Consider the following 55,246-nt stretch of genomic DNA (forward strand, 5'->3'; position numbering starts at 1 on the left):
CGTAAGGTAGGAAGCGAGCGTGACGCTGACAATTGGGGATATCTCGGAACTTTCATTTCATCCGACTCCCCTTTCTCCGCGAGTCGCGGCAAACTCCCGCCAGCCGCAGAGGGGGACCATGCTTCAGAGACTTGCAACATCGCTACGCTTTCGCTTCGTCGCGCGCCAGTCGGCGATCGAGCGGCAGGCCGGCGTGATCCCCTATGCGGTCATCGACGGCAAGGTCGCCGTCCTTCTCATCACCTCGCGCCGCACGGGCCGCTGGATCTTTCCGAAGGGCGGGCTCATGGAAGGGCTCGATCCGCATGACGCCGCCGCGCAGGAAGCACTCGAAGAAGCGGGCGTCGAGGGCATTGTCGGCGCAGAACCGCTCGGCGCATGGCGCACGATCAAGCGGCGGGGCGTCCGCGTGAAGCCCATCGAGGTCGATATATATCCCCTGCGCGTCACGCAGCAGCATGAGACCTGGGAAGAACAGACACAGCGCCGCCGCCACTGGGCGGGGCTCCGCGAAGCGCGCAAGCTTCTTTACGATCCCTATCTCGCCGACATCGCGATGAAGCTCAAGGACGAGAAATAAGCCCGCCTCAGAAGTCCGACACGGCCTTCATCAGCGCATAAAGCGCGGCGGCAAGCCCGCCCGCGGCAGGCACCGTAATGACCCAGGCGGCCGCTATGCCGAGCACGTGGCGGCGGCGCACGAGGCGGCGCTTCTCGCGCTTGATCTGCTTCTTGATCGCATCTTCCGGCGTCTTCGACAGCGAGGAAGGTTCGTTGGGCACGGGCTTGGGCGGCTTCGGCCCGTCCGCCTTCAGGCCGAGATTGGCGAGCTGCTCGCGCAGGAAGCCGACGCCGAAGACACCGCCGATAGCGATATGCGTGGATGACACGGGAAGCCCCAGCGCCGAGGCAATGAGCACCGTGATGGCTGCCGCCAGCGCCACGCAATAGGCGCGCGGCGCGTCCATCTTGGTGATCTTGGTGCCCACCGTGCGGATGAGGCGGGGGCCGAAAAGCGCGAGGCCGAGCGAGATGCCGATGGCGCCGATCGCGAGCACCCAGAGCGGCAATGAAACGTCCCCCGCCGTTGCGGTTCCTGTTTCGGCAGCCGCCACGATGGCCGCGAGCGGACCCACCGCATTCGCGACATCGTTCGCACCATGCGCGAAGGAGAGAAGCGCCGCCGCGAAGACCAGCGGCAGCGTGAAGAGCCCGGCCACGTGCTTGCGTCTGTTTTCCATGTTGCGGGCGCGCCGCGCCACCCAGGGCCGCGTCGCCAGCGTACCGAGGAGGAATGCCGCCAATCCGAGCAGCCAGACCACGCCCGCCGAGGGCTTCCAGAGTTTGGAGAAACCCTTCAGGGCGAGATACATGGCGAAGACGCCCGCCATCAGGCCGATCAGTACAGGCACCCAGCGCCTTGCCGCCGCCACGCGGTCCGGCTTGAAGAGCACCTGCCATTTCACGAAGCCGAGCAGCGCCGCCGCGATGACGCCGCCCATCACCGGCGAGATCACCCAGCTCGCCGCGATCGCGCCCATGGTCGGCCAGGACACGATGCCGAAGCCTGCTGCCGCGATGCCCGCGCCCAGCACGCCGCCCACGATCGAGTGCGTGGTCGAGACGGGTGCATTCAGGAAGGTCGCCAGATGGAGCCACATGCCTGCCGCCAGGAACGACGCCATCATCAGCATCACGAAGTCGCGCACCTCGAAGCTCTGATGCGGCACGATGATGTTCTTGGAGATCGTGTTCACGACATCGCCGCCCGCGAGGATCGCGCCCGCCGCTTCGCAGACCGCTGCGATCAGGAGTGCGGCGCCGAGCGGCAGCGCACGGCTGCCGACCGCGGGGCCCATATTGTTCGCAACATCGTTGGCGCCGATGTTGAGCGCCATGTAACCGGCTATGACGCCGCCCGCGATCACGAAGAAGCTCAGCGGCCCCGAAGGGGCGAGCCCGCTCATGACGAGGAAGATGGCAATGAGGAACAGGATCGAGAGGCCGGGGGCCGCGATTGAACGCGACAGGTCCTGTGTGGCCTCTTCGAGCTTGCCGACCTTTTTCAGGTCCTTGTCGAGCGCACTTTTCGGCACGGGGGCTCCCCAACGATTCGGCCAAAATCCGGGCATAACTCGCCGCGGGGAGCCTTTAGCATTTCGCCGGGGACAAGCCTACCCTATGTGACGTTTTTTTGACGTTTCGATGACGGTCATGCCGCTTTTGAGGCCAGATATCCCCCCAGCGCCGCAAGGGCAGTCAGCGCCGCTCCCCAGGCCATATCCACCGCCGCCATGCGCCAGGGCCAGCCCTTCAGCGTCGCCAGGTTGGTCATGTCATAGGTTCCATAGGCCAGCAACCCAAGGAGAGCGCCGCGGAAAACCGCGCCCTTCCAGCTCTCCGCAGGCATGACCGCGAAGAAGACAATGCCTCCAATATAGAAGAGATAGAAGGCGCCGGCCGCGACGAAGTCCGGCGTATCGCGCATCATGCTTCCGAGCGAATTCGCGTAAAAATCGCGTGCCACGCGGGTCAGCCAGATGTAGTCGAGACCAAGGAACACAACGGCGCTTGCGACATAGGCAAAGAGATAGGTCATGGGGTCAGCCCTCTGTTTCTCCATCTCTTACGTCGCGAAAACGCTGCTGGATCACCGCCTTTTCACTCCGGCGGCATGAGCGGCCAATCGACAATCCGGCCTTCGAGGTCTTCCATGTCCGCCTCGTCCTCATAGAGAAACCGTCCGTGAACGGACATACCTGCGAGCCGTACCGCCTCATACTCGCCGGAAACCAGCGGGTGCCACCAGGGCAGGTCCTTGCCGTGCTTGATGAGCTTGTAGGCGCAGGAGGTCGGCATCCAGTCGATGTCTTCCAGATTTTTGACCGTCAGCGTCACACAGTCGGGCACACGGGTCGAACGGTTGGGGTAGTCCGAGCATTGGCAGGTGTCCGCATCGAGCAGCCGGCAGGCAATATCGGTATATTCGATTTCGCCCGTGTCCTCGTCCTCGAGCTTCACCAGACAGCACTTCGCACAGCCGTCACAAAGGCTTTCCCACTCCTCGCGGGTCATCTCGTCGAGGCGCTTCGTGCGCCAGAAAGGTTCGGGGCTGCCGTTCATTCCGGGACAAAACATCGCCGCGAAGATTTTGTCAAAGCCTCTCACTGCCGCGCCTTCGCCCCGATCCTGCCCTATTCAATGCACAAAGTTCGGCAAGTCTCGTTTTGGTCCAAGGGGGCTGGCACGACACTCGCATGAATCGGCTACCCGGCAGACACCCGGATTGGGTCCAGCGAGGCGGTTAACCTTGAGCGAAGACGACGAAATCGATCCGCACTATCCGATGCGCGCGCAGATGCGACGCGCACAGGGTCAGCGCGGGCAACCATCGGACGCGGAAGACCGTGAACCCGTTCGCGAACGCGCGCCGCGCAAACGCAGATCCGGTTTTGCGCGCGCGCTCACCGCCGCGTCCTTCGGCGTGACCGCCTTGATTGCGGGCTTTATCGCCATCGTCTTCATCACCTTGCCCGATCTTCAACGCGCGCTCGACACGGCGCAGACAGACGCGCTCTCGATCACCCTTGTCGATGCCAATGGCAATGAACTCGGCATGCGCGGGCACCGCACAGCGCCGACCGTGCCGCTCGGCGAAATGCCTCCCTATCTGATAATGGCCCTGCTTGCGACGGAAGATCGCCGCTTCTACGAGCACAACGGCTTCGACCCGCGCGGAATCGCACGGGCAATGTGGGCGAACGTCAAATCCTTCGGCTTCGTGGAGGGCGGCTCGACCATTACGCAACAGGTCGCAAAGAATCTTTATCTCGACCACAGCCGCACCATCTGGCGCAAGGCGCAGGAAGCGCTGATCACCATGTGGCTGGAGAACAATCTCACCAAGGACGAGATTCTCACGCTCTATCTGAACCGCATCTATATGGGTGCCGGAAATTACGGCATGGATGCCGCCGCACGCTACTATTTCGGCAAGTCCGTGCGCGATGTGTCGCTTGCCGAAGCTGCCATCCTTGCCGGCCTCCCGAAAGCACCGAGCCGTTTCTCGCCGTCAAACGATCTTGAGCGCGCAAGGGCGCGCGCCAATCAGGTTCTCGACCGTCTGGTCGATGCCGGCAGTCTTCGCGAAAAAGATGTTGCCGGTGCCCGCGAAAACCCCGCCGAGGTTCTCACGCATTCAAAGGAAGCGGGCCGCGAATATTTCATCGACTGGGCTGCGGAAGAAGTACGCCGGCTGCTTCCCGGGGTAACGGGCCGCGTCACTGTTCATACGACGCTCGATCCGCGCCGTCAGACTGCCGCAGAGAAAGCCGTGGAAAAGGCGCTGGCCGATACGGGCGCGGAGAAACATGTCTCGCAAGGCGCGCTTGTCGCGCTTGGCCCGGACGGCTCGGTGCGGGCCATGGTGGGCGGGCGCTCCTATGTGGAAAGCCAGTTCAACCGGGCGACGCAGGCCGAGCGGCAGCCCGGCTCCGCCTTCAAGCCGATCGTCTATCTTGCCGCACTCAAGGCTGGCTACACGCCGGATAGTCCGGTAACGGACGAACCCGTTTCGATGGGCGGCTGGACACCTCAGAACGCATCGTCGCGCGATTGGGGCACCGTGAACCTCTCCACCGCGCTTGCAAATTCGATCAACACAATCTCCGTTCAGGTCGGCGAGCGTGTCGGCATGGACCGTATCATCGGAACGGCACGGGATCTCGGCATAGAAGGCCCGTTACCGCGCAATCTCTCCATCGTACTCGGCAGCGCCGAAGTATCGCTGCTCGAACTCACATCCGCCTACTCCGCCTTCGGCAATGCCGGCGCCCGCGCCGCACCCTATGGCGTTCTCTCTGTCGAAGCGGAGAATGGCGACACGCTCTACCGCCATGAAACAGCATCGGAGCAGGTCATGACGCGCAATCAGGCGCAAGACATGACCTACATGCTTCATCAGGTTGTCACGGAAGGCACGGGCCGCTCGGCCGCTCTCTCCGGCCGCCTTGCCGCGGGCAAGACCGGCACCAGCCAGGATTATCGCGATGCCTGGTTCATCGGCTTTACCGGCAACGAGGTTGCGGGTGTCTGGTTTGGCAATGACGACAACTCGCCGACCAGAAGCGCGGCAGGCGGCAACTTCGCCGCTCTTGCCTGGCGCAACTATATGACCGCCGCCGAACAGGGCATGCCCGCGGCGCCTCTCCCCGGTGCCGTGCGCTATCGCGACGCACCGCTGGTGGCCGCCACCGCGCCTCGCAGCGGCTTCTTCGCGGAACTTGCGGACCTTTTCAAAGCGGCGCCGAAGCTCGAAAGCCGTCCTTCGTCCGAGCGGGCGCCGGACTTCCGCATGGGTGGACGCTAGGCTTTTAGCCGAGGCGATTGCGCGCATCCGCGTGATGCGCCATACAGGCGGCCAGTTCAACGGGGTTACTCGACTTGGCCGCACCTCTCCTTGCCCTGCGCGATATTCGCGTCGTCTTCGCCGATCAGGTTCTGATAGGCGGGGCGAGCTTTGCGCTCGCACCAGGCGACCGTCTTTGCCTTGTCGGGCGGAATGGCAGTGGCAAGTCCACCCTGCTGCGCATCGCGGCGGGCCTCATCGAGCCCGATGGCGGCGAGATATTCCGGCAGCCCGGCACCCGCATCGCTTATCTTGAGCAGGTTCCGAATTTCGGCGGTGCTCGCCGTGTTATCGATTACGCGACGGCGGGCGGTGCTGAAGAACACAAGGCAGCGGCCTCGCTCGACGAACTCGGACTGTCGCCCGACGCCGATCCGGCGACGCTTTCCGGCGGTGAAGGCCGCAAGGCCGCCCTTGCCCGTGTGCTCGCGGAAGAACCCGACATTCTCCTGCTCGACGAGCCGACAAACCATCTCGACCTTCCCTCCATCGAATGGCTCGAAGAACGGCTCTCGCAATTTCGCGGTGCTTTCGTTCTCATCAGCCATGACCGCGCCTTCCTGCGCCGTCTCGCGGCGGGCTGTCTCTGGCTCGACCGCGGTGCCATCCGCCGCCTCGACAAGGGCTTTACCGCCTTCGAGGAATGGTCGGAGAAGATTCTCGCGGAAGAAGAAGTCACACAACGCAAACTCGACAAGCTGATCGAGCAGGAAACGCAATGGTCACGCGAAGGCATTTCGGCGCGGCGCACGCGTAATCAGGGGCGGCTTCGCCGTCTCCATTCCATGCGCTCGGAGCGCGCGCAGCGTGTTCAGCAGACGGGTCGCGCCGACCTCGCCGTGGAGACGGGCCAGGCGTCGGGTTCGCTGGTGGTGGAAGCAAAGAACATCACCAAGATATGGCCACAGCCCGACGGCTCTGAGCGCATCGCCATACGCGATTTCTCGACGCGGATCATGCGCGGCGACAAGATCGGTGTGATCGGTCCCAACGGCGCGGGCAAGACCACCCTTCTCAAAATTCTCACAGGCGTCCTCGCGCCCGATAGCGGCACGATCCGCCTCGGCACGAACCTCACACCCGTCTATGTCGACCAGTCGCGCAGCTCCCTCAATCCCGAAGCAACGCTCTGGGATACGCTTTGCGAAGGCGGCGGCGATCAGGTGATCGTACGCGGGAAACCCCGCCACGTCGTTTCGTACCTGCGCGATTTTCTTTTCCGCGAGTCGCAGGCGCGCCAACCCGTGAAGGCGCTGTCCGGCGGCGAGCAGTGCCGCCTGCTTCTCGCCCGTGCGCTGGCGAAGCCGTCGAACCTCCTGATCCTCGACGAGCCGACAAACGATCTCGACATGGAGACGCTCGACCTGCTGCAGGAGATCGTGTCCGACTATGACGGCACCGTCCTCCTCGTCAGCCATGACCGCGACTTCCTCGACCGCATCGTGGCGTCCGTCATCGCGCTCGAGGGCGACGGCAAGGCGCAGGAATATCCGGGCGGCTATTCGGATTATTTCCGCCAGCGAAAAGAAAAGCCGGACGCCTCGTCATCCACGAAGTCCTCTTCTTCCAATTCGCAGAAGCCGGACCGGGCAAAAGCGCAGACGAAGCTCAGCTACAAGGACCAGCGCGCACTGGAAGAGCTTCAGTCGCGTATGCCGCAGCTCGAAAAGGAGATTGCCGCGCTCGAAGCGGCGCTCGCCGACCCCGATCTCTATGCCCGCGATCCCGCCAAATTCCACAAGACGACAGAGCGCCACGACGCGTTGAAGGCGGAGCTGGAAAAATCGGAAGAAAGCTGGCTGGAACTCGAGATGAAGCGCGAGGAACTCGCCGGAAACTAGGCGTTTCACCTCCCTCCCGGCGCCCGGTTAACTACCCGCGCATTATACCTTTGACTGTTTCAATTTCAGACGGTTGGATGGTGTTTGTATTGATTCGCGCATGGGGGTGTCGCGAAGCAGCATTGTCGAAAATCCGGAGCCCCGGCTGGGCTCCAGTGGGGGAAACTCTTGAAGCTGGCCCTGAAGCTGGTTGCGGTCGTTATCGTCGCGCTGATTGTCGGTGCGGGGTCCGCGCTGCTTTTCATTCGAAGCGCGGGCCTCGGTGGCGATGTCGCTGTCGGCCCCTGGCAGACGAGCCTCGTCATCGGCAGTGCCGAAGCGGACCCCTATACACGCGCGCGGATCGCTGTCGCAGGGCTTCTCGCTCTCAATCGCACGGAAACCGTCTACTTCACGGCCTCGAAGGACGATGCGGGCGACAAACTTCGTTCGGAATGCACTTACAAGGTGGCGGGTTCCGACCCTCCCGCGCGCTGGTGGAGCGTGACACTTTACGGCGCAGACCACTATCTCGTTCCCAATCCGCTCGACCGTTATTCCTATGGCGGCGACACCGTCGCCCGCGAAGCGGACGGGAATTTCGTCATCGCTGTCGGCCCCGAAGAAACGGATGGAAACTGGATTCCGACCGGCGGCCAAACGGGTGACACATTTTCACTTACCTTGCGGCTCTACAACCCGGAGCCGGAAGCGGCGCGCGATCCTTCCGGGGTCGTGCTTCCGCGTATCGCCAAGGAGGCATGTCGCACATGAAAACCTGGCCCATGTGGGCGGCGGGTACCATTGCCCTCGCCGCCGTTTTCCACATCCTGACGGTATTCGGCCTGCCCTACGGCATCATGAACCGGGCGATGGCGGGCATCGCTTCGCAGGCGGGCGGGGTCAACAAACCCGTCTATCCCGATCGCCCCACCGCCGAGGCGCGGGGCATCGTGCGGCCGAGCCCCGACCTCCTCTACACCGCCTGCGTCTACGACGTCAGCGCGCGGCCCGTGAAGCTCACCTCGCCGGTACCCGACACCTATTGGTCCCTCTCGACCTTCGCTTCCAACACGGACAATTTCTTTGTCGTCAACGACCGTCAGGTAAAGACGGATCGTATCGAGATCATTCTCGCCTCAAGCGAAGAGGCGGGCGGCAACAAGGGCATTCCCGTGATTGTCGCGCCGAGCAGCAAGGGCATTGTTCTCTTCCGCTCGCTCGTACCTTCCGAAGACCTCCGTGCCGAGATCGACGCGAAGCGGCGGCAGGCGAATTGCGAGCCGCTTTGAGGCCCACTCGCTAGAAGCCCGGCAGTAGCCCGCGGCTCTGCTCGCTGCTACCATCGCCCCGGTTTTGCGCTGACCGCGCCTTCCCCGGGGAGAATTCCATGAACCGCAATATCATTCTCGGCCTGATGGGCGCTGCTGTCGCGGTCGCCATTGCGATCGTCCTCGTGATCCAGCCGGACCGTGAAACGGAAGGAGATCTCGTTCGCGTAACCTTCGCAACAGACTGGAAGGCGCAGGCAGAGCATGGCGGCTTCTATCAGGCCCTCGCCAAGGGCTATTACGAAGAAGCGGGGCTCAATGTCGAAATTCTTCAAGGGGGTCCCGGCGTCAACGTGCCGCAACTCCTCGCCGCGCACTCCGTCAATTTCGGCCTCGGCTCCAACAGCTTCATCCCGCTCAACATGGCCGCCGCCGATGCAGGAGCGAAGGCCGTCATGGCCTCGTTTCAGAAAGACCCGCAGGTCTTCATCACCCATCCGCGCGACGACGTGAAGTCAATCGCCGACATGAAGGGCAAACCCATCATGGTCTCCGACGCGACGGTGAGCGCTTTCTGGCAGTGGCTGAAATCGAAATACGGTTTCGCGGATACGCAGATCCGCAAATACACGTTCAACCTTGCGCCCTTCCTCACCGACGAACATGCAATCCAGCAAGGCTATCTCTCTTCCGAGCCCTACATGATCCGCCAGCAGGGCGTGGAGCCGCAGGTCTTCCTTCTCTCCGACTATGGCTATCCGGGATACGCCGCGTTCATTCTCGCCAGCGACCGCATGATCGCCGAGCGGCCTGAAATCGTGCAGGCCTTTGTCGATGCGAGCATCAGGGGCTGGGTCGACTATGTCTATGGCGACCCCTCGCCCGCGAACGAGCTCATCAAGCGCGACAATCCGGAAATGACGGATGACATCCTCGCGAATGCGATCCGGCTGATGAAAGAGAACGGCATCGTCGATTCCGGCGAGACGCTCACCCTCGGCGTCGGTGCGATGACGAATGAGCGCTGGCAGAAATTCCATGACGAGATGGTGACTGCGGGCGTTTATGAAAACAGCCTCAGCGTCCACAGCGCCTATACGCTGGAATTCGTGAACCAGGGCGTCGGCCTCGACCTGAAGAAGGAACTGACGGGGGAATGAGGGAGGCGGCGCGCCTCATCGAACTTGCCGGCATCGGCAAGACCTATGGCAGCGGCACCGTCGCGCTTGAGGGCGTCGATGCGTCGGTGCGGGAGGGCGGTTTCGTTTCGCTTGTCGGCCCGTCGGGCTGCGGAAAGAGCACGCTGCTTCGTATCATTGCCGGGCTCATCGCGCCCGACCATGGACAGCTTTCCTGGCCGGCATCGGGCACACGCCCTTCCGATATCGGTTTCGTCTTTCAGGATGCGACGCTCATGCCCTGGGCGCGGGTCGCGGAAAATGTCTATCTGCCGCTAAAGCTCAAAGGCATCCCCAAAGACGAAGCGATGCCGCGCGTGCATAACGCGCTCGCACGTGTCGGGCTCTCCGATTTCGCGCATGCTTTCCCGCGAGAGCTTTCGGGCGGTATGAAGATGCGCGTCTCGATCGCGCGGGCGCTCGTGACGGAGCCGCCGGTTCTCCTGATGGACGAGCCCTTCGCCGCGCTCGACGAATTCACACGGGAAAATCTCGATGACGATCTCGTCACACTCTGGCGGGAGCAGCGCTTCACCACCGTTTTCGTCACGCACAGCATCTATGAATCCGTCTATCTGTCGGAGCGCGTTCTTGTAATGGGTGCACGGCCCGGCCGCATCCTTGCCGACATCGCCATTGACGCCCCCTATCCGCGCGGCCGGGCCTTTCGTGAGTCCGCGATCTATGTCGAAACCTGCGCACGGGTCAGCGCCGCCCTTCGCGAAGGCGCCGCGGCATGAGTGACGAAACCTATTCGCGTTTGACACGCATCCTCGTGCCACTGCTCGTCGGCATTGTCTTCCTTCTCGTCTGGGAAGGGCTGGTCCGTGCGAGCGGCATCAAGCCCTTCGTGCTGCCTGCGCCCTCCGCCATCGCGGAAAGTCTCGTTCTGAATTTCGGCTCGCTGATGGGCTCGCTCTGGGTGACGCTTCGCGTGACGCTCGCCGCCTTCCTGCTCGCCGTCGTCGGCGGCGTCGGCCTTGCCATCGTCTTCTCGCAGAACCGCCTGATCGAAACGGCACTCTTTCCCTATGCGGTGGCGTTGCAGGTCACGCCCGTCGTCTCCATCGCGCCCCTCATCATCATCTGGGTCGGCTATGACCGGGTCGAGGTCGCCGTGCTGATCCTTGCCTGGATCGTCGCCTTCTTCCCGATCCTCTCCAATACGACGCTGGGACTTCGCTCGACGGACCACAATCTGCGTGACCTCTTCCGGCTTTATGGCGCAAGCCGCTGGCAGATGCTGAGCGAGCTCCAGCTCCCCTCCGCGCTGCCTTACATTCTGGCCGGCATGAAGATTTCGGGCGGCCTCGCCCTTATCGGCGCGGTGGTGGCCGAATTCGTCGCGGGCTCGGGCGCGGCCACCGGGCTCGCCTGGCGCATCGTGGAGGCGGGTAACCGGCTCGACATCCCGCGCATGTTCGCCGCCCTCTTCCTGCTATCCACACTCGGGATATGCATTTTCTTCTGCCTGACCCTCATCGAGCAGCGGCTGCTCCGGCATTGGCACGAAAGCGCCATTCGCCGCGAAATATGAGAACAAGTCGCAGAAAACTGCTGAATTTGGCGATTTATACGTAATTTATTTGTTGTATATATTATTTTACACAACTATTGACGATCTTTCCAAAAAAACCCATCTTGTCTGGCAAATAGACCGGCTGGTTTTTGGCGGGCGGCCCGCTCGCTTTGCCCGTAAAAGGGCTGTATGACCGGGCCTATCACGCAATTCGAGGACAGTTCTGCATGGCTCAGCACACCCGGAAGGGCGCACAGTTCCAGGCTCTCACGGCCAATCGGCTCAGCGATGGCATTGTTGTCTACCTGACGGCGGATCAGCGCTGGTCGGAAACGCTGCAGGAAGCTGGCGTCGCGGAAGGCAAGGAAGCGGCGGACGCTCTCCTCGCCAGTGCAACGCCTTTCGTGGAGCAGAACGTCGTCGTGGAACCCTACCTTTTCGAGGTGGCACCCGAGGATGGCGGCATCCGCGCGGTGAGCGTACGCGAGACGATCCGCCAGGCCGGCCCGACCGTCCGGCGCGATCTCGGCAAGCAGTCGGAACTGCCCGGCGTTCACCAGTAATCGCGAGAGCGCCGGAAACAGGTAAAGGCACAGTCATGTATCGTTACGACGAATTCGATCAGCAGCTCGTGAACGAGCGCGTCGCTCAGTTCCGCGGACAGGTCTCGCGGCGGCTTGCAGGCGAGATCACGGAAGACGAGTTCAAGCCGCTCCGCCTGATGAACGGCGTCTATCTCCAGTTGCACGCCTATATGCTCCGCATCGCCGTTCCCTATGGCACGCTCTCTTCAAGGCAGCTGCGCATGCTTGCCCATGTGGGCCGCAAATATGACCGCGGCTATGGCCATTTCACGACGCGCCAGAATCTCCAGTTCAACTGGCCTGCGCTGAAGGACGTGCCGGATATTCTGAAGGATCTCGCCTCGGTCGAGATGCATTGCATCCAGACCTCGGGCAACTGCATCCGCAACGTGACCTCGGACCAGTATGCGGGCGCCGCGAAAAGCGAGCTTGAAGATCCGCGTATCGTCTCGGAGATCATCCGGCAGTGGTCGACGTTCCACCCGGAATTTTCCTATCTGCCCCGCAAGTTCAAGATTGCCGTCTCCGGTACGCCGGACGATCGCGCCGCGATCCGCGTACACGACATCGGCATCCAGATCGTCCAGAACGGCAAGGGCGAAATCGGCTATGAAATCTATGTCGGGGGCGGTCTCGGCCGCACACCGATGGTCGCCAAGAAGATTTCCGACTTCGTGCCGAAGGAAGACCTGCTCGCCTATCTCGAGGCGATCCTGCGCGTCTACAACATGTATGGACGCCGCGACAATATCTACAAGGCGCGCATCAAGATCCTTGTCCACGAAATCGGCGTCGAGGAAATGCAGCGCCAGGTCGAGGCGGAGTTCGCCGAACTCCAGAAGGGCGGTACGCTGCACCTTCCGCAGGAAGAGGTCGCGCGCATCGAAGCCTATTTCCAGCCGCCCGCCTACGAAGAGCTGCCGGACGAGAGCACCGAACTCAACAAGGCGGTCCTTGCGGACACGAACTTCGCCCACTGGGTGAAGTCGAACGTCGCGCAGCACAAGGTGCCGGGCTATAGCATCGTCAACATCTCGCTGAAGCCTATTGGCGGCGTACCGGGCGATTGCACGTCTGACCAGATGGATGCCATCGCGGACATCGCCGAGAAATTCAGCTTCGACGAGTTGCGCGTCACACATGAGCAGAACCTCACGCTTGCACATGTCCGCAAGCAGGATCTCTATGCGGTCTATGAGGCACTCAAGGCGCATGACCTCGCGACGGCGAATATCGGCCTCATCACGGACCAGATCGCCTGTCCCGGTCTGGACTATTGCGCGCTGGCCAATGCCCGCTCGATCCCGCTCGCGCAGCAGATTTCGGAACGCTTCGCCGACATCGAACGCCAGCACGAGATTGGCGAGCTGAAGATCAACACATCGGGTTGCATCAATGCCTGCGGCCACCATCATGTCGGCCATATCGGCATTCTGGGCGTCGACAAGAAGGGCGTCGAATATTACCAGGTGACGCTTGGCGGTGCGGCGGACGAGAAGACCGCCATTGGCGACATCGTGGGCCGCGCCTTTACCGAAGGCGAAGTCGTGGACGCGATCGAGACCATCGTCACCACCTATATCGGCATCCGCAAGGATGGCGAGCGCTTCATCGACACCTATCGCCGCGTCGGTATCGATCCGTTCAAGGAGAGCCTCTATGAAACTCATTAAGAACGGCGAGTTCGTCGAGGACAGTTTCGTCACCGTCGGCGATGAGGATGCGCTGCCGGACGGGCCGGCCATTGTCAGCCTTGAGCGCTGGCAGGCGGAATGCGAGATGCTGCGCGCGCGCAATTCCCCCATCGGGGTGAAGCTGCAGAGCGGCCAGGAACCGGACGCCATCGTCGGCGATCTCGATCATATCGATGTCGTCGCGCTCGACTTTCCGATCTACCGCAATGGCCGCGCCTATTCATATGCGCGCCTGCTGCGTGAACGTCACGGCTTCAAGGGCGAGATCCGGGCGGTCGGCAATGTGTTGCGCGACCAGTTCCAGTACATGATCCGCTGCGGTTTCGACGCGCTCGAAGTCGCCGACAACATCACCCCGGAAATCTTCGCTGAGAATGCCGGAGCTTTCAGCCTCTTCTATCAGCCGGCGGCCGACGGGAAGGAAACCGTTCTCTCGTTGCGCCAGCGTCTCGCGGCGCGCGCGCAGGAGAAGGCTTCCGCCTGACACCCTGCCCTTCAAGACAACAGCAAAAAGCCCGGCCTCTCAAAAGAGAGCCGGGCTTTTCAATACGCAACGCAACTACTCAACAGATCGCCGCAACATGCGGCTGGGGGAGTCTCACGCAATTACGCAGCGCGGAGTTTCTCGAAAGCTTCCGTGAACTTCGTCGTGTAGGGGCCGACGGCATCGCGCACGCTCGACACGGTGAGCTCATTCAGCTCGCGGGCCGCGTCGATGTTGCGCTTCAGGGTCGAGCGCACATATTCGTTCTGGAGTTCCACCGCCGACTTGATGCTGCCGGACTTGAGTACGGCACGGGCGGTCTCGACGCCTTCCTCGAAATTGGTGCGCGCGAGCGTCGTCATGATGCCAGACGCCGTTTCGATCGCATTCTTCGGATCGGCCTTCGGGGCCGACTTCGGAGCCGATTTGGGGGCGGCTTTCGCTGTGGTCGTCTTCGCCGTCGCCTTCTTGGCGCGCGGCTTCGTGGTCTTCTTGGGGGCTGCTTCAGCCATTTTCTGTCTCCTGTATCGCGTGGGCGCTCACTTGGGTGGGAGCGGTTCCCCGCACATACCGGCGCGCCGGATTTGTGCGCTGCACAATGAGATAATTAGCCCCCACTCCACCGTCAAGTATTTTTTGTGCATTGCACAAAAATCCACTCTGTTCGGCCGGCTTATGGTCAAAATCTTGTTATAGAAAAAGGACTTAGATTAAGTTGCGGCGCACTGCCGCAGATGAGGTCCGCGACCGCCGCAGCGCTCCCTGCGCCGAGCGTCCAGCCCAGCGTTCCATGCCCGCTATTCATGAAAAGGTTGCTGAATCGCGGCACCGCGCCCAGCACGGGGCTGCCATCCGGCGTCATTGGCCTGAGCCCGCACCAGTATTCCGCGGCCTCGCGCGAAGGTCCGGTCTGGGGAAAGAGGCTTTCCAGCGAATCCATTACCGACTTCGCCCGGCCCGGCTCCAGCGTCAGGTCGTAGCCGCCTACTTCCGCCTGCCCCGCGGCGCGGAGCCGGCCGCCCAAATGGCTGACGACGATCTTGCGCGCCTCATCGGTGATGCTCACTTCCGGCGCGTTGCCTTCCGGCGCGGGCAGCGTCACCGAATAGCCCTTCACCGGATAGATATAGCTTCGCAGCCCGAGCGGGCGAAGCAGCGCCTGAGAGCCCGCCCCTGCCGCAAGCACCACGGCATCCGCCTCCATGATCCCTTCGGCGGTTTCCACGCCTCTTATGCGCGCACCGTCCGGCACGAGGCGCCGCACATCCGCATTGGCGAGAAAGCGCACACCGCGCCGCTTCGCGCCCTCGGCAAGAGCGAGCGAATAGAGATACGCGTCGCCGCTTCCGTCCGATGCCGCATAAAGCCCGCCCGCTATGTCGCCGCGCTGCATGGCGGGCGCGAGCGCCGGTTCAAGCTCGATACATTCGCCGGGTGTCAGCCGCTCCTGCCCGACGCCCATCCGCGCGAGCGGCGCAGCCTCGTGCACGGCTTCGTCCAGTTCATGCGCGTCGCGGAAGATACGGAGAATACCCTTCTCCTTGCGCTGATAGTCGAGCGTTGCGCCTGCCTGTGCGAACTCCGCCTCATAGGCGCCAAGCCGGGCGCGGGTCAGCAGAGCCAGTTCGAGATTGGGGCCGATGCGCTCGCGCCGCGCCGATGCCCGGCAGCGCATCAGGAAGCGCATCAGCCAGAGCCACTGCTCCGGGTCCATTTTCGGGCGCAGGCGAAAAGGCGCATCGTCGCGGCCCAGCCATTTCAGTACCAGCCAGGGGATCTCCGGCCCCGCCCAGGGCGCGACCTCGCAGGCCGAAAGCTGACCGCCATTCGCATAGCTTGTGCCCTCGCCCGCGCCGCCGCGCTGGTCGATCAGCGTCACCTTCGCGCCGCGCAGCGCCAGTTCATATGCGGTGGAGACCCCGGCAATGCCGGCGCCGACGACGATCACGGATTCGGGAGCGGTTTCGGGGGGCGTCACGGGTTCACCTTGCGAGGATCGCCGCGATCCGCGGCGCTTGCCTAAGCCCTATCAAAGCGCCGCCGGTTTGGCGACGGCAAAGAGACGGCAAAGGAAAGCGTTCTTGACGCAGCGTTCCGACGCGGCTATATGTCACCGTGTGGTGACAAAAGCCAATACATCTCCCGCGCCCCGCCGCCGCGACCGGGAAAAGACCGGGAAGGCCATTCTCGATGCGGTTGGCCGTCTCATTCTCCGTGACGGTCTTTCCGGCGTCGGCATCAATGCGCTCGCCCGTGAGGCGGGCGTCGACAAGGTCTTGATCTATCGATATTTCGACAATCTCGACGGCGTCTATTGCGGCTATGCCGAGCATGGCGACTTCTGGTGGAGCGTCGAGGACATGCTTGAGGGCATCGGCGAGATCGGCACGCTCGCGGAGGCGTTGAAGACAGGCATGCGCCGCCACGCCGCCGAAATGCAGAAGCGCCCGGTGACACTCGCAGTTATCGCCGCCGAGCCCGCCAACAGGACGCCTCTCGTCGTCGCGCTCGAAGAAGTGCGCGAGCGCCGCTCTCTCGAACTCATGGCCGAGATCGCCCGCCGGTTTCCCGTTCCGAAGGGCGCGGATCCGGCGGTGCTGACCGGCCTTCTCGCCGCCGCCATCGATTATCTGATCGCACGCGCGCAGAAGATCCGCGTCTATGGCGGCGTCGGCATCAGAACAGAAGACGACTGGACCCGTATTTTCGAAACAATGGACGCCATGATCGACGGCGCGCTTGCGCCTCGATCCAGGGGAAGGAAGAAATCATGAGCATCTCTCCAACGCGCCGCCACATCCTGCAGGGCGCTGGCGTCCTGACGCTCGTCGCGGCAGGCGGCGCCATCTGGCGCGCGCATGATCGCGGCGTCTTCGCCGAACCTTCCGGTGCGCCCTACGATCCCTGGGAAATGTGGAACGCGACGGAGTATGAAGACACACCGCTCGCGCTCGTCGCTGCCGGCGTCCTCGCTTCCAATCCGCACAACACGCAGCCTTGGGTTTTCCGCGTGAGCGGCGCGGAGATCGAGGTGCTCGCCGACACGACGCGCCATCTCGGCAGCTTCGATCCTTATCTCCGCGAAATGCATATCGGGCTCGGCTGCGCTATCGAGAACATGGTTCTTGCCGGACCGGCGAACGGCTACGCGGTGACGGTCGAGCCGGCGCCCGGCTCCCTTCTCGACATTGAGCGCGGCGGTCTCGTTCGCGCCGCGACAGTTCACCTCGCAAAGGCAGATACCGAAAGCGATCCCCTCTACGACGCCATCCCGAAGCGCCACACCAACCGTCACCCCTACGATATTTCGCGCGGCTTTCCGGAGGAGCTGCTGCGCGGGTTCACCGCCATGCCGGATGACGAGAACGTGGCGATCTCTCTTTTTACGGAGGGTGAGGCCTATGCCGCGCTTGGCAAGGCGATCATCGACGCAACAGATGAAATCGTCGCCGACCACGCGATGATCGAAGACAGCCATCGCTGGTTTCGCGACGGGCCTGACGAGATGGCGCGCGAACGAAGCGGCCTTGGCCTCGACACGGTGGGGCTCTCCCCCGCCCTTCTTGCCATCGCCAAGATGCTCCCCGCCCTTCCCGCGGAGCAGAGCCATGCGACCTGGGCAAGCCAGACTCGCGACACGCATGTGCCGACGGCGGCGTTGCTCGGCATGATCTCGGTTCGGAACCGCCATGACCGCCCGCAGGCCCTTGCCACTGGACGTCTCTGGCAGCGGCTTCACCTCTCGGCGAGTGCGGCGGGCGTCGCCATGCACCCGCTCAATCAGCCTGTCGAGATGATCGACCGCGACCGTCAACTGGAGAGGGACGCGAAGTCGGAAGCGCGCCTTGCAGAAATATTGAAGAACCCCGACTGGCAGCCGACCTTCTGCTTCCGCAGCGGCTATTCGACGCGCGAGGCCGCCGTCAGCGCAAGGCGGAGCGTGGAGACGGTCACGGAGAAAGTCTAGCGCCCGTGCCTTCCCTTAGCGAGGGAGCATCAGGCGCCTTCGTCCTTCCGGGACGCCGCGATTTCTTCCGGCGGGGGCGGCATCGTCTCCACATAGATGGAGCGCGAGGGGAAGGCGAAGCCTGTGCCCGCACCTTCCACGATCTGCTTGATGCGATAGGCGAGCGCCTCTTTCACTTCCAGCCACTCGCCCCAATTGGTCGTCTTCGTGAAGCAGTAGATCATGATGTCGATGGAGGATGCGCCGAAGCTGTCGATCCTTACGAAGAGCGGCGCCAGCGGACGCTGCACGAAGTCGTCGGTCGTTTCGATGTAGTTGCGGATATCGTCCACGATCCGTTGAAGCTGTTCATGCGTGGTGCGGTATTCGACGCCGATGACCCATGAAATCCGACGATAGGTCATCGCCGTATAGTTGATCACCGAATTGTCGGAGAGGTGCTGGTTCGGCACATAGACGGGGGCCTTGTCGAACTGGCGAACCAGCGTGGAGCGGAAGCCGATCTTTTCGACATTGCCTTCCACAACGCCGTCGACCTTGATCCAGTCGCCGAAGCCGAAGCGGCGCTCGATCAGGATCGACATGCCGCCGATCAGATTCTTGAAGAGATCCTGCGCACCCAGCGCCACCGCCACGCCGAATAGGCCGAGGCCTGCGATAATCGGCGCAACCTGAATGCCCCATGTTTGCAGGATCGTCGCGATGGCGATGAGGACGACAGCCGTCTTCGCGCCCGCGACCAGCCAGTCGAGAATTTCCGGCGTCAGAATGCGTTCAAGCTTCCTGATCCCCTGGCTAACGGGGCCGACGCAGTTATAGAGCGCCCAGAAAATCGCAACGACAATAAGCGAACGATTGAGATTTTCCGTGATGAGACCGGCCGTATCGCCGAAATCCAGATATTCGGTTGCGAAGAAGAAGCCGAGCGCGAAGAAGAGAAAGCGCAAGGGGCTCTTGATCGCATCGCGGACATAATCGTCGACCTTCGTCTCTGTCCGTTCGACCCAGCGGTCAGCGATGGCAAGCACGAAGCGTGTGAAGAGCCCGCGCAGAACGTAGAAGAACCCGAAGATCGCGACGGCAATGAGAATGTCGCCGATGCTGTGGCCAAAGACGCCCGTTTGCCAGACGCTCTTCACCAGTTCCCAGTAATCTCCGAAATTGCCGACGACGTCCTGCATCTATTCTGCCTCATTCGCTCAGGCGGCTACCGGCGCGCGCTCGCGCGTTGCCGAGAATGTCACCTTCGGCCATTTCTCCAGCGTATAGCCGAGTTCCCAGGCGCTCTTGCCCATGAAAACGGGGGCGCCGTCGCGGTCCGTCGCCATGTTGCCGCGATGCGCCTCCATGAAGCGTTTCAATTCGCCGGCATCGTCCGCGCTGACCCAGCGCGCCGTCTCGTAAGGCGCCTGCTCGAAATGAACGGCAATGCCGTATTCGGCGGCGATGCGCGACGCCAGCACTTCAAGCTGAAGCTGGCCGACGACACCCACGATCCAGTTCGCCCCGATCTCCGGTTTGAAAACCTGCGTCACACCCTCTTCCGCGAGGCTTTCGAGAGCACGGCGCATATGCTTCGCCTTCATCGGATCGTCGAGGCGCACCCGGCGCAGGATTTCCGGCGCGAAGTTCGGGATGCCGGTGAAGATCAGGTCTTCGGCCTCCGTCAGCGTATCGCCCACACGAATCGTGCCGTGGTTCGGGATACCGATAATGTCGCCTGCAAAGGCGTCTTCCAGCAGTTCGCGATCCTGCGCGAAAAAGAGGATCGGGTTGTGAACGCCGATCGTCTTGCCGCTGCTCGAAAGTTTCAGCCGCATCCCGCGCTTGAACTTGCCCGAGCAGATCCGCATGAAGGCGATGCGGTCGCGATGGTTCGCGTCCATGTTCGCCTGCACCTTGAAGACGAAGCCCGACACTTTCGGTTCGGTCGGCTCGACCACGCGGCTCGCTGCCGGCTGCGGGCGCGGTGGCGGCGCGAACTCGGCCACCGCGTCGAGCAGTTCACGCACACCAAGCTTCCTCAGCGCGCTGCCGAAATAGATCGGCGTCATGTGGCCTGCGCGATAGGCGTCGATATCGAAGGCGGGGCTACCCTCGCGCGCCAGTTCCATTTCCTCGCGAAATGTCGCGAGTTCGTCCGCCCCCGCATATTCGGAAATCTTGTCGCCCGGCAGGCTCGGCGGTTCCTCGTCGCCCTGGCCGGAGCCCGGCTTCGAATAGGGAATGAAGCGATCGTTCACGGGATCGAAGATGCCGCGCAGCAGGCCGCCCATGCCCGCCGGCCAGATCATCGGCACGGTGTCGAGCGCCAGTTTCGATGCGATCTCGTCCATGAGCTCGAACGGGTCCTGGCCTTCGCGGTCGATCTTGTTGATGAAGGTGATGATCGGCACGTCGCGCAACCGGCAGACCTCGAAGAGCTTGAGCGTTTGCGCTTCGATGCCCTTGGCCGCATCGATCACCATGATCGCGCTGTCGGCCGCCGTCAGCGTGCGATAGGTGTCCTCGCTGAAGTCCTCATGGCCCGGCGTATCGAGCAGGTTGCAGATGATGCCCTTGTATTCGAAGGTCATGACGGCGGACGTAACCGAGATGCCGCGATCCTGCTCGATCTTCATCCAGTCCGACCGGGCGCGCCGGTTGTCGCCACGCGCTTTCACCTGCCCGGCAAGGCGGATCGCGCCGCCTTTCAGCAGCAGGTTTTCGGTCAGCGTGGTCTTGCCGGCGTCGGGATGGGAGATGATGGCGAAGGTCCGGCGATGGCGGACCTCCGACTCTACCTCGCCCGACCGGGCGGCGGTTTCGGTCGTGCTCACGTGAAACTCCTGAGAATTTGCGACGGACACTAGCCGATAGCTGGAATTTGCGCCACCCGCGACAAACTGGCCAATGCTTGAAGACCTCTCCCCGTGCGACCATACCGCCATTCGCCATTTGAGAACGAGAGAGACCCATGACCACCGCACGCGACATCATAGAGCCTCATATCGAGGCGGCGCTGGCCGAGGCGGCCGAGAAGAAAATCTCCGCCGACGCGATGGCCCGCATCATGTTTGAAAAAGTGCTGCATATCTGGCGCGAGGCGCGCGCCCCCGAGGACATCAAGGCAGAGCTTATGGAAGCCGCCGATCATCTCGACCCGGACGAAGACTTCATGTTCATGCGGCCGTGAACGGCCTGGGGATGTTCATGCGGCCGTGAACGGCTTGGGGATGTTCATGCGGCCTAAAAGGCTCACCCTCACGGGGCGGATAGCGCCTCGATGATCCGGCAATCGCCAATCCGGCCTCCCTGGCAACATGCGCTGAGACGACGCAGTTCCATTTCCAGCTTTTTCAGATCGGCAATCTTGCGCTCGATTTCCACGAGGTGATCGAGCGCAAGCCTGTCCACCGCCGCGCAGTCCCGGTCCGTCTTTCCTGAGAGATCGAGCAGTTCGCGTATCTGTTCCAGCGTGAAGCCGAGATCACGGCAACGCCTGATGAAGTGCAACCTTTCCCGGTGCGCCGCGCTATAGGCCCGGTAGTTTCCGCTGGTGCGAGGCGGCTCGGGCAACAGCCCGATCTTCTCGTAATAGCGCACGGTCACAACCTTGGTGCCCGTCGCCTTCGCCAGTTCCCCGATGCTCATTTCCTCGGTCACGGAAACACCCTCCTTGACTCTATAGTTACTATAGACTCCACCCTAGCAGCATGAAATCGAACTTGCGAGGACGGCAATGAGCGGACAGTGCTGCGAACATGAGACTTCCGAAGCGCAATTGCGCGACGCCGCCTATCGGCGTGTTCTCTGGGCCGCGCTTCTTATCAATGGCGCCATGTTCGCCGTCGAGATCGTTGCGGGGCTCGCTGCGGGTTCCGTCTCCCTGCAAGCCGATGCGCTCGATTTTCTCGGCGACACGGGTACCTATGCGATCAGCCTTTTCGTCATCGGCATGTCGCTCGCCGCGCGGGCGAAAGCCGCGCTCGCCAAGGGTGCGACGATGGGCCTGCTCGGCTTGTGGGTCATCGGCTCGACGCTCTGGCATCTGGTTCAAGGCGATGCCCCCGAGGCGATCACGATGGGCGTCGTCGGCGCGGCCGCGCTCATCGCCAATGCCGTCGTCTTCGTGCTGCTCTGGCGTCACCGCTCGGGCGACAGCAACATGCGTTCCGTCTGGCTCTGCTCGCGCAACGATGTCATCGGCAATCTCGCCGTGATCTTCGCCGCCCTCGGCGTATTCGGCACAGGCACTGCATGGCCGGACCTTACCGTCGCCGCGATCATGGCCGTACTGGCCCTGCAGGGCGCATGGGTGGTCTTCCGCCAGGCCTTTGGCGAATTGCGTCAGGATGCGCAGGCGGAAACAAAGCGGCAGATGGAAGCCTGATCGCGGTCAGATAGCAGCCGTTCCGCCCTTTCGCCGGATCAGCCCACCTTCTCCTGCAGGAAGTGACGGCCCTCCCGGTCCTCGATCTCGACCACCCATATGTCCGGGTCGAAGCCCCGCTGCTTTTCTATATAGGCGTCGGCCTCGGCTTCGGGCTGCCTGCCCTTCGACAGCCATATGAGTGCGCCGTCGCCATCACGTGCGGGGCTGAATATCTCCGCCTCGCCATCGAGCGTATTCACCTTCACCAGCACGGTGCCGGATGTCAGATCGCCCTTGCGCACGACCATTGCCGAGGCTCCGCTCACTTCTGCACGGCGGATCAGCGCCTTCACCCAGATATCGGCTTTCAGTCTCGGCGCGGTGTCCATTGTCGTTTCCGTTGACCTCTGCGGCGGCCTCTGCGGCCGTTTATTGCCGTAACCCTCGATTCCCGGCGCTTTTTCGCCCCCGGGATTCATCCTTAACGCGTTTCGCGTTTGCGGACACGCGCGCGCCGCATTAGACTCGGCAACACTTCATTAAGACAAGCCACCGGGCCCAAAAATCGGTCGAATTAGGAAGCGCAGCAGCTTTCGGGGCAGCGGGGTTGCCATGAGGGGTAAAAACTTGGCTCTGAATTTCCGGGACACCGTCCGGCTTGCCGGTCTGTCCGTTTCCGCCGCGCTCCTGATTGCAGGCTGCACCGTGGTCGAAGGCGGCAACGCTTCCAAGGGCACCTCCGGCAAGGACAAGGCGGAACTCTCCGCCGCCCAGGCCGTCACTCTCGCCAATCAGGCAATTGCCTCCGCCCATCCGCTGACGGTCGCCTCGTCCGGCATTCCGATCCCGCTTCCAGCGCCGCGCCGCGCGAGCCCGGTTCAGGTCGCCTCCATCGACCCCTCCGCCGGCGTCTCCGCGCTTTCCTCGCGGCCGGCCTTACAGGATTTCGCGGGTGTCTATGGCGATTTCGGCTCGGCCATCGCGGCTGCCGATGCGAACAAGCTGCGCACCCCGGGCGATGTCCGCCGGGCGCTTGCCGCGCTGACCTTCGACAAGCCGAATGCGCTGGCCGAAGGCTGGTATGTAAAGCAGGCGATGATCGCCGCCGGAGATCCCGTCTTCGCGCAGGGTGTGCGCACCGAAGTCCGCGCCCGCAACAAAACGGCCGTTCTCGAAGCGCTCTCGACCGACGAGAATTTCGTCATGCAGCTTCCGGGCGTAAGTTCCGCCTCTGCCGCCGTCGCCGTTTCGATCCGCAACGAGCATCAGCGGATCAAGGGTCTCGCCGACCGCTTCATCGATACGGCCTACAAGTTCCAGAAGCAGAAATGGGGCATGTCGACGCCGGTGCCGGGCATGGCGGAAACGAAGACCGCCGCCCTCGACGAAGAGCCGAGCCTCGCGGACAAGGCGCGCGCCGTCGCCGCCGCACTCTCGCCCGTCTCCACCGCCCAGGCCTATAGCCCCAGCGTGATGAACCGCATTCTCACTCTCGGTGCCTATCAGGTCATTGAGGGCTCGATGGAAAAGGGGCTCGCCGAGAGCAAAACCTCGACGGGGCGCTGCCTCAACTGGGCCCGCCTCAATCTCGCGCAATGCATCGCCGCCGCCCACTTCCCTTCCGAGGAAGCCTATTGCACGGGCAAGCATGCGATCGCCGAAGTCGGCAGTTGCTGGGCCGAAGCCCTGCCGCCCTCCACCCTCGCGAACTGAGCACCAGGCGCCGCGCGCCGGAAGCTGCTCGAACTGCACAATTTGAATTGAATGCTTCCGGCATTTAAGTGAAATGCGCCTCAAATTTGTGGCGCATTTTTCTTTGTTTTTATTACACTTAAAATATAAATACTCTAATTATGTAGTATTGAAATCAACCAACCGAAGCTTTCGATAAAGCAAAAGCTATTTCTACTTGCATTTTATCTATCGGATTAACTGCGTGGCAGCAGGCTGCGACTTAGCCTTTCCTCATCAAGCGAACATCCGCCGGGAAAGGACCGAGCCCATGTCGTTCATTCTGAGAGCCGCCTTCTGGCTGACCGTGCTGGCCTTCCTCCTGCCGGCAGCCGGATATGAATCCACGCCGCAGCCGGCGGGCCTTGACGGGTTTTCCAGCGCCGCCTTTGTAAGCGCTGGCCCCGCCCCTGGCCCCACCGAGGATATCGGCGCGGGCGAAGCCCTTACCCTCGCTGCCCGCTCCGCACAGGACGTCATGGGCTTTTGCGGCCGAAACCCGGATATCTGCGACAAGAGCCACGCTATCGTCGGCCATGTCGTGCGCCAGACCGCGCATTACGGCGGCATGGCGTTCACCTGGCTGACCGAAAAGGCCCGGGAACAAGATCAAGGCGTCGCGGCGGCCGCCGTGCCCGCCACGGCCCGCCCCGATGATTACATGACAGGTGCCTGACCTCACCCATCGGTCCTGTCGGTTTCCGGTGCTTTCCTAGAGGCAACCGGTAGCCCAAGCGCCCTGCGGCCGCCTCCCGGCCTGCGGGGCGCTTGTCCTTTGGAGGCCTTCTCGCCAGAGCGTTTTCCCGGCGGGCGGATTTTCGTGGCCGGACGAAATCGCAAAGGATTTCATTCGCGCGCAATCTGCACTATGTCCTGAGCAGTAAGCCGGGCCCAGTGCCCGCCGGAAGCCCGGAAAGGACGGCATGAGCATTCAGGATCTCGTGGACGATTTCGAATTCCTCGACGAATGGGAGGATCGCTATCGCTATGTGATCGAGCTCGGCAAGGAGCTTGAACCGCTCAGCGAGGCGGAGCATTCGCCCGAAAACAAGGTCGAGGGTTGCGTCAGCCAGGTCTGGCTGGTGAGCGAGACACGCCAGAATGCATCTGGCGCGCCCATCATCCATTTTCGCGGCGACAGCGATGCCCATATCGTGCGCGGCCTTGTCGCCATTTTGATGCGGCTCTATTCCGACAAGACGCCAAAGGAAATCCTCGATATCGACGCCCGCGCCGTCTTCACCTCGCTCGGTCTCGACGAACATCTGACGCCGCAGCGCTCCAACGGCCTCTATTCGATGGTCGGCCGCATTCAGGCAGATGCGAAGGCCGCCGCCGAAGCGGCCTCGGCCTAGCTCTTTCCCGTCATGCCGTAATGCGCGGCCAGCCGGTCGAGCGCGATCTGAAGCACCAGCTTGCCGGATCGTTTCGGCCAGCCGAAGCCGCGCTCGGCTGCTTCAAGCCCTTCGAGATGGCAGCAAACACTCAGCAGAATATCGCCGAGATGCGGGCCCGCTGCCTCGATGGCGCGGCCCACGCGCTCGCGGGCCGCAAGGGCATGCATCGCAATCTCCGCAGGCCCGCGCACCGGCCCGCGCCGTTTACCGCTTCCCCCGCCAGCGCCCGACCAGTCCGCCGTCACGCGCGGGTTCATTTGTCCGAGGGTGAAATCGGCGCGCAGTTTCTCTCCGGCTTCGAATTGCGTCTCGCTGATGAGCGGCTCTCCGTCCGCGCCCTTGCGGCGGCGCAGCCAGCCGAGCGGCGTCTCCGCTTCATTGACCGCGAGCAGCACCTCGCCCTCTTCCGTGCGGTAGCGCCGCTCGCCCGGTAGCTGGTGCTGGTTGCGGAAGGGGTCCGCCGCGGAGGTCAGCCGCCGGTAGAGCGCACGGCCCGCATCGCTTGCGCGCCACCGTTCCTCCGCCGTCCCCTCGGCCCGCTCCACGAGGTCGCGTTCCACGCATACCGCCCAGACAGGCGCCTCCATGGTCGCAAGCGGGCGTTTGCCTGCCTTGAGGAACAGCCCGACCCGGCCTTCGGCGGTTGCCGCCGCGTGAGCCTCCGGCTCCACGAACCGGCGGAAGAAGCGCCGCACCTCGCGCTCGAACTGCTTTTCGCCGAGCCTTCCCTTGCCCGCCCCCGCCATCATCGGGCGATATCCCGGTCTCCCGCCCGGCGCAGCGCATGTTCCAGCCGGTCGAGCAGCATGTTGAAGTTCTCGTCGTCGCGCCGGTCCTCGACGAGGCGGCAGGCATGGGCGGCGGTCGTCCTGTCCCGGCCGAAATGGCGGCCAACCGCGGAAAGGCTGAAGCCGTAGATCACATGGGTCAGATACATGGCCACCTGCCGGGCCTGGGCCACGGGCTTGCGCCGCCGCGTCGGCGAGCGCATTTCGCAGATCGGCACGTTCCAGGCCCGCGCCACCGTTTCCTGCATCAGCGCCACTTTCGCAGCCTGCTCGCGTTCCCTGAGCGAGCGGCGGATTGCCGCCATGCCAGGGTCGCCCGGCCGGTAAATCTCTTCGATATTCATGTCATTGCCTCCGCCCGGGCGCCGCCGCGCCTGAATTGAAATTTGCTTCCTGAAAACAAGATTTGCATATTTCGTACATATCGGGGATAAATCCCGTAAGTTTTTTACGCGGTCGAGGAGTCTCTCGTGCGTACCCGGATCAGGCATTTCAGAAAGCAGCGAGGGCTCACCCAGACCGAGCTCGCCATGCGGCTCGGCACAACGGCAGCCACCGTTTCACGTCTCGAAACGGCGGACATGACGGTGTCGACCGGCTGGCTTGAGCGGATCGCGGGCGAACTTGACGTGCCGGTCACGGATCTTCTGGGAGCGCAGGGTGAACGCAGCCCCGCCTGCATGGGCGAGGTGCGGCGCGGCGGCGGCGTTGCTGCTTTCGCAGAGCCGCTTTCCCTTCCGCCCTCGCTGTTTTCTCATGCGCGCACGCCGATGGTCTTCCGGGCGGGCGAGGCGCTCGGATCTTATGTGCGGGGGGATCTGCTGGTTGCCGATTGCCTGCCGATGGCACAGGCAGCCGCCGCCCTTGGGCGCGACTGTTTCGCCGCCGGTGAAAAAGGCGATCTTTCCTTTGGCCGTCTGGTCACGCTTGGAATAGACGGCTGTCTGCTGATGCCGCCGGAAGAAGGCGCCCATCCGCGCAACGTATCGGCGCCCCGATGGGTTGCGCCTGTCGTCACCCTGCTCAGGAACTATCCGCCGCTCAAGACATAGGCAGGGAAGATAAACGCGGCATCAAATGTCAGGATGCGTTCCGGCAGCTGACGGTAACGCTGCCCGACTTGCCTTCAGCGCCGCCGCAATCCATGCCGGGAAAGCACATGGCGGCTGCCGCGCCGCCGAAGCGGAAAGCGACATAGGCGTCCTGTCCCTTTGAATCGACCACGCCGGCAAGCTGATAGCTGCGCGTATCGCCACGCGAAAGCGTGATGACGTCGCCAACCGCGGGCTCGGACAGCGGGACATAATATTCACCGTCGAAGGTGATGCTGGCGGAACCGCTCACATCGCTGATTTCGCACTGTGCACTGAGATTTGCCGGACCGCTATCGCCGCCACCGATCGGGAAAGTCGCGCTCTCGCCTTCCGTGAGCGTGACCGTTCCTCCGTTGAGTGTTGCGGTTGCTGCATTGGCGGGCGCCGCCCCGGCGGCAAGCATGGCCAAGGCGAGCACCCCGCAGGCAAAGCCCGCAGGCGCGTGTAAAGCCCGCACAAATTCAAAACCCGGCATTGGTATCTCCCTCTCTGGCCCCGGCAACAGTTTGGACCGGAGACAGGCAAGGGATCAATGGCCGAACGCCTTGGGGCGAAACATGAGGGAAAGATCAGGCAATGCGCAGATTGGCCTTGTTTGCCAGCGCATGCGCTTTCTCGGAAAGCAGAAAGGCATCGTGCCCGAGCACCATGACAATACGTCCGTCCTCGTTCGCAAGCGGCAATCGCAGCCAGAACTGAAAGACATCGGGCTGGTTCCAGGGCGTGAGCGGAACCACCCCTTGCGCCGGACGGCCGCCATGCACCACCTCGTGATAGGCGGCATCCCAATAATCCATCTGGTCGCCAAAATCGAATTCGTCGAGATGCCGTCCCGTCATTTCCACGCCGAAATAATCGCGCAGCCGCGTTCCTGCAAGCCGCACGCGAAGACGCGGCTCGTCATCTTCGATCACGTCGATCAGGCTCAGCGAGGGAAGAATGCGGCGCAGTTCAGCAGGCTGAATGTCCGCGCGCGTCGGATATCCGCCTTGCGGGGCCTTGGCGCGCCAGTAGTCGAAGACGTCGCGCTGTTCGGGTACGATAAGTTGCGCTCGTATGGCCTGGTCTGCGCTGGTCAGCGGATCGTCCTCGGCAAGGGCGGCAAGCCGCCGGGTTTCGAATCAACGCAAAAAATTCTGGGCGTGTGTGCGTTGCGATGCAAGGAGATTGGTAGCAGCTCGCATGGACCGGCAGGCTGTGCGGGATCTATTTTGCCGAAACGCGGCGCTTTTTCTGTCCGCCCTGGCCAAGGCCCATTTTCTTCGCGAGCCGCGAGCGCGCCTGCGCATAGTTCGGCGCAACCATGGGATAGTCGCGCGGCAGGCCCCATTTCTCGCGATATTCTTCCGGGCTCAGATTGTAATGGCTGCGAAGATGCCTCTTCAGCGATTTGAATTTCTTGCCGTCTTCGAGGCAGATCAGAAAATCCGGGGTGATCGACTTGCGGACGGGAACGGCGGGCTCTTCCTTCGGGGCTCCTGCCCCGTCGGCGCCACTTGTGGCGGCGCTTGTCAGCGCGGCGTAAATTCTATTGATGATGCCCGGCAACTCGTCCGGTGCGACCGTATTGTGTCCGACATAGGCCGCCACGATATCGGCCGTCATATCAATCAGATCCGCCTTGTCCGCCACCATGACCTCGTTTATTCGGCCTAAAAGTTCCGCCGCCACACAAACAATCAATCCAGAAAAGGAACCAATATTCGTCCAATCCTACAACTCTCCCGTTGTTTAACAATCAAGGATCGGATTGTCGCGGCTTTTTTCACAATGACACAATGAAGACGCTGTTCTGCATGTGGATAAATTCATCGCTGAACAGATAAAACCGGAGCCGACTACCTGCACTTGAGTAAAAGGGAAGTCGTCATGGAATCTTTCATTTTTACCTGCCCTGTCATCACGGTCGGGCAGAGGCTCGATTTCAAATAGCCCCGCCCCCTTGTGCTGCTGTCCAGCGTTGCGAAAGATAGCCTCCAAGCCGTTCTATTGCCCGTTCCCCCTGCGGCAAGAGCTGGTAGAAGGCATGCCAAACGTGGATCATGTCTTCCCACTCCTCAATTTCCGCTTCGACGCCCGCGCTGCGTGCCCGTTGGTGCAGATCGCGCGCATCGTCGAGCAGCACCTCGTCGTTCCCCACATGAATGAGGAGAGGCGGCAGGCCGGCAAGATCCGCATGATTGGGAGAGGCGAGCGGATGGCGCGGGTCGGCGCCATTCAGATAGAGCCCTGCAATGGACTTGATGCCGGCCTGCTGGATCATCGGATCGGCTTCGGCGCGGCTCGAATAGGTTCCGGTATCGCAGGTGAGATCGGTCCAGGGGCTGATCGCAATGGCGGCGGCAGGCATCGGCAGTCCTTCATCGCGCACCGCAAGAAGTGCCGCCATCGTCAATCCGCCACCGGCCGAGTCTCCTCCGAAGGCGATTTCGTTCGGCTGGACCCCGCTCGCGATCAGCCAGCGATAGGCTTTTACGCCATCCATCACCGCCGCCGGGAAAGGCGCTTCGGGCGCGAGCGCATAATCGACGCTCAGAACGCGCGCATTGGCGGCCAGCGCCAGGCGCGAGGTCAGATGACGGTGCGAAGCGGACGATCCCTGCACATAACCGCCACCATGAAAATAAAGCAGCACCGGCGCACTCTCCGTGCCGTCCGGCACATTCCATTCGGCGGCGAGGCCGCCAAGGTCGGCTTTCGTCACCGTCACGCCCGCGGGCACGGGAAACTGGTTGGCGTTTCCGTCCATCGCCTTGCGGCGCTCCTCGATGCTCAGCCCTTCGCTCGCCCTGGAGCGCGCCCGGATCAGTTCCTTCAAACGGCCGATCTCCATGCCCTTGCCCTCTTTGGACATTCATTCCTCCCTGTGATTTGATTCACACATCGATTCGCGCTTCGCGATGCTCGTTTGGGAACGATGCTAGCAGGCGGCGAAGGCGACGCGCCCCGTTTAAATATCGGGCTGCGATATTCGGGTTTGCGGGAATGCAGGAAGAAACTCTCGAACGGCACATGACGCCTGCGGGCGATCCCCTTGGCGATATCGAATTTTCTCGCGCGGCCTACGATATCTTCCTGAAACTCGATGCCGATACGCGCCGCCTGATCGGTCTCGCGGCCCGCGCCGAAGGAACGCGCGAAATCGCGCCCGGCATTTTCAGTTCCGATGCAGGCCCCGGTCTTCGCGTTGTCTTCAGCCGCAAAGCCGACGCCGCCTCCGTTCTCGCCCTCACCGGCTGGAGGGCGGCATGACTTCGCACAAGCGCGATCATCAGAAAATCCTCGGGAGCGATGGCGAGGCCCTTTTCGTGCTCGTGCCCGCCGCCGATTATGACGCGCTGTGCCGCGCTGCCGACGATATCGAGGATCTGCGTGCGGCAGGCGCAACGCTGGCGCTCGGTTCCGAAGGACCGCCGCCCGTTCCCGCCATTGTCGCTCATCGCATTGCCGATGGCGAAAATCCCGTCCGGGTCTGGCGCGAATATCGCGGCCTCAAGGCGATCGAGCTTGCCCGCGCGGCAGCGATGAGCGCGCCCTATCTCTCCGAAATCGAGACCGGCAAGAAGGACGGCACCTTCCGCACCATGGCGGCGATTGCGTCCGTTCTTTCCGTTTCGCTCGACGATCTCGCCCCGCCCGCCGGCGAGGAAGACCGCCGCGCCCGCGAGCGCGCCGCACTGGTCGACGGTATCCGTGCGCAGATCCGCAAGATCGTCGCGCTGGTCACCGGGCCGTCCTCCTTCGACACCGGCGCGGTTCGCCGCGCGGTCACGACGCTTGTCAGCGATGCCGTGGCGCTCAAGGCGCAGGAACCTCACGCGGAAGACTGGCTCGGCGATATTCTCGAAGGGGCGCGCGCCGTTCTCGATCTTGTCGACCGCGCGGAAGGCGACATCATCGGCACCGCGCGTCAGGCGCGCCGCGAACTCGAAGAGATCGTGTCGGGGCCGGGCTTCCGCTTCACGGCGCCGCCACCTCGTATCGAACAGGAAGAAGAGGTCCGCTGGGCGCCGCAAAGCGCTGCGGAATAAGGCTTCAAGACCCGGCGGCGCCTATGCCTGCGGGCAGCACTTCATTTGCCAGCGCCGCATCCCATGCCCGAAGCGCGAGGTCCGCGCGGTCCGTCGAGATCGTGTCGAAGAGTTCGCCGATCCGCTCCAGATCCTTCTTGGTCGGCAGCCCGCCCCGGCGCAGGTCCACTGCCGCGACGATCAGGTCGCCGAATTCCTTGCGGTTCATCGAGACGGCCTTGGCGAAAACGGCGAGCGGTTCGCCGCCGTGATCGTTCAGGATACGGAATATCGTTTCGGGCCGCACATGCGCTTCCGCGGCCAGACCGCCCGCAAGCAGTTCCGCCCTGTCCGGCCCCTTGCCGGACAGGAAACCCGCAAGACGCTGCTTGTCGACAGGCAAAGGCTTCCTCACCTGAGACAGCGCCGCGTCGAGAACGGCGTCGCCCGTGCCCGCGGCCTTGAGCACATCCTCCATCGCGGAATGGATGTGGCGGCGTTCGACCGTGAAGCGGTTCAGGATTTCGAGGCGCAGATCGGCCGCCACCCACCAGAACATGAACTGGCCGAGGCGCACGGTCAGTTCCGGCCGGGCCAGAACCGGTGCCTGCAATTCGGGTTCGGCGGCGCTGCGGCGCGCCAGTGTCTCGATGGCGCGGTAGGAAAGCTGCGCCGTCATGTTTTCGAGCACGCGGCGGCTCAGTGCCGTATCGCCCATTTCGATCAGCACATCGGCCACAGCGCTCGGCAAGTCCTTGCGGGCCGCCAGCATCTCGCGATGCGCCGCGCTGCCCTCGCGCGCGACATGGATGAGGTCGCCGCCCTTCAGCGTCTGCCCCTCCGAGAGAAGCGGCCGCGCGATTTCGATGTCGTCGTCAAGTGCCAGCGCCAGCGCGAGTTCCCTCGGCGCTTCCACATGTTGTGAAAGCCGTTCGGCGAGGCGCACCCGCATCTGCGGGTCGAGCCGGGCGGCCAGCGTTGCCAGCATCGAGTCGAGGATGCTGCGTTCCTGCGGCGAAATGAGCGAGGCGGGCAGCAGTGCAAGGTCGGCAAGACGGCGCAGCAGCGCATCCCCCGCCTGCACATTCTTGGCACGCATGCTCAGGGCCTCGTCCTCCGCCGATCTGTAGCTCTCGAGCGCCATCTCATCCGTCCGGCTGGTTTTGTCCGCCTCCATCAGAGCACCCCCGCCGTTAACGGCGCGTAAAGCATGTGGGAGCGCGCGCCCGATTTGCGGTTCCCATTTGCGGTTCCCATTTGCGGTTCCGGGGCCCCCGCCCTATCCTTTGCGCCCGTTCGCAACGCCGCCGGAGCCGCCCATGCGCCTCGCGCTCACCCTCCTTCTCTCGCTCGCTCTGGCCGCTTGCGGCCTCGGCCGCAGCGAGCATGCGGACAATCCCGACTACAAGGCCGGCCATTCCGATGGCTGCTGGAGCGCCACCTCGCAGGTGCCGGGCGATCCTTCCACCGTCACGCGCAACGACGAGGCCTGGAAGCAGAGCGAAGCCTACCGCGCCGGCTGGAAGGCCGGATACAGCGCCTGCGCGATCCGCGACCGTTCCGGGTCCATGGGCATGCCCGACACAAGTGAACGCGGCACCGGCGTTCACTAACCCCCGCACAGGAAACCCGCATGCGCATCATCCTTGGACTGATCCTGCTTGCCGTGATCGCCGCCGCAATCCCCGTCGTCTATTACGGCGAGACCGATCCCTGCCGCATGCTTGCCGCCGACATGGCGCATGAGGCCTATGGCCCGCTCGCCGAGCTTGTCGGCAACGACCCGGACGAGGTGCCGCCCGCGATGGTGAGTTCCATGCGTCTGGTCACGAGCCAGATGACATCGCGCGAATGCGTGGACGAGCTCTGGGAAAACTGGACGGACGCCCCGGAATAATCAGTCCACGGATCGCCTTCAGGCGCTTTCCGGTGCCTCTTGCGGTGAAACGGCGTCGGCCACGGAGCGGCCGTCCTCATCCGCCGTTTCTTCCGCGCGCTCCACGATCTCGCGCCATGTGACGCCGGGGATGTCCTCCACCAGCGCGGCGCCCGCAAGTGCGGAGGGAAGCTGGTAGCCGGGCTTTGCCGCCCCGTCGAGCGCCATGCGCGCCAGCAGCACCGCCGCCTCCGCCGAATAGACATGCGTCTCGGGTGTTTCGAGCCGCGCCCGGCGAATGCGTCCGTCGGGATGGCGCGCCTCGCCCCAGACGACCGCGCGCCCGTCGCGCAGTTCTGCCTTGCCCGGTGCGACCTTTCCCCTGGCGAGTTTCCGCTCCAGCCGCTTCAGGCCCCAGCCGCGCTTGAAGAAACGATGCGCCATCGTGCCTTCCTCCAGCGCGCGCGCCGCCTTTTCCGGCAAGACCTCATAGGTTTCGAGCGTTGAATAAATGCCGCGATGCCGCGCCGCCATCGCTTCGCCGCGCCAGGGCGCAAGCCATGCCTTTTCCGGTCCTTCGTCGAAAGCGATCTCGATTGTCCGTTCGCCCGCCCGCGCGGCCACGAACTGCCCGTTCTTCAGCGTCTCGCCTTCCTCGCGCATCGCCGCCACGAGCCATGCCGCCTCGGTCATCGTGCGGGGTCCGCGTTTCACGGCCAGTGTCACCGCGCGCGCGCCCGGCAATATCTGCGCAAGCCGGACCGCGACCGCATCCGTCGCCGCGAAGTCGAAGCCTGCCCCCGCCATCAGCATGGTCTTCGCCTTGCCCGCCGCCTCGTCGAAAGCGGCGAGCGCCGCCACGCAGGCGCGATCCGCCGACAGGTCGATCAGATGTGTGCCCGTCGCAATGCAGGCAACGACAAGCGAGCGCAGGTCGTCGCCCTCAAGGCTCTCGCAATTCACCACCACGCCCACATCGTCGAGCTGCCCGGCGATCCGCTCCGCATTGCCCAGTGTGAAAGTGCGCGGTTCCGCCGGTCCGGCGCCCTTGCCCGCGCCCGCCTCCTTCGCCAGCGCCGCCGCATGTTGCGCAACGCCCGCAATCGCCCGGCCGCCCGCGATATGGGAAAGCCCCGCGCGCCACGCCGCATGCGAGGTCAGCGCGCCCATGAAGCCGTCGACGCCATAGACGAGTATCCGCGATGTCATTCTCTTCCCCAGCCGGGCCCGCTTGCCGATCTGCCGGATCGGTGACCGGCCCCTCTGCAACAAGCCATTGTTACGGAGAGGGAGGCCCCTTCGCAATGCGCAGCCTGCCGTGGAGCCTGTTCGGGGCCCGTTTCCGTGGCATAGCGTTAATTTCCGGCATTGCAACCCGGCCAAAGATTCACAATATGCGTCATGGTCCGCGCTTCCCGCGGGCCTTCCCGTCTTCAAATCCCCAAAACGCGCGGCCCCCATGCAGCCAGCCATCCAGATTACCGGCCTGTCGAAAACCTATCCCGGCGGTTTCCAGGCCCTGAAGAATGTCGATCTCGATATCCGCAAGGGCGAAATCTTCGCGCTGCTCGGGCCCAATGGCGCGGGCAAGACGACGCTCATCAGCGTTGTCTGCGGCATCGTCAATCCGGGCACCGGCACCGTGCTCGCGGGCGGGCATGACATCATCCGCGATTTCCGCGCGGCGCGTTCGGTCATCGGTCTCGTACCGCAGGAACTCACCGTCGAGCATTTCGAGAGCGTCATCGACACGGTGAAGTTCAGCCGCGGTCTGTTCGGCAAGGCCCCGAACCCGCAATATATCGAGAAAGTGCTGCGCGACCTCTCGCTCTGGGACAAGCGCGACAATCGCGTGATGGAACTCTCCGGCGGCATGAAGCGCCGCGTGATGATCGCCAAGGCGCTTTCCCACGAACCGGACATTCTCTTCCTCGACGAGCCGACCGCCGGCGTCGATGTGGAGCTTCGCCGCGACATGTGGGAGATGGTGCGCGGACTTCGTGCGCGCGGCGTCACCATCATCCTCACCACGCATTACATCGAGGAAGCCGAGGAGATGGCCGACCGCGTCGGCGTCATCAATAATGGCGAGATCGTGCTGGTCGAGGAAAAGAACGAGCTGATGAAGAAGCTTGGCAAGAAGCAGCTCGCGGTTCACTTGCGCGCGCCGCTTGCCGCCATGCCCGGCGCGCTTGCCGCGCGCCCCGTCGAACTCGCCGATGAAGGCCACACGCTCGTCTACAGTTTCGATGCGCAGGCCGACGAGACCGGCATTCCCGAGCTTCTGAAGACGCTCGGCGATCTCGACATCGACTTCCGCGACCTCCGCACGCATGAAACGTCGCTTGAGGAAATTTTCGTCAATCTGGTGAGGGCGCGCTGATGTCGCTGAACTTCCATGCCATTCGCGCCATCTACGCTTACGAAATGGCGCGCACTTTCCGCACGCTGATGCAGAGCATCGCCTCGCCCGTCATCTCGACCTCGCTCTATTTCGTGGTCTTCGGCGCGGCCATCGGATCGCGCATCCAGGAGGTCGACGGCATCTCCTATGGCGCCTTCATCATTCCAGGCCTCATCATGCTCTCGCTTCTCACCGAGAGCATTTCCAACGCCTCCTTCGGCATCTACATGCCGAAATATTCGGGCACCATCTTCGAAATTCTCTCCGCGCCCATTTCCGGCGTCGAAACCGTCATCGGCTATGTCGGCGCGGCGGCGACGAAGTCGATGATCCTCGGCGTTCTCATCCTCATCACGGCGCGCTTCTTCGTCGATTACGAGATCCAGCATCCCTTCTGGATGGCGGCCTTCCTCGTTCTCACCGCGCTCACCTTTTCCATGTTCGGCTTCATTCTCGGCATCTGGGCCGACAGTTTCGAGCGGTTGCAGATCGTGCCCATGCTGATCGTCATGCCGCTCACCTTTCTTGGCGGCAGCTTCTACTCGATCAACATGCTCCCGCCCTTCTGGCAGACGGTCACGCTGTTCAATCCGGTAGTCTATCTCGTCTCGGGTTTCCGCTGGAGCTTCTACGGCTCGTCCGATGTCGGCGTGGAGCTGAGCCTCCTGGCGATCTTCGGCTTCCTCGCGCTCTGCACCGCAGGCATCTGGTACATCTTCCGCACGGGGTATCGCCTCAAGGTGTGAGCCTCCCCCTCACCCTTCCCACCTCGCAGCTTCGCTGCTTCGGCGGGCCCCTTCCCTCTCCCCTCCGGGGAGAGGGTGATCCGAGCGACAGCGAGGATCGGGTGAGGGGCGCGGCCTGCACGCCGCCCGAATTGGAATACCGTCCCTCCCGTCATTGCCGGGCTTGACCCGGCAATCCATAGGGCCTCACCGCATTCCGCGCCGCCCGATGGATCGCCACGGACGCTTCGCGCCCTCGCGATGACGATGTTGAGTACACCCTCACCATAAACTCGGTGTCACCCCGGCGAAAACCAAGAGAAAACAACCCTTCAGTATTGTATAGGGTACCTACAGGATTTCTCCGCAAACGGAGTATGGCAATGAATTCAATACACGCCGAAGCGACCGAATTACTGCTCTCCGCGATATTCCGCACACCAGCTGACAATAGTTATAGTCATTCTTTCTTTTATGGCCCGCCGGGCACCGTGCCTTTTTTTGGCAACGCTGTGGCCCGGATATTCTACCGGCGGGACCACCTGATGCGTGCGGTGATGTATGTACGCAGCCACGGCTCTCCACATCTCCGCTACGTATCAATCGAAACAGTCCGCACTACATTGCAGAATTTCATTAAAGAAAACTTTTGGCACATAAATCACGGCGTAGTCTTTTCCGATCCAAATCAATCCTACGCCGAACTAATATCAAAAGAGAAAAAGGAGGCTTTATCTCAAACACTCCACCAATCTGAGATATTCTCCCCGCAAAGCTTTGTGACGCTTTTTCCCTTGGTAACTGTACGTGTTGACGTCGATTTCGCTTCGGAGATTTTCTTCTTATCTCACCCTGACACTCTCTCCTCACATCTCACGGATGCAGAGTTATCGCACGGCATTGCAGCTAGCTCATTTCCACCACTGCAAGATTGGGACGGCATCTCACATAGTCCAGCTTCTTGGCTCGGAGTTAGAGCCCCTTCTTCAGAATCGGCGTCAAAGATGAGGCGGACTCTCCTTGGATGCCTAGCGTTAGCAACATCCTCAGATTATCGGCATTTGTTTTCTGGCCGCCCGACATTTGGCGGCTTTTGTGAACTCAACACCAGTTACAGACTTAGCGTCGGTGAATCCCATACCCCAGCACTGATGGAAGATATTGTTATTGCAGCAAACGATGCTGGATGGCTCGATTCTCTCGCGTCCAAGATGGTTTCAAACGATGATAACTCGCAAAGACAACTGCGTTCGATGGAGTATTTTTACAGAGCTTGGCCACTTAGCGATTCAGAGCGCTTTCCACTTTTGTGTATGGCCTTGGATTCAATTCTGGGAAAGAGGGAAGACTCAACTCAGGCAGTCATCGATGGTGTTCATCTCACTCTTGGAAAGAAAGTCAATAGTTCACGTGTGAGGAAGCTACTCAAGCTTCGTGCATCGGTAATCCACGGAGGGGCGCCAGATGTCTACGATTCAAAAAAATATGGCAGCTATTACAACACTTACAGCGACGACCCGATCTCAGACATGGAGTTGTTAGTTGTTGCCTGCATTCGAGCATCCTCATTTGGCAACCTCTTTCGCGAGCAACCCGATCCCCAGCTGGAGTTCCGCGCAAGACTAGAGAGGGAGGGGAGGATTACCCCTAGAGGAGAAGTGCGATCTATTCTCGATGACATAGAAGATTAGAAACTTCACCCCCACCTGACCCAGCGCCCGTGAAAATCGGCGCGGCCGAGTTCCTCGTCGCTCCCCTCCGGCCATAGGCGGAGCCGCACACCGGCCGAGATATTTTCCTTCTCGTCCTGCTCCACCCAGAGCCAGGCCACCGGCGCATCCTTCGTCGCACCCTCGCCCGCCTTTTCCATCGCGGCCTCGATCCGCGCCTGCGTCGGAGCGGCCAAGTACTGCCACATGATCGTGTGCATCAGCACGCGCGCTCTTCCCTTCTCGCCCGGTCTGCCGAATTCACGCTCGACCCAGTCCGCCGCATCCGCCTTTTCGATGCGGGTTCCCGCGCGCGCCGTCGCCTCCAGCGCCGCCTCGATCCGCGCGAGCCGCGCCGTCTGGTCCGGCCAGATATAGGAGAGCAGCCGTTCGCGAAGCGCGGCGTCCGACGCATCGAGCGGGTTCAGGTCCGAGCCCTTGCGCGAGACGACGCGCAGTTCCGCGTCGAGCGGCGGCATCGTCCCCTGCCATTCCGAGACGATCCTGACCGCGCTTGCCGCGTCGCCCCAGCGCGCGGCCCCAAGCTCATACCCATAAGCATCGAAGCCGAGATTGAGGCCCGCGCTCGCGCCGATCTCGTAGAGGTCGAGCGGCAGGCCCGTGCGCTTCGCGATATGCAGCATCCCGCCCAGGATCGCGCTTGAGCGCGAGACCTCGTTCGTCTGCGGCGCGCTGTCGAGGAAGCGCGTGAGAAACAAATCATGTTCCGCTATCGCCGCGTCGAGCGCATGCCACAACGCCTCGTCATCCACCTCATTGGGCGGATAGGCGGCGGAAAGCGCCACCGCTCCTTGCCGTCTCAGCGCATGGAAGCCGCCCGCCACCCGCAATGGCAGCGCATCGTTCTGCGGATGGCCCTGCCATGAAAGCACACGCGCACCGAAAGACGAGTTGCCGTTCAGCCGTGCGCCGAGAAGACGGCAAAGGCGCGACGTGAAGGGCGAGCCCAGCAATTCACAGGCGAGCGCCTGGCGGGCGAAGTCTTCACGGATGTGATTGGACATGAAACTTTCCGTTCTTCCCATCCTCCCCCTGCGGGAGGGTCAAAATTTGCGAGCGCCAGCGAAGCGAATTTTGGGGAGGGGTTCTCCGCTATCGGCGATTGGCTTGCCGCCGTATTTCACGACTTACCCCTCCCCGGAAAATTTCGCTGCGCTCGATTTTCCGACCCTCCCGCAGGGGGAGGGTGAATCCCAATCATCTGCCTACGGTGTAGTTCAAGCCGCCGCTTCGTCTTCCGGCCAGTGGCCGACATAGCGGGACTGCGGGCGGATGAGCCGTCCGACGCGCTCCTGCTCCATCACATGCGCCGTCCAGCCCGCGATGCGCGCCATGGCGAAGACGCTCGTCACCGCGTCGCGCGGCACATCCAGCGCCTCCAGCAGCACCGCCGTGTAATATTCCATGTTGGTGTCGATCCGGTGGCCGGGCTTCGCCGCCCGCAGCGCCTTCAGCGCCGCCAGTTCCACCTCGCGCGCAAAGCGTACGCGCTCATTGCCGTTGGTCAGAATCGTCACTGCCCTGTTGAAGACATCTGCCCTCGGGTCGCGGACGCGGTAGACCCGGTGGCCGAAGCCCATCAGCCGCGCGCCGCCCGCGATTTCCTTCTGAAGCCAGGGTTCGATGTTCTCGCGCGTCCCGATCTCGTCCAGCATGTCGAGCACCGGGCCGGGCGCGCCGCCATGCAGCGGGCCCTTCAAGGCGCAGAGCGCGCCGACGACCGCTGAAATTGTCCCCGCTTTGGTGGAGGCGATGACCCGGGCCGTAAAGGTCGAGGCGTTCATGCCGTGGTCGGCCACCGTCACCATATAGGCGTTCAAGGCCTCCACCTCGGCGGCGGAAGGCACCTCATCCCTCAGCATACGGAGGAAATCTTCGGCGTGACCGGTGCGCCGGTCAGGCGCCACGGGAGATTTCCCCGCTTCCGCGCGGACCAGCGCCGCAGTTATCACCGCTGCGGCACCCAGGGCACTTATGGGCGCACGGATATGGGCGGGGATATCCCTGTCCGCCGCATCCTCGCCCGGCTCGTCGGCCAGCATCGACAATCCGATGCGGAGGCCTTCTGTGACGGTTTCGTGACGTTTTGATGACAGTAGCGCCGGGATATACCCGAATGCCGCCTCGCGCGCCCGCCCAAGCGCCTCGCGCAGCTCCGTCTCCGAGGGGGCCGGGTCCAGCCCCGCCGCCGCCCAGAGCGCGGCCACCGCGCCCTCGAAATCATGAGCATTTACAAGGTCTTCGACGTCGTAGCCCGCCACGATCAGGCGTCCCGCCTCGCCATCCACATGGCTCAGCGCCGTTTCGGCGGCCACCACATTGTCGAGGCCGCTCGCGGTCACGGCGGGCATCTCGCTCTTCAGCGTCACGTTGCCTGACATTTCTTGTCTCCTTTTCGTCGGTTCGGAAAAGCAAGCACTTCCAATGACTTGGCAATGACTTGGCGGCTCGCCTCCGGTGCCGGCCCGCGCGATGCGACGGGCCTTTTCACCCTTGAAGCTGGAGACAGGTTGATTGTTGGTCAATCTTGATTAAGATAATCAATATATAGAAAAGAGTGCGTCATGGCCGAAAACCCGGAGAAACTCTACCTTTCCGCGCGCGAGGCCGCCGCCGAGCTCGGCATCTCGCTCGCCACGCTCTACGCCTATGTCAGCCGCGACCTGATCCGCTCCGAGCCTGTGCCGGACAGCCGGGCGAAGCGCTACCGGGCGGAGGATGTGCGTGCGCTGAAGCGGAGAAGATCGCAGGAAAATCAAGAAGTTAGCGGCCCACCGGGCACGCTTTCCTTCGGCCAGCCGGTGCTCGATTCCGCCATCACCCTCATCGCCGAGGGCCGCCTCCACTATCGAGGCTCCGATGCCACGGCCCTTGCCCGCAATTCGAGCCTTGAGCAGGTTGCCGCCCTTCTCTGGGGCTGCCGGGATGTTCAGCCCTTTACGAAAGACGCGGTCTTCCGCCCTTCCGAGCGTCTGGCCGCGCTCGCCGCCTCGCTTTCGCGTGTGCCCCGGATCGAGCGTTGTCTCTCGCTGCTACCACAGGCAGCGTTGGAGGATGCTGCCGTCTACAACATGACGGATCGTGGGCTCGCCGCCACGGGTGCGCGGCTGCTCCGATATGTCGCCGCCGTCATCGCGGGCGAGGCCCCAAGCGACAAGCCGGTCCATGAGGTTCTGACCCGCGCCCTCACGCAGGGCGAGAAGCCCGCCGCCGATCTCATCCGCGCGGCCCTCGTCCTCTCCGCCGATCATGAGCTCAACGCCTCCGCCTTCACGGTGCGCTGCGTCGCCGGCACGGGCGCCACGCTTTATGGTGCTGTCCAGGCGGGGATATGTGCGGCGCAAGGCCCGCGTCACGGCGGATTGTCCGGCCGCGTCGAAGGTCTCCTGCTCGATATGTCGAACAGGCAGGACGTAGAAGATGCGGTGGTTCAACGACTTAAGGACAATGACCCGGTGCCGGGCTTCGGCCATCCGCTCTATCCCGATGGCGATCCGCGCGCGGCAGCGCTCATTGCCATGGTCGGGGACAAGTATGGCGACGACGCGAACTTCCTCCGTGTGCAGCGCATCGTTCATGTCATGGCCGAGGCAGGCGGGCTCAAGCCGAATATCGACTTCGCCATCGCCACCGTAGGGGCTGTCCTGCACCTGCCGCGCGGCGCGGGGCTCAGCATGTTCGTGCTCGGCCGCACGGCGGGCTGGATCGGTCACGCGATGGAGCAGTACCGCACGGGCCTGATGATCCGTCCGCGCGCACGCTATACGGGCGAGGCACCGCGCTGAACGCGTGCTAGATTGTTTACATACAACAAGTTGAGCGGCATTTCGGGGGAAAACATGAGCAATAGAACGGCGCTTGTCGCAGGCGCGACGGGTCTCGTCGGCGGACATCTCGTCCGTCAACTGATCGAGGATCCCGCCTATGGAAAAATCATCGTGCTGACGCGGTGCCCTCTGGACGGTGTCACATCGCCAAAACTTCAAACCATCATCGCGGATTTCGATGCGCTCGACGGCACCCTGCCGGATATCTCGGCGGAGGATGCTTTTTGCGCCCTCGGCACAACAATCAAAAAGGCGGGGAGCCAGCCCGCCTTTGCCAAAGTCGATCATGACTACATCGTGAGTTTCGCGCGGACGGCGAAGGCAACGGGTGCCAAGCGCTTCATGCTCGTCTCCGCCATGGGCGCGGACCCGTCCTCCTCCATCTTCTACTCGCGGGTGAAGGGGGAAACGGAGCGCGACGTTGCGGCTCTCGGTTTCGAAACGCTGCATATATTCCGCCCCGGTCTTATCCTCGGAGACCGTTCGGAAAGGCGCACACTCGAAGCCATCGGCATGGGCATCGCGCCCTTTCTCAACCCGCTGATGCTGGGCCCCGCCCGGCCATACCGCTCTATCCCTGCGGAAACGATTGCGGGTGGAATGCGAGGGGCTGCGCATGGCCAGGAAAAAGGCGTCCTTATCCACGCCTATGATTCCATCCGCCAATATACAGGCCGGTAAATCGCGGCGCCTGTGGTAAGGTTCCAAAAATGAATTGACTGAGGAGGGAGCGGCAATGGCCGTTTTCAGCGAAATTCCTACTATCGGATGGGCGGGGTTCAGCGCATGAACGGCCCGGGACCGGCCGCGCCGCAGCAGGACAATTCAGACGATGCCGCACGGCAATTGCGGCTGCGTCTCTATCTCGGCGGACAGGCCAGCTGGTTCATCAGCCTCGGCATCCAGTTCGTCATCTTCCCGTTCCTCGTGACGCAAGTGCTTCACGAACCGGCTGCTCGTGTCGGCATCGCGCAGATGTCCTTGATGATTCCGTCGCTCCTTTTCATGCTGCTCGGGGGAACAATTGCCGATCATAGCGATGCGCGCCGCATCCTCATTCGCGTCCACCTCTTCGCAACCGTGCCTCCCCTCGTTCTTGCCCTCGTCTTCCTCACGGACAACCTCAGCTATGCTTCGCTGATCGTCTATGCCCTGACCATGGGTACGCTTGGTGCCTTCGCCATCCCCGCGCGCGACAGCGCGCTGACGCGCGTCGCCGGCACCAATATCCAGCAGGCTGTAACGCTTGCCATGGGGGTGCAGATGGGCTCGCAGCTCATCGGTATGCTTTGCGCCGGTCTTGCGGCGTTCACGGGCACCCCTTCGCTGCTCATCTTTCAGGCGGTTGTGATGTTTGCGGGGTTCTGGGCCTCGGCGAAGCTCGAACCGCTACCGCCGACAAATGCGGCCTCGGCAGCCAACCGTTTCGTGCAGATCGCGGACGGTATAAAATCCGCAGCCGCGACGCCGATCGTCGCGACGGTTATCGCGCTCAATTTCGCGGTCGGCCTGTTCTATGTCGGCAGTTTCCTGGTCGTTCTGCCCTTGATGCTTCGCGACATCTACCAGAGCAACGACGCCCAGTTCACGCGCGATTTCGCCCTCATCAATATCTGTTTCTGGGGCGGGACGATCATTGCCAATCTCGCGCTTTTCCGTGCCGGGCATATCCACCACCGGGGGCGGATCATGATGGCTTCGCTCACGAGCGGTCTCATCATCCTCGCGCTCTTCCACTTCCACATGCCGTTCTGGCTGCTCTGCCTGCTCATTCTTTGGTGGGGCATGGGAGCGGGCACGACCATGACGATGGGCCGCACCATCGTGCAGGTCGCAGCGTCGGAAAACCATCGCGCCCGGGTGCTCGCCGCCTATCAGCTCGGGTTTTCAGGGGGAGCACCGCTCGGCGCACTGACGATGGGATTGCTTGTCGGATGGCTCGGCATTTTCGACGCCGTGCTTATTCCCGCCACCATCATGATCGGCATTCTGGCGATGCTCTACTTTTTCTCGCCGATCTGGGGATATCGCGCCGACGAAACGGGCTGACGCGAAGCGCCAGCCCGTTTGTTCAAATCAGCTGGCGAGACGTTCCGGCTCGCGTTGAGCTTTCGCCGACGGTTTCGCGAATTCCATCACACCGTCATCCACTTTGCCGAACTTCATCGCCATGATGTCGAGGGCATAGTTCTGGTAGAGCTTCCAGGGCTTCTTCGATCCCTGTTTCGGGAACTTGTCGAGCGAACGCTGCACATAGCCCGAGGAAAAATCGAGCCAGGGCTCCTCTTCAACCGAACCGTCACGCAATCGCGGCGTCGCCTGCTTCATACCCTTGTCGTCCATGTGATTGATGAGCCGGCAGACATATTCGCAGGTGAGGTCGCATTTCAGCGTCCATGACGCATTGGTGTAACCGAAGGCCGAAGCGAAGTTCGGGACATCCGAATACATCATGCCCTTGTAGCTCATGGTCTGCGAGAAATCGACGTGATGCCCGTCGGCCGTGAGGTCGAGACCGCCCAATACCTTGAGGTTGAGGCCGGTCGCGGTCACGATCACATCCGCTTCAAGTTCCTCGCCGGACTTCAGCAAGATGCCCTTTTCAGTGAAGGTGTCGATGTGGTCCGTCACTACCGAGGCATTTCCGTCCTTGATGGAATCGAAAAGATCGCCGTTCGGCACGAGGCAGAGGCGCTGATCCCAGGGATTGTAGGTCGGCGTGAAGTGCTTCTTCACGAACTCGGACCCCAGTTGTTCGCGCACACCGCTCAGGATCATCTGCTTGGCTTTTTCAGGCTTTGCCCGGCAGTATTTGAAGAATGCCATGCCGAGCAGCACGTTCTTCCAGCGCGTGAAGCCATAGGCCAGCTTCGCAGGCAGGTTCCGGCGCAGCATGTTCGCGAGGTCGTCTTCGGCAGGCCGCGAGACGACATAGGTCGGCGAGCGCTGCAACATGGTGACATGCGAGGCTTCTTTCGCCATTTCGGGCACGAGCGTCACGGCCGTCGCGCCGCTGCCGATCACGACGACGCGCTTGCCGGCATAATTGAGGTCTTCCGGCCATTTCTGCGGATGCACGATGCGGCCCTGAAAGCGGTCCATGCCGCTGAACTCGGGCGTATAGCCCTTGTCATAGTCGTAGTAGCCGCTGCACATGAAAAGGAAATTGCAGGTGTAGCGGACGCGTTCCTTGCCAGGCCCCTGCTCCGTTTCCACGGTCCATCTGGCATCCTCGCTCGACCAGGAAGCGTTCTTCACCATGTGGTTGAAGCGGATGTGGCGGTCGATACCATTTTCGCGCGCCGTCTCGCGAACATAGTTCAGTATCGAGGGGCCATCCGCGATCGCCTTGGCCTCCGTCCACGGTTTGAAGGAGTAGCCGAGCGTGTACATGTCGGAATCGGAGCGGATACCGGGATAGCGAAAGAGATCCCATGTGCCGCCGATGGCCTCACGGCCTTCAAGAATGACATAGCTCTTGCCGGGGCAATTCTGCTGCAGGTGGTAGCCCGCGCCTATTCCCGAAAGGCCGGCGCCGACGATGAGTACGTCGAAATGTTCAACTGTCATGGATCAACCGAGCTCCAGATTGACGTAGGGACACAAAGACTTCTGATCCCGGATTCCTATCTGGAAGTATCGCGGAATGCACCATCTAATTTACAATAAAGTAAGTAACAACACACCGCCCTTCAAGTGGCGCTGCACAGGGCTGAACAAGACCCTATAGAAAACGTCGAGGGGACGGGACCGAAACCTGAGTGTAGTAAGGTTTCCGAACCAAACTGTTTTGAGGGATTCGGGGGGATGACCACGCCAGCGCGCGATCACACGGCCGACCACCGCTGGTACATGGCGGGGCTGTGGGGCTATTTCCTGGCCGCGGGCATTCAGGGCGTCCTTTATCCCTGGATCATCGCCTTTGTCCTGCATGAAAGCTCGGAGCGCGTGGGTATCGCGCAGATGTTTTCCATGCTGCCGATGCTCCTTCTCGGCCTTTTCGGGGGGGCGATGGCCGATCGTGTGGAGCTTCGCCGGCACCTGATGCGCCTTCAGTCGGTCGCCATGCTGCCGCCGCTCATCCTCGCGGGCCTGATGTATAACGGCATCGTCAGCTACAACATCATGATCCTCTACGTGCTGACACTTTCGACCATCGGCGGATATGTGATGCCGGCTCGCGATTCCATGCTGTCGCGCGTTGCCTCGACGAGCCTGGACGGGAACATCCAGCGTGCGGTCGCGCTGGCCATGAGCGGGCAGTTTCTCGGGCAGGTCGGCGGCTATCTTCTCGGCAGCCCGGCGGAATATATCGGCGCGTGGCCGCTCCTGATCCTGCAAAGTGCCTTGCTCGGTTTCGCCGCTTTCACCACCTCGCGCCTCGCCGCTTCGCCCCCCGAACCACGGGCGAGCCAGCGCCGTTCGCCGCTGCGCGACGTGAAGGAAGGCTTGCTCGCGGTTTGGCATGACGAGCGCATCCGCCCCGTGCTGCTCCTGATGTTCTTTTCGGGCATCCTGTTCATGGGGGTCTTCATGGTGCTGTTCCCGATCCTCATTCGCGACGTCTATCACGGCAGTTCGCGCGAGATCGGCTTCGTCTTCATGTCGTTCTTCGGCGGCATCGGCATTTCCTCCCTTGCGCTCAGCCGCTTCCGGCCGATCCGCAGGCAAGGCCGCGCAATCATGCTCGCCATGTGTACCGGTTCGGTCGTTATGGTCCTCGTGCATTTCAACCCGCCGATCTGGGGCGTCTTTCTGCTCGCGCATGGCTGGGGCCTCGCCGCGGGTATATCGATGAGCCAGTCGCGCGCCATCGTCCAGGAAAGCGCGACGGATGCGCTCAGGGCGCGGATGCTGGCGGGCTTCAACCTGGGCACGATGGGCGGCGGTCCCATCGGCTCACTCCTTGTCGGCATCCTGATCGGCCGCATCGGACCGCTTAACGCCGTGCTGATCCCTTCCGGGCTGATGCTGTTCCTGTGGGCAGCGATTTTCTTCTTCACGCCGCTCTGGAAAATCGAGGCTCCTCGGTAATCCCCGTTTTCCAGGGAACGTGTATGCTGCCTCCCTGCATCACCCTCGTCAGGCAGAGTTTCCCCTATGAATGACAATCCCGCGCTGGCCGCCGCGCTGATCATCCTCCTCGGAACTGCCGCACAATGGCTTTCCTGGTGGATGAAACTCCCGGCCATCCTGCTGCTCCTGATTGCGGGACTTGCCATCGGACCGGGGTTCCATTTGTTCAGCCCGGACGACATGTTCGGCGACCTCCTCTTTCCGTTCGTTTCCCTGGGTGTCGCCGTAATCCTGTTCGAGGGGAGCCTCACCCTGAAGTTTGAGGAAATTCGAGGCCACGGGCAGACCGTGACGCGGCTCGTCACTTTCGGCGCGGCAACGACCATCATCGTGGCGGCGCTAGGCGCCTGGGGCCTCGGGCTGCTGAGCTGGGAAGTAGCGCTGCTTTTCGGCGCTCTCGTTTCCGTCACGGGACCAACGGTCATCCTGCCAATCCTGCGTTCGGTCGGGCTCAAGAAGAACGCCGCCAATATTCTGCGCTGGGAAGGCATCATCATCGACCCTCTCGGCGCACTGGCGGCGGTCGTTATCTTCCAGTTCGTGGCAATCGACACGGCGGACCCCGGCAACCTTCTTCTTATCCTCGAAATTTTTGCCGCGGGCATCGCGCTCGGTGCGGGCGCTGGCTATGCGTTCGGCTGGCTGCTTCGGCGCCACATGCTGCCCGACTATCTGCACAATGTCGGCGCGCTTGCACTCGTGCTCGCCGTCTTCGTCGCATCGAACGAGATTGCGCATGAGTCCGGCCTTCTCGCCGTGACGGTCATGGGGATATTTCTCGCAAACATGCGCGACGTCGACGTCGAGGACATTCTCGATTTCAAGGAAAGCCTCACGGTTCTACTGACCTCGATCCTTTTCATCGTGCTTGCTGCGCGTCTGCCGACCGAAGCCTTCACCGCCAACTGGACCAAGGTCGCGGCGCTGATGGGCATCATGCTCTTCATTGCACGCCCCCTTTCGGTCCTCATTTCCACCATGTGGACCCCGCTGCCCTGGCGTGAACGCGCAATCCTTTCATGGATTGCACCGCGCGGCATCGTGGCGGCGGCAGTCTCCGGTCTTTTTGCCATCCAGCTCGATCAGGCCAATGTCGAAGGCGCACAGCTGCTCGTTTCGCTCACTTTCACGGTCATCGTTACGACCGTGCTGTTGCAGAGCCTCACAGCACGGCCTCTTGCACGACTTCTCGGAGTCGCCGACCCGGAACCGCGCGGCATCCTCATCGTCGGCGGGAACCCTGTCGCGCTCGCCATCGCGACGAGCCTTCACAAACTCGATTTCGAAGTCATCCTCGCCGATACATCATGGGATCTGACACGCAAGGCGCGCATGGCCGGAATCCGCACCTATTTCGGCAATGTCGTTTCCGACGATGCAGACCGGCGGCTCGATCTTGTCGGCATCGGGCAGCTTCTCGCGCTCTCGATGAGGGCGCCGCTCAATACGCTGGCCTGCTTGCGATATGCGCGTGAGTTCGGTTCAAGCTCGGTCTTCCGCATCCGGCTCGCGGACAATGCCGAGGATGTGGCCGCCATCGAGGGCCGTATCCTTTTCAAGGAGGAAGCAACTCTCGAAAGATTGCAGGCACTGATCGAGAAAGAAGGCTACCAGATCAAGGTAACCAAACTCACCGAAGAATATGGCTTCAAGGAAGCCATGGAACAGCAGGCGGGCGACGCCATTCCTCTCTTCGCCGTTTCAAAGGACAAGCTCGTCTATCCCTTCGCCGAGGACCGCACCTTCAAGGCAGGTCCGGGCTGGCAGGTTGCCAGCCTGGTCAAGCCGGCGGCGGAAGCATCTCCGAAGGAAACGTCGGCAATCGACCGCGCAAAATCGCATCTCGACCGGGAAATGCAGCCGAAACTTCCAGAGTAAAAAAGGGCGGGGATAATCCCCGCCCTCGTTTCTTGCCTTGCTTTTCCGGTCAGCTGTATTTGCGCTCATCCCACCAGGGATAGAAGGACGGCATGTCCTTCGACACTTTGCAGGGATAGGTCGCCGGGCGCTTTTCAAGGAAGGACATGACGCCTTCCTTCGCATCTGCGCTGGCGCCGCGCGCATAGATCGCGCGGCTGTCGATCTTGTGTGCTTCCATTGGATGATCCGCGCCGAGCATACGCCACAGCATCTGACGGGTGAGCGAGACGGAAACCGGCGCCGTGTTATCCACGATCTCTTTCGCAAGTTCGCGGGCGGCGGGCAGGAGATCCTCCGGCTTGTGGAGCGAGCGCACAAGCCCGCCCTTCAACGCTTCTTCCGCACCGAAGACACGGCCCGAATAGGTCCATTCGAGCGCCTGGCTGATGCCGACAACGCGCGGCAAAAAGTAGCTGGAACAGGCTTCCGGCACGATGCCACGGCGGGCGAAGACGAAGCCGAACTTCGCATTCTCCGAAGCAAGGCGAATATCCATCGGAAGCTGCATCGTGACGCCAACGCCAACGGCGGCGCCGTTGATCGCGCCGATGACCGGCTTCAAGCTTTCGAAGATGCGCAGCGTCAGGCGACCGCCGCCATCGCGCACACTCTCATGACTCCAGTCGATCTCGCCATTGGCCATGACCGGCGTATTCGCCTTTTCCGGCCGGTCCTCGCGTTCGGCATAATCGAAGGTCTTGGCGCCCGCCGAGAGATCGGCCCCGGCGCAGAATGCGCGGCCCTCACCGGTGACGATAATCGCGCGGACATCGTCATCGGCGTCCGCCTTGTCGAAGGCATCGATCATCTCGAACATCATCTGGCCGGTGAAAGCATTGAGCTTGTCCGGGCGATGAAGCGTCAGGGTGAGGATATTGTCCGCCACCTCGTATTTGATCGTCTCGTAGGCCATTTCTTCGCTCCCTGTTGGTTTTGGCAGTTCGGTTTTCCGATCTTTTGCAGCCTGTCTGGCAGCGCCCTTGCGTCAACTTCGCCGCAAGCGAAGGAAGTTGACGAGCACGTCATCTTGCTGTGTCTTTGCCTCAGACAGGCTCGGAATCTCAAGGGCCCAGATATAACAATGGACTCGCATAAAAGCGAAATCCGGGCAGGGCAAAAGCTCTGCCTCTCAGTTTCATGCCGGGAGACGACCAGTAATGCATCCTTCATCCCATGCCAGAACCACGCCCGACAAACCCGCCTACATCATGGCTGCAACGGGCGAAAGCGTGAGCTTCAAGGAGCTCGACGAACGCTCCAACCAGCTCGCACATCTCTTCCGGGACGCAGGCCTGAAGCCCGGCGACTCCATCGCCGTCTTCATGGACAATAATGGCCGCTACTATGAAATCTGCTGGGCCGCGCAGCGCGCGGGCCTTTACTACACGTGCATTTCCTCGCGCCTCACCGCGAGCGAAGTCGCCTACATCATCGACGATTGCAACGCGCGCATGCTGTTCGCCTCGGCCGAGCTTTCGAAGGTCGCGGAAGAACTGCTCAAGGACGGGCACATGCCTGCGCGGGTCGAAAGGAAATTCGCGGTCTGCGGAAACATTCCCGGCTATGAGGATTTCGAGGCCGCGCGGGCGAAATTCCCGACAACACCCATCGCCGACGAAACCGCCGGCACGGACATGCTCTATTCCTCGGGAACGACGGGACGCCCGAAAGGCGTGAAGCACCCGCTGACGGGAGGCCCCATCGGCGAGGATACGGCGCTCGAAGGCCTGGCGATGCTGCTCTATGGCATGGATGCGAATTCAACCTATCTGTCACCCGCACCGCTTTATCATGCAGCGCCGCTGCGTTGGTCGATGACGGTGCAGCGTCTCGGAGGGACCGTCGTCGTGATGGACCACTTCGATGCGGAAGAATCGCTGCGTCTTATCGAGAAGTACAAGGTGACCCACAGCCAGTGGGTGCCGACCATGTTTGTTCGCATGCTCAAGATGCCCGAGGAAGTGCGCGCAAAATACGACGTATCCTCGCTGAAGGTTGCGATCCACGCTGCGGCGCCGTGCCCGGTTCCCGTGAAGGAGCAGATGATCGCGTGGTGGGGCCCGGTGATTTACGAATATTATGCCGGCTCGGAAGGCAATGGCTTCACCGCGATCAATTCCGAAGAGTGGCTGGCGCATAAGGGTTCCGTCGGCAAGCCGCTCAATGCCGTCGCCCATATCTGCGACGAGGAAGGCAACGAACTGCCCGTCGGCGAGTCCGGCACGATCTATTTCGAGAGCGAAAGCCAGTTCGAGTATCACAACGACCCCAAGAAAACGAAGGAGGCGCGGCATCCGCAACACGCCACCTGGTCGACCCTCGGCGACATCGGGCGCGTGGATGAGGAAGGATATCTCTACCTCACCGACCGCAAGGCCTTCATGATCATTTCCGGCGGGGTAAATATCTATCCGCAGGAAGCAGAGAATATTCTCGTCATGCACCCGAGCGTAGCGGACGTCGCGGTGATCGGTGTGCCGAACGAGGATTTCGGTGAGGAAGTGAAGGCGGTGGTTCAGCCGATCAGCTGGTCGGATGTGGGGCCGGCGCTCGAAGCGGAGCTGATGGAGTTCTGCAAGAAGCATCTCTCCGCCATCAAGTGTCCCCGTTCCATCGACTTCGAGGAGGAGCTCCCGCGCCATCCGACCGGAAAGCTCTACAAGCGGCTCATCCGCGACCGCTACTGGGGCAACCGGGACAGCAAGATCGTCTGACCCTTCAGCACGAGGCAAAGTTTGGAGCGGGCGCCTGTTTGGCGCCCGTTTTCCTTGGCGCATGCGGCCCCCGCTCCGCCCTTTCTTTATGTGCTAGATTGGGACGATTCACCCCCAATGGAGGCGAGACATGAGCAAAAGATTTCGCATGGCGGTTCCCGCTGCGCTGGTGCTGGCGGCGGCGCTTGGCGGGCTGAGCTTCTCAGGCATGGCCGAGGCTCAGACTTCCGAAATGCACACGCAGGGCCATCAGTGCCGGAACCTCGGCAAGTCCAACAAGCTTTTCGACAAGAATTACTACGTCTACTTCGACACCAATTCGAGCCGCATCGATCCCAAATACCAGGACGAATTCGAGCGCATTTACAATCTCGCCAAAGGCCAGAACGCGCAGCAGATCTGTCTCTTCGGCAAGTCGAGCAAAACCGGCAGCCCGGCGGCCAATGCCGAACTGTCCCGCAAGCGCGCCCGAAATGTCGCCGATGCCTTCACTGCCCTTGGCTGGCCGGCATCGAAAATAGCCATCAGCTCCGAAGGGGAAGCCTGGGGCTGGCTTGAAGAAACGCTGACATGGGATGCAAAAGAAGACCGGCGCGTCCGCATCCGGCTGTCGAGGTAGTTTTTCCAAGGGCCTCGCTGGCCGTCGGATTATGAGTTGGAGATATGGGGCCGGGACCGTTACCTTGAGGCCCCCAACCGGCGGCGCGGCCGCACAAATTATAAAATCGCAATGGAGATAACGAGATGCGTGTTTTCGAGACGGTCGCTGACTATGTCGCCGAAAAGGGCAATGAAATTGGTGTGAGCGACTGGGTTACGATCGATCAGGAACGGGTGAACCTCTTCGCGGATGCGACGGGCGACCATCAGTGGATCCATATCGACCCGGAACGCACCCAAAAGGAACTCGGCATGGGCACCATCGCCCATGGCTATCTGACGCTTTCTCTCCTGCCCCATCTCATGGGTCAGATCAGCGGTGTGAAAAGCGCGACACGCGGCATCAATTACGGATCGAACCAGGTTCGCTTCACGAACATGGTGCCGGTCGGTTCCCGTGTGCGCTGCCGGGTGAAGCTTAAGGATGCGGCGCCGAAGGCCGGTGGCACCCAGGTCATCAATGAAGTGACGATGGAGATCGAGGGCCAGGAACGTCCGGCCATGATCGCAGAAACCATCAGCCTGATCTTCGAATAAGGGAGCCGAGCGCGCGCCCGGCTTGCCCGGGCGCTGCGCTCACCCCATATCTCCCCAAGACCCGACACCGACCGGAAGATGCAATGGCCGAGAACAAGCCCGACAAGCCTGCAGAAAACGACGCGGAATGGCGTGAGAAACTCACGCCCGAGCAATATGCCGTCACACGCGAAGCAGGCACGGAGCGCGCTTTTACCGGACCCTGGCTCGACGAGCACCGGGACGGCACGTTCAAATGCGTTTGTTGCGGCGAACCGCTTTTCCGGTCCGAGACCAAGTATGAAAGCGGCTCAGGCTGGCCGAGCTTCTATGAACCGATCAGCAAGGGGGCGGTCGGCGAGCATATCGATGACAGCCACAACATGCGGCGCACGGAAGTCGTCTGTGCGAAGTGCAACGCGCATCTCGGGCATGTGTTTCCCGATGGCCCCCGTCCGACGGGGCTCCGTTACTGCATGAACGGTACGGCTCTCGACTTCGATCCTGACGCTCCGAAAGACTGATACCCAAAACATGAAGCTCACTCCTCCCGGCGTTGCGCCCCGTGCCGAAAAGCGGCCGGTGACTGACGAGCATCACGGCATTTCACGCATCGACAATTACGCCTGGCTCCGCGACGAGAGCTGGCGCGATGTGATGCGCGATCCGAATGTTCTGGACGGACAAATCCGGGCCTATCTCGAAGCTGAGAACAGCTACACGGAAGAGGCGCTCAAGCCTCTCGCAGAGCTGCGCGAGACGCTTTTCAAGGAGATGAAGGGCCGGATCAAGGAGGATGACAGCTCCGTTCCCTCGCCCGATGGCCCCTTCGCCTACTACACCCGCTTTGTCGAAGGTGCGCAGCATCCGCTCTTTTGCCGCCGCCCCCGCGACAGCGAAACGGGCGAGCAACTTGTCCTCGATGCCAACAAGGAAGCGGAAGGCGAGGCCTATTTCCGTGTCGGCGACGTCGATCATGCGCCGACGCACCGGCTTGCCGCCTGGTCCGCAGACCGCAAGGGCTCGGAATATTTCACGATACGCCTGCGAGACCTCGAAACAGGCAAGGATCTTGATGACGAAGTGCCCGATACTTCGCCCGGCATCGCATGGGATGCGCAAGGCGAGAGCTTCCTCTATACGCAAGTGGACGACGAGCATCGCCCGCTGAAGGTATTCCGCCATATCGTTGGAACACCGGCATCCGAAGACAAGCTCATCTATACGGAACGAGATGAAGGCTTCTTTGTCGGCGTCGGCAAGACGCAAAGCGGCAAATGGATTGTCATATCGAGCCACGACCACCAGACGAGCGAAATCTATCTGATCCCCGCAGATGCGCCCGAGACACCGCCAAAGCTCGTCGCGCCGCGCGAAGACGGCGTCGAGTACGATCTTGAGCATGATGCGCCCCGAAACCGCTTTCTCATTCTTACCAATGCGGATGGCGCCGAAGACTTCAAGATTGTCGAAGCACCGGAGGATATGCCCGGTCGCGAGAACTGGCACGATCATATCCCGCACCGGCCGGGCACGCTGATCCTCAACCATGTCGCCTATCGCGACCATTACGTACGCCTTGAGCGAAAAGACGGGCTTCCGCGCATCGCGGTGCGCCGTATTGCCGATGGAAAAGAGCATGAGATCGGCTTCGACGAGGAAGCCTATGACCTCAATATGGGTTCGGGCTACGAGTACGAAACCACGCTGATGCGCTTTGCCTACAGCTCGATGACGACACCGGCCGAGGTCTATGACTACGATCTCGAAACACGGACGCGCACACTTCGCAAGCGCCAGGAAGTTCCCTCCGGGCATAACCCCGCCGATTATGTCACGCGGCGCATCTTCGCTACCGCGTCCGATGGCGAACAAGTGCCGGTATCGCTCGTTCACCGCCGCGACCTTGCGCTCGACGGCAGCGCGCCCTGTCTTCTCTACGGCTATGGCTCATACGGCATAAGCATTCCGGCATCTTTCTCGACGACCTGCCTCTCACTTGCCGATCGCGGCTTCGTCTATGCCATCGCGCATATTCGTGGCGGCAAGGAAAAGGGATATCGCTGGTATTCGGACGGCAAGTTGCTGAAGAAAAAGAACACCTTCACCGATTTCATCGCGGCAGGCGAACATCTGGCGAAAGAGGGCTTTACCTCGCGCGGGAATATCGTCGCACATGGCGGCAGTGCAGGCGGCATGCTGATGGGTGCGGTCGCAAACATGGCGCCCGATCTCTTCAAGGGCATCCTTGCGGAAGTTCCCTTCGTCGACGTGCTGGCAACGATCCTCGATGCTTCGCTGCCGCTCACACCACCGGAGTGGAACGAGTGGGGCAACCCGGTCGAAAGCCGCGAGGCTTATGAGAACATTGCCTCATACTCGCCCTACGACAATGTGCGCAAACAGGCTTATCCCCACATCTTCGCGCTGGGTGGCCTGACCGATCCACGCGTCACCTATTGGGAGCCTGCGAAATGGGTCGCGAAGCTTCGGGAATGCC

At 62.1% G+C, this 55,246-nt stretch carries 57 protein-coding genes (1 of these 57 cut by a window edge); 36 read left to right on the top strand and 21 right to left on the bottom strand.

What is annotated here, in order from left to right; genetic code table 11:
* Positions 1–118 precede the first annotated feature (118 nt).
* On the top strand, positions 119–580 hold the full coding sequence (locus ABJO61_RS06915; protein ID WP_348323900.1) for an NUDIX hydrolase: 462 nt from the start codon (positions 119–121) through the stop codon (positions 578–580).
* 7 nt (positions 581–587) lie between these two features.
* On the opposite strand, the gene ABJO61_RS06920 is transcribed toward ABJO61_RS06915, so the two are convergent.
* The 3 genes from ABJO61_RS06920 to ABJO61_RS06930 all read right to left on the bottom strand — a co-directional run bounded on the left by ABJO61_RS06920 (position 588) and on the right by ABJO61_RS06930 (position 3,123).
* On the bottom strand, positions 588–2,096 hold the full coding sequence (locus ABJO61_RS06920) for an inorganic phosphate transporter (protein WP_348323902.1): 1,509 nt from the start codon (positions 2,094–2,096) through the stop codon (positions 588–590).
* 116 nt (positions 2,097–2,212) lie between these two features.
* Positions 2,213–2,599: a DUF2177 family protein gene (locus tag ABJO61_RS06925; RefSeq protein ID WP_348323904.1), complete on the bottom strand. Its 387-nt coding sequence runs from the start codon at positions 2,597–2,599 to the stop codon at positions 2,213–2,215.
* Between the two features lie 62 nt (positions 2,600–2,661).
* Positions 2,662–3,123: a YcgN family cysteine cluster protein gene (locus tag ABJO61_RS06930; RefSeq protein WP_348323906.1), complete on the bottom strand. Its 462-nt coding sequence runs from the start codon at positions 3,121–3,123 to the stop codon at positions 2,662–2,664.
* Positions 3,124–3,310: 187 nt separating this feature from the next.
* Between ABJO61_RS06930 and ABJO61_RS06935 the strand changes: the two genes are divergently transcribed.
* The 10 genes from ABJO61_RS06935 to ABJO61_RS06980 all read left to right on the top strand — a co-directional run bounded on the left by ABJO61_RS06935 (position 3,311) and on the right by ABJO61_RS06980 (position 13,957).
* Positions 3,311–5,368, top strand: coding sequence for a PBP1A family penicillin-binding protein (locus ABJO61_RS06935; RefSeq protein ID WP_348323907.1), 2,058 nt, complete (start codon positions 3,311–3,313; stop codon positions 5,366–5,368).
* 74 nt (positions 5,369–5,442) lie between these two features.
* A complete protein-coding gene (locus tag ABJO61_RS06940; RefSeq protein ID WP_348323909.1) occupies positions 5,443–7,248 on the top strand; it encodes an ATP-binding cassette domain-containing protein in 1,806 nt (601 codons plus the stop codon).
* A gap of 168 nt (positions 7,249–7,416) precedes the next feature.
* Positions 7,417–8,001 (top strand): DUF1214 domain-containing protein, encoded by a 585-nt coding sequence (locus tag ABJO61_RS06945; RefSeq protein ID WP_348323911.1) that lies wholly within the window; start codon positions 7,417–7,419, stop codon positions 7,999–8,001.
* On the top strand, positions 7,998–8,519 hold the full coding sequence (locus ABJO61_RS06950) for a DUF1254 domain-containing protein (RefSeq protein WP_348323913.1): 522 nt from the start codon (positions 7,998–8,000) through the stop codon (positions 8,517–8,519). The genes ABJO61_RS06945 and ABJO61_RS06950 overlap by 4 nt, the downstream gene beginning before the upstream one ends.
* 98 nt (positions 8,520–8,617) lie before the next feature.
* Positions 8,618–9,658, top strand: a complete 1,041-nt coding sequence (locus ABJO61_RS06955; RefSeq protein WP_348323915.1) for an ABC transporter substrate-binding protein — start codon at positions 8,618–8,620, stop codon at positions 9,656–9,658.
* Positions 9,655–10,416, top strand: a complete 762-nt coding sequence (locus ABJO61_RS06960) for an ABC transporter ATP-binding protein (protein ID WP_348323917.1) — start codon at positions 9,655–9,657, stop codon at positions 10,414–10,416. Before ABJO61_RS06955 ends, ABJO61_RS06960 begins: the two co-directional genes overlap by 4 nt.
* Positions 10,413–11,213 (top strand): ABC transporter permease, encoded by an 801-nt coding sequence (locus ABJO61_RS06965; RefSeq protein ID WP_348323919.1) that lies wholly within the window; start codon positions 10,413–10,415, stop codon positions 11,211–11,213. The genes ABJO61_RS06960 and ABJO61_RS06965 overlap by 4 nt, the downstream gene beginning before the upstream one ends.
* Before the next feature lie 209 nt (positions 11,214–11,422).
* A complete protein-coding gene (locus ABJO61_RS06970) occupies positions 11,423–11,758 on the top strand; it encodes a DUF2849 domain-containing protein (protein ID WP_348323921.1) in 336 nt (111 codons plus the stop codon).
* Between the two features lie 35 nt (positions 11,759–11,793).
* Complete coding sequence (locus ABJO61_RS06975) at positions 11,794–13,452, top strand: nitrite/sulfite reductase (protein WP_348323923.1); 1,659 nt, start codon at positions 11,794–11,796, stop codon at positions 13,450–13,452.
* Positions 13,439–13,957, top strand: a complete 519-nt coding sequence (locus ABJO61_RS06980) for a DUF934 domain-containing protein (RefSeq protein WP_348323925.1) — start codon at positions 13,439–13,441, stop codon at positions 13,955–13,957. The genes ABJO61_RS06975 and ABJO61_RS06980 overlap by 14 nt, the downstream gene beginning before the upstream one ends.
* A gap of 122 nt (positions 13,958–14,079) precedes the next feature.
* On the opposite strand, the gene ABJO61_RS06985 is transcribed toward ABJO61_RS06980, so the two are convergent.
* Together ABJO61_RS06985 and ABJO61_RS06990 are read right to left on the bottom strand one after the other, a co-directional pair.
* Positions 14,080–14,469: a phasin family protein gene (locus ABJO61_RS06985; RefSeq protein ID WP_348323927.1), complete on the bottom strand. Its 390-nt coding sequence runs from the start codon at positions 14,467–14,469 to the stop codon at positions 14,080–14,082.
* 167 nt (positions 14,470–14,636) lie between these two features.
* Positions 14,637–15,935 (bottom strand): D-amino acid dehydrogenase, encoded by a 1,299-nt coding sequence (locus ABJO61_RS06990; RefSeq protein WP_348323929.1) that lies wholly within the window; start codon positions 15,933–15,935, stop codon positions 14,637–14,639.
* A 103-nt stretch (positions 15,936–16,038) separates the two neighbouring features.
* Here ABJO61_RS06990 and ABJO61_RS06995 point away from each other — a divergent pair, with 103 nt between their 5' ends.
* Positions 16,039–16,731: a TetR/AcrR family transcriptional regulator gene (locus ABJO61_RS06995; protein WP_348323931.1), complete on the top strand. Its 693-nt coding sequence runs from the start codon at positions 16,039–16,041 to the stop codon at positions 16,729–16,731.
* The gene (locus ABJO61_RS07000; RefSeq protein WP_348323933.1) at positions 16,728–17,924 is read left to right on the top strand and encodes a hypothetical protein; all 1,197 of its coding nucleotides are present in this window, start codon (positions 16,728–16,730) and stop codon (positions 17,922–17,924) included. The genes ABJO61_RS06995 and ABJO61_RS07000 overlap by 4 nt, the downstream gene beginning before the upstream one ends.
* 29 nt (positions 17,925–17,953) lie before the next feature.
* Here ABJO61_RS07000 and ABJO61_RS07005 read toward each other — a convergent pair whose 3' ends face one another.
* Both ABJO61_RS07005 and ABJO61_RS07010 read right to left on the bottom strand, forming a co-directional pair.
* Positions 17,954–19,105: a mechanosensitive ion channel family protein gene (locus tag ABJO61_RS07005; RefSeq protein ID WP_348323935.1), complete on the bottom strand. Its 1,152-nt coding sequence runs from the start codon at positions 19,103–19,105 to the stop codon at positions 17,954–17,956.
* 18 nt (positions 19,106–19,123) lie between these two features.
* On the bottom strand, positions 19,124–20,743 hold the full coding sequence (locus tag ABJO61_RS07010; RefSeq protein WP_348323937.1) for a peptide chain release factor 3: 1,620 nt from the start codon (positions 20,741–20,743) through the stop codon (positions 19,124–19,126).
* Between the two features lie 137 nt (positions 20,744–20,880).
* Here ABJO61_RS07010 and ABJO61_RS07015 point away from each other — a divergent pair, with 137 nt between their 5' ends.
* Complete coding sequence (locus tag ABJO61_RS07015; RefSeq protein WP_348323939.1) at positions 20,881–21,099, top strand: hypothetical protein; 219 nt, start codon at positions 20,881–20,883, stop codon at positions 21,097–21,099.
* 68 nt (positions 21,100–21,167) lie between these two features.
* On the opposite strand, the gene ABJO61_RS07020 is transcribed toward ABJO61_RS07015, so the two are convergent.
* Entirely contained in the window at positions 21,168–21,557 is a 390-nt protein-coding gene (locus ABJO61_RS07020; RefSeq protein ID WP_348323976.1) for a helix-turn-helix domain-containing protein, read from the bottom strand.
* An 88-nt stretch (positions 21,558–21,645) separates the two neighbouring features.
* Here ABJO61_RS07020 and ABJO61_RS07025 point away from each other — a divergent pair, with 88 nt between their 5' ends.
* Positions 21,646–22,296: a cation transporter gene (locus tag ABJO61_RS07025; RefSeq protein WP_348323941.1), complete on the top strand. Its 651-nt coding sequence runs from the start codon at positions 21,646–21,648 to the stop codon at positions 22,294–22,296.
* Between the two features lie 38 nt (positions 22,297–22,334).
* On the opposite strand, the gene ABJO61_RS07030 is transcribed toward ABJO61_RS07025, so the two are convergent.
* Positions 22,335–22,667, bottom strand: coding sequence for a DUF1491 family protein (locus tag ABJO61_RS07030; RefSeq protein WP_348323943.1), 333 nt, complete (start codon positions 22,665–22,667; stop codon positions 22,335–22,337).
* A 238-nt stretch (positions 22,668–22,905) separates the two neighbouring features.
* Here ABJO61_RS07030 and ABJO61_RS07035 point away from each other — a divergent pair, with 238 nt between their 5' ends.
* The 3 genes from ABJO61_RS07035 (at position 22,906) to ABJO61_RS07045 (ending at position 25,364) form a co-directional block, all read left to right on the top strand.
* Positions 22,906–23,991 (top strand): hypothetical protein, encoded by a 1,086-nt coding sequence (locus ABJO61_RS07035; protein WP_348323945.1) that lies wholly within the window; start codon positions 22,906–22,908, stop codon positions 23,989–23,991.
* Positions 23,992–24,280: 289 nt separating this feature from the next.
* A complete protein-coding gene (locus ABJO61_RS07040; RefSeq protein WP_348323947.1) occupies positions 24,281–24,685 on the top strand; it encodes a DUF5330 domain-containing protein in 405 nt (134 codons plus the stop codon).
* Between the two features lie 247 nt (positions 24,686–24,932).
* A complete protein-coding gene (locus ABJO61_RS07045) occupies positions 24,933–25,364 on the top strand; it encodes a SufE family protein (RefSeq protein ID WP_348323949.1) in 432 nt (143 codons plus the stop codon).
* Here the strand turns inward: ABJO61_RS07045 and ABJO61_RS07050 are convergent.
* Positions 25,361–26,155 (bottom strand): DUF6456 domain-containing protein, encoded by a 795-nt coding sequence (locus ABJO61_RS07050; protein WP_348323951.1) that lies wholly within the window; start codon positions 26,153–26,155, stop codon positions 25,361–25,363. The genes ABJO61_RS07045 and ABJO61_RS07050 overlap by 4 nt on opposite strands.
* Positions 26,152–26,538 (bottom strand): helix-turn-helix domain-containing protein, encoded by a 387-nt coding sequence (locus ABJO61_RS07055; RefSeq protein ID WP_348323953.1) that lies wholly within the window; start codon positions 26,536–26,538, stop codon positions 26,152–26,154. The genes ABJO61_RS07050 and ABJO61_RS07055 overlap by 4 nt, the downstream gene beginning before the upstream one ends.
* Before the next feature lie 126 nt (positions 26,539–26,664).
* Here ABJO61_RS07055 and ABJO61_RS07060 point away from each other — a divergent pair, with 126 nt between their 5' ends.
* On the top strand, positions 26,665–27,246 hold the full coding sequence (locus ABJO61_RS07060) for a helix-turn-helix transcriptional regulator (protein ID WP_348323955.1): 582 nt from the start codon (positions 26,665–26,667) through the stop codon (positions 27,244–27,246).
* A gap of 28 nt (positions 27,247–27,274) precedes the next feature.
* Here ABJO61_RS07060 and ABJO61_RS07065 read toward each other — a convergent pair whose 3' ends face one another.
* The 4 genes from ABJO61_RS07065 to ABJO61_RS07080 form a co-directional block, all read right to left on the bottom strand.
* Complete coding sequence (locus ABJO61_RS07065) at positions 27,275–27,763, bottom strand: hypothetical protein (RefSeq protein WP_348323957.1); 489 nt, start codon at positions 27,761–27,763, stop codon at positions 27,275–27,277.
* Positions 27,764–27,857: 94 nt separating this feature from the next.
* Positions 27,858–28,367 carry a PAS domain-containing protein gene (locus tag ABJO61_RS07070; RefSeq protein WP_348323978.1) on the bottom strand — a complete coding sequence of 170 codons (510 nt, stop codon included), beginning with the start codon at positions 28,365–28,367 and terminating at the stop codon, positions 27,858–27,860.
* 127 nt (positions 28,368–28,494) lie between these two features.
* A complete protein-coding gene (locus ABJO61_RS07075; RefSeq protein ID WP_348323959.1) occupies positions 28,495–28,923 on the bottom strand; it encodes a MucR family transcriptional regulator in 429 nt (142 codons plus the stop codon).
* A 289-nt stretch (positions 28,924–29,212) separates the two neighbouring features.
* A complete protein-coding gene (locus ABJO61_RS07080; RefSeq protein ID WP_348323961.1) occupies positions 29,213–30,142 on the bottom strand; it encodes an alpha/beta hydrolase in 930 nt (309 codons plus the stop codon).
* Positions 30,143–30,273: 131 nt separating this feature from the next.
* Between ABJO61_RS07080 and ABJO61_RS07085 the strand changes: the two genes are divergently transcribed.
* Together ABJO61_RS07085 and ABJO61_RS07090 are read left to right on the top strand one after the other, a co-directional pair.
* Positions 30,274–30,540 (top strand): hypothetical protein, encoded by a 267-nt coding sequence (locus ABJO61_RS07085; protein WP_348323963.1) that lies wholly within the window; start codon positions 30,274–30,276, stop codon positions 30,538–30,540.
* Positions 30,537–31,319 carry a helix-turn-helix transcriptional regulator gene (locus ABJO61_RS07090; protein WP_348330972.1) on the top strand — a complete coding sequence of 261 codons (783 nt, stop codon included), beginning with the start codon at positions 30,537–30,539 and terminating at the stop codon, positions 31,317–31,319. The genes ABJO61_RS07085 and ABJO61_RS07090 overlap by 4 nt, the downstream gene beginning before the upstream one ends.
* Before the next feature lie 4 nt (positions 31,320–31,323).
* On the opposite strand, the gene ABJO61_RS07095 is transcribed toward ABJO61_RS07090, so the two are convergent.
* Positions 31,324–32,475 (bottom strand): DUF2336 domain-containing protein, encoded by a 1,152-nt coding sequence (locus ABJO61_RS07095; protein WP_348323966.1) that lies wholly within the window; start codon positions 32,473–32,475, stop codon positions 31,324–31,326.
* Between the two features lie 142 nt (positions 32,476–32,617).
* On the opposite strand from ABJO61_RS07095, the gene ABJO61_RS07100 reads away from it, so the two are divergent.
* On the top strand, positions 32,618–32,911 hold the full coding sequence (locus ABJO61_RS07100) for a hypothetical protein (RefSeq protein ID WP_348323968.1): 294 nt from the start codon (positions 32,618–32,620) through the stop codon (positions 32,909–32,911).
* 20 nt (positions 32,912–32,931) lie between these two features.
* Complete coding sequence (locus ABJO61_RS07105) at positions 32,932–33,195, top strand: hypothetical protein (RefSeq protein WP_348323970.1); 264 nt, start codon at positions 32,932–32,934, stop codon at positions 33,193–33,195.
* 18 nt (positions 33,196–33,213) lie between these two features.
* On the opposite strand, the gene ABJO61_RS07110 is transcribed toward ABJO61_RS07105, so the two are convergent.
* On the bottom strand, positions 33,214–34,383 hold the full coding sequence (locus ABJO61_RS07110) for a hypothetical protein (RefSeq protein ID WP_348323972.1): 1,170 nt from the start codon (positions 34,381–34,383) through the stop codon (positions 33,214–33,216).
* A 250-nt stretch (positions 34,384–34,633) separates the two neighbouring features.
* Here ABJO61_RS07110 and ABJO61_RS07115 point away from each other — a divergent pair, with 250 nt between their 5' ends.
* From ABJO61_RS07115 to ABJO61_RS07125, 3 genes are all read left to right on the top strand, one after another.
* Positions 34,634–35,557 carry an ABC transporter ATP-binding protein gene (locus ABJO61_RS07115; protein WP_348323974.1) on the top strand — a complete coding sequence of 308 codons (924 nt, stop codon included), beginning with the start codon at positions 34,634–34,636 and terminating at the stop codon, positions 35,555–35,557.
* 5 nt (positions 35,558–35,562) lie between these two features.
* Entirely contained in the window at positions 35,563–36,324 is a 762-nt protein-coding gene (locus ABJO61_RS07120; RefSeq protein WP_348323980.1) for an ABC transporter permease, read from the top strand.
* Positions 36,325–36,686: 362 nt separating this feature from the next.
* Positions 36,687–37,994, top strand: coding sequence for a hypothetical protein (locus ABJO61_RS07125; RefSeq protein WP_348327934.1), 1,308 nt, complete (start codon positions 36,687–36,689; stop codon positions 37,992–37,994).
* Positions 37,995–37,999: 5 nt separating this feature from the next.
* Here ABJO61_RS07125 and ABJO61_RS07130 read toward each other — a convergent pair whose 3' ends face one another.
* On the bottom strand, positions 38,000–39,037 hold the full coding sequence (locus ABJO61_RS07130; RefSeq protein WP_348327932.1) for a DUF2332 family protein: 1,038 nt from the start codon (positions 39,035–39,037) through the stop codon (positions 38,000–38,002).
* Between the two features lie 213 nt (positions 39,038–39,250).
* Positions 39,251–40,414: a citrate synthase/methylcitrate synthase gene (locus ABJO61_RS07135; RefSeq protein ID WP_348330970.1), complete on the bottom strand. Its 1,164-nt coding sequence runs from the start codon at positions 40,412–40,414 to the stop codon at positions 39,251–39,253.
* 183 nt (positions 40,415–40,597) lie between these two features.
* Between ABJO61_RS07135 and ABJO61_RS07140 the strand changes: the two genes are divergently transcribed.
* The 3 genes from ABJO61_RS07140 to ABJO61_RS07150 all read left to right on the top strand — a co-directional run bounded on the left by ABJO61_RS07140 (position 40,598) and on the right by ABJO61_RS07150 (position 43,909).
* Positions 40,598–41,818, top strand: a complete 1,221-nt coding sequence (locus ABJO61_RS07140; RefSeq protein ID WP_348327926.1) for a citrate synthase family protein — start codon at positions 40,598–40,600, stop codon at positions 41,816–41,818.
* Positions 41,819–41,872: 54 nt separating this feature from the next.
* Positions 41,873–42,541 carry an oxidoreductase gene (locus ABJO61_RS07145; protein ID WP_348327923.1) on the top strand — a complete coding sequence of 223 codons (669 nt, stop codon included), beginning with the start codon at positions 41,873–41,875 and terminating at the stop codon, positions 42,539–42,541.
* Between the two features lie 105 nt (positions 42,542–42,646).
* Positions 42,647–43,909: an MFS transporter gene (locus ABJO61_RS07150; protein WP_348327920.1), complete on the top strand. Its 1,263-nt coding sequence runs from the start codon at positions 42,647–42,649 to the stop codon at positions 43,907–43,909.
* Between the two features lie 27 nt (positions 43,910–43,936).
* On the opposite strand, the gene ABJO61_RS07155 is transcribed toward ABJO61_RS07150, so the two are convergent.
* A complete protein-coding gene (locus tag ABJO61_RS07155; protein ID WP_348327917.1) occupies positions 43,937–45,430 on the bottom strand; it encodes an NAD(P)/FAD-dependent oxidoreductase in 1,494 nt (497 codons plus the stop codon).
* 237 nt (positions 45,431–45,667) lie between these two features.
* Between ABJO61_RS07155 and ABJO61_RS07160 the strand changes: the two genes are divergently transcribed.
* Both ABJO61_RS07160 and ABJO61_RS07165 read left to right on the top strand, forming a co-directional pair.
* Positions 45,668–46,894 (top strand): MFS transporter, encoded by a 1,227-nt coding sequence (locus ABJO61_RS07160; protein WP_348327914.1) that lies wholly within the window; start codon positions 45,668–45,670, stop codon positions 46,892–46,894.
* A gap of 66 nt (positions 46,895–46,960) precedes the next feature.
* Positions 46,961–48,814 (top strand): cation:proton antiporter, encoded by a 1,854-nt coding sequence (locus tag ABJO61_RS07165; RefSeq protein WP_348327911.1) that lies wholly within the window; start codon positions 46,961–46,963, stop codon positions 48,812–48,814.
* A 49-nt stretch (positions 48,815–48,863) separates the two neighbouring features.
* Here the strand turns inward: ABJO61_RS07165 and ABJO61_RS07170 are convergent, their stop codons facing one another.
* Positions 48,864–49,769 (bottom strand): crotonase/enoyl-CoA hydratase family protein, encoded by a 906-nt coding sequence (locus ABJO61_RS07170; protein WP_348327908.1) that lies wholly within the window; start codon positions 49,767–49,769, stop codon positions 48,864–48,866.
* Positions 49,770–50,013: 244 nt separating this feature from the next.
* Between ABJO61_RS07170 and ABJO61_RS07175 the strand changes: the two genes are divergently transcribed.
* The 5 genes from ABJO61_RS07175 to ABJO61_RS07195 all read left to right on the top strand — a co-directional run.
* Positions 50,014–51,570 (top strand): AMP-binding protein, encoded by a 1,557-nt coding sequence (locus tag ABJO61_RS07175; protein WP_348327905.1) that lies wholly within the window; start codon positions 50,014–50,016, stop codon positions 51,568–51,570.
* Positions 51,571–51,700: 130 nt separating this feature from the next.
* Positions 51,701–52,189, top strand: coding sequence for an OmpA family protein (locus ABJO61_RS07180; RefSeq protein ID WP_348327902.1), 489 nt, complete (start codon positions 51,701–51,703; stop codon positions 52,187–52,189).
* Between the two features lie 125 nt (positions 52,190–52,314).
* Entirely contained in the window at positions 52,315–52,767 is a 453-nt protein-coding gene (locus ABJO61_RS07185) for a MaoC family dehydratase (protein ID WP_348327899.1), read from the top strand.
* Between the two features lie 83 nt (positions 52,768–52,850).
* On the top strand, positions 52,851–53,270 hold the full coding sequence (gene msrB / locus ABJO61_RS07190) for a peptide-methionine (R)-S-oxide reductase MsrB (protein ID WP_348327896.1): 420 nt from the start codon (positions 52,851–52,853) through the stop codon (positions 53,268–53,270).
* A gap of 10 nt (positions 53,271–53,280) precedes the next feature.
* Positions 53,281–55,246 carry the 5' portion of a S9 family peptidase gene (locus tag ABJO61_RS07195; RefSeq protein WP_348327893.1) on the top strand. The gene runs 134 nt beyond the window's last position, so only the first 1,966 of its 2,100 coding nucleotides appear in the window; it begins with the start codon at positions 53,281–53,283; its stop codon lies off the right edge, out of view.

Source organism: Parvibaculum sp. (genome assembly GCF_039973015.1).
In the GTDB taxonomy this organism is placed as follows: Bacteria; Pseudomonadota; Alphaproteobacteria; order Parvibaculales; family Parvibaculaceae; genus Parvibaculum.

Excerpts from the sequence above, each read along its gene's own strand:
- ABJO61_RS06915 (WP_348323900.1), top strand. The coding sequence starts at position 119 with ATGCTTCAGAGACTTGCAACATCGCTACGCTTTCGCTTCGTCGCGCGC.
- ABJO61_RS06925 (WP_348323904.1), bottom strand. The coding sequence starts at position 2,599 with ATGACCTATCTCTTTGCCTATGTCGCAAGCGCCGTTGTGTTCCTTGGT.
- ABJO61_RS06930 (WP_348323906.1), bottom strand. The coding sequence starts at position 3,123 with ATGAACGGCAGCCCCGAACCTTTCTGGCGCACGAAGCGCCTCGACGAG.
- ABJO61_RS06950 (WP_348323913.1), top strand. The coding sequence starts at position 7,998 with ATGAAAACCTGGCCCATGTGGGCGGCGGGTACCATTGCCCTCGCCGCC.
- ABJO61_RS06955 (WP_348323915.1), top strand. The coding sequence starts at position 8,618 with ATGAACCGCAATATCATTCTCGGCCTGATGGGCGCTGCTGTCGCGGTC.
- ABJO61_RS06960 (WP_348323917.1), top strand. The coding sequence starts at position 9,655 with ATGAGGGAGGCGGCGCGCCTCATCGAACTTGCCGGCATCGGCAAGACC.
- ABJO61_RS06965 (WP_348323919.1), top strand. The coding sequence starts at position 10,413 with ATGAGTGACGAAACCTATTCGCGTTTGACACGCATCCTCGTGCCACTG.
- ABJO61_RS06970 (WP_348323921.1), top strand. The coding sequence starts at position 11,423 with ATGGCTCAGCACACCCGGAAGGGCGCACAGTTCCAGGCTCTCACGGCC.
- ABJO61_RS06975 (WP_348323923.1), top strand. The coding sequence starts at position 11,794 with ATGTATCGTTACGACGAATTCGATCAGCAGCTCGTGAACGAGCGCGTC.
- ABJO61_RS06980 (WP_348323925.1), top strand. The coding sequence starts at position 13,439 with ATGAAACTCATTAAGAACGGCGAGTTCGTCGAGGACAGTTTCGTCACC.
- ABJO61_RS06985 (WP_348323927.1), bottom strand. The coding sequence starts at position 14,469 with ATGGCTGAAGCAGCCCCCAAGAAGACCACGAAGCCGCGCGCCAAGAAG.
- ABJO61_RS07000 (WP_348323933.1), top strand. The coding sequence starts at position 16,728 with ATGAGCATCTCTCCAACGCGCCGCCACATCCTGCAGGGCGCTGGCGTC.
- ABJO61_RS07005 (WP_348323935.1), bottom strand. The coding sequence starts at position 19,105 with ATGCAGGACGTCGTCGGCAATTTCGGAGATTACTGGGAACTGGTGAAG.
- ABJO61_RS07015 (WP_348323939.1), top strand. The coding sequence starts at position 20,881 with ATGACCACCGCACGCGACATCATAGAGCCTCATATCGAGGCGGCGCTG.
- ABJO61_RS07020 (WP_348323976.1), bottom strand. The coding sequence starts at position 21,557 with ATGAGCATCGGGGAACTGGCGAAGGCGACGGGCACCAAGGTTGTGACC.
- ABJO61_RS07025 (WP_348323941.1), top strand. The coding sequence starts at position 21,646 with ATGAGCGGACAGTGCTGCGAACATGAGACTTCCGAAGCGCAATTGCGC.
- ABJO61_RS07030 (WP_348323943.1), bottom strand. The coding sequence starts at position 22,667 with ATGGACACCGCGCCGAGACTGAAAGCCGATATCTGGGTGAAGGCGCTG.
- ABJO61_RS07040 (WP_348323947.1), top strand. The coding sequence starts at position 24,281 with ATGTCGTTCATTCTGAGAGCCGCCTTCTGGCTGACCGTGCTGGCCTTC.
- ABJO61_RS07045 (WP_348323949.1), top strand. The coding sequence starts at position 24,933 with ATGAGCATTCAGGATCTCGTGGACGATTTCGAATTCCTCGACGAATGG.
- ABJO61_RS07050 (WP_348323951.1), bottom strand. The coding sequence starts at position 26,155 with ATGATGGCGGGGGCGGGCAAGGGAAGGCTCGGCGAAAAGCAGTTCGAG.
- ABJO61_RS07055 (WP_348323953.1), bottom strand. The coding sequence starts at position 26,538 with ATGAATATCGAAGAGATTTACCGGCCGGGCGACCCTGGCATGGCGGCA.
- ABJO61_RS07065 (WP_348323957.1), bottom strand. The coding sequence starts at position 27,763 with ATGCCGGGTTTTGAATTTGTGCGGGCTTTACACGCGCCTGCGGGCTTT.
- ABJO61_RS07075 (WP_348323959.1), bottom strand. The coding sequence starts at position 28,923 with ATGGTGGCGGACAAGGCGGATCTGATTGATATGACGGCCGATATCGTG.
- ABJO61_RS07080 (WP_348323961.1), bottom strand. The coding sequence starts at position 30,142 with ATGTCCAAAGAGGGCAAGGGCATGGAGATCGGCCGTTTGAAGGAACTG.
- ABJO61_RS07085 (WP_348323963.1), top strand. The coding sequence starts at position 30,274 with ATGCAGGAAGAAACTCTCGAACGGCACATGACGCCTGCGGGCGATCCC.
- ABJO61_RS07090 (WP_348330972.1), top strand. The coding sequence starts at position 30,537 with ATGACTTCGCACAAGCGCGATCATCAGAAAATCCTCGGGAGCGATGGC.
- ABJO61_RS07095 (WP_348323966.1), bottom strand. The coding sequence starts at position 32,475 with ATGGAGGCGGACAAAACCAGCCGGACGGATGAGATGGCGCTCGAGAGC.
- ABJO61_RS07100 (WP_348323968.1), top strand. The coding sequence starts at position 32,618 with ATGCGCCTCGCGCTCACCCTCCTTCTCTCGCTCGCTCTGGCCGCTTGC.
- ABJO61_RS07105 (WP_348323970.1), top strand. The coding sequence starts at position 32,932 with ATGCGCATCATCCTTGGACTGATCCTGCTTGCCGTGATCGCCGCCGCA.
- ABJO61_RS07110 (WP_348323972.1), bottom strand. The coding sequence starts at position 34,383 with ATGACATCGCGGATACTCGTCTATGGCGTCGACGGCTTCATGGGCGCG.
- ABJO61_RS07115 (WP_348323974.1), top strand. The coding sequence starts at position 34,634 with ATGCAGCCAGCCATCCAGATTACCGGCCTGTCGAAAACCTATCCCGGC.
- ABJO61_RS07125 (WP_348327934.1), top strand. The coding sequence starts at position 36,687 with ATGAATTCAATACACGCCGAAGCGACCGAATTACTGCTCTCCGCGATA.
- ABJO61_RS07130 (WP_348327932.1), bottom strand. The coding sequence starts at position 39,037 with ATGTCCAATCACATCCGTGAAGACTTCGCCCGCCAGGCGCTCGCCTGT.
- ABJO61_RS07135 (WP_348330970.1), bottom strand. The coding sequence starts at position 40,414 with ATGTCAGGCAACGTGACGCTGAAGAGCGAGATGCCCGCCGTGACCGCG.
- ABJO61_RS07140 (WP_348327926.1), top strand. The coding sequence starts at position 40,598 with ATGGCCGAAAACCCGGAGAAACTCTACCTTTCCGCGCGCGAGGCCGCC.
- ABJO61_RS07145 (WP_348327923.1), top strand. The coding sequence starts at position 41,873 with ATGAGCAATAGAACGGCGCTTGTCGCAGGCGCGACGGGTCTCGTCGGC.
- ABJO61_RS07150 (WP_348327920.1), top strand. The coding sequence starts at position 42,647 with ATGAACGGCCCGGGACCGGCCGCGCCGCAGCAGGACAATTCAGACGAT.
- ABJO61_RS07155 (WP_348327917.1), bottom strand. The coding sequence starts at position 45,430 with ATGACAGTTGAACATTTCGACGTACTCATCGTCGGCGCCGGCCTTTCG.
- ABJO61_RS07160 (WP_348327914.1), top strand. The coding sequence starts at position 45,668 with ATGACCACGCCAGCGCGCGATCACACGGCCGACCACCGCTGGTACATG.
- ABJO61_RS07165 (WP_348327911.1), top strand. The coding sequence starts at position 46,961 with ATGAATGACAATCCCGCGCTGGCCGCCGCGCTGATCATCCTCCTCGGA.
- ABJO61_RS07170 (WP_348327908.1), bottom strand. The coding sequence starts at position 49,769 with ATGGCCTACGAGACGATCAAATACGAGGTGGCGGACAATATCCTCACC.
- ABJO61_RS07175 (WP_348327905.1), top strand. The coding sequence starts at position 50,014 with ATGCATCCTTCATCCCATGCCAGAACCACGCCCGACAAACCCGCCTAC.
- ABJO61_RS07180 (WP_348327902.1), top strand. The coding sequence starts at position 51,701 with ATGAGCAAAAGATTTCGCATGGCGGTTCCCGCTGCGCTGGTGCTGGCG.
- ABJO61_RS07185 (WP_348327899.1), top strand. The coding sequence starts at position 52,315 with ATGCGTGTTTTCGAGACGGTCGCTGACTATGTCGCCGAAAAGGGCAAT.
- msrB (WP_348327896.1), top strand. The coding sequence starts at position 52,851 with ATGGCCGAGAACAAGCCCGACAAGCCTGCAGAAAACGACGCGGAATGG.